Consider the following 57,344-nt stretch of genomic DNA (forward strand, 5'->3'; position numbering starts at 1 on the left):
GGCGGGTTGGCGCTCTTCTCGCCCCGCGCCCTGCCCGGCGGCGAACTCGTCAGCGTCAACGTATCCCTGGCGGGGGGCGATGCCGCGCCCAGGCCTCTGAAACTCTTCGGCGTCACCCGATGGGCCCAGACCCTGCCCGATGGAAACCTGCTGGGCATAGAACTCGTCGCCGACGACCGGGCCGGCGATTACCGCGCCTTTGCCAGATATCTGCAGACTGTCGAGAGCCCTCCTTTGCGGCGGGCGGCTTTCACCATGGTCGAGCTGTGCATTGCCATGGTGATCATCTGCATCATGACGACCCTGGCGGTGCCGATCTTCCGCCGCTCCATCGAGCAGGCGCGCGTGGACGCCGCGGCCGCCAACCTCAAGACGATCTGGTCGGCCCAGCGGATGTACTGGCTGGAGAGCCGCGCCTTCGCGCCGCAGTTGACGGACCTTCAGGCGCAGGACCTGCTGTCGCCCTCGGTCGCCCGAAGCGCCGCTGACATCGACGCGGTGTACGTCTACGAGACTCTCGCCGCCGATGCCACGTCCTTCAGCGTCCGCGCCCGGCGCAACGGCAGCAGCGTCTGGTCGGGGCAGCTCGTCATCGACCAGACCGGAACCCTTAGCGGCGTCATCAGCGGCGGCGGAACGACGCTGACGCCCACGCAATAGGTTGCCATATGACCATTGCCTTCAAATATCGCCGCCCCCGAGGCGGGTTCACCCTGCTGGAACTGCAGGTCGCCATCGCGGTCCTGGGCATCGGGCTGTTGAGCCTGGTGGCCCTGACGGTGCGGCAAAGCCGCAGCGTCGGCGAACTGGAGTCCTGGTGCGTGGATGAACCCACCTTCTACGTCGTCAGCCAGACCGACGGATGGCTTCAGCGACTGGGCGTCGCCGCCGACTTGTACGACCGGGCCGGTGAAGCCCCCTGGTCGCCGCCGGTGGCGGCCTCCAGATTCAACGTCGTCACCCTCGATGATGTCCAAGGGGCGCTGTCGACACAGACGATGACCGTCCGGGCCAGTGTGGCCGCCATCGCCGGCAATAACACCCCGCCCGCCGGCAACAAAGGCCAAAGCCAAGGCCGCAAGCTCGGCCACTACAAGAACAAGCCATGACCGCGACATCGACATCGCCCCGCCAATCGCTTCGCAGAGCCTCCGGCGGCTTCACGCTGCTGGAGTTGATGGTCGTCGCGACGCTGATGACGATGGTGACGGCCATCTCGGCACAGTTCTGGCGATACTTCTCGGTGCAGTTGACCGACGCGGCGGACCGCACGACGGCCGCCCAGGAGCTGCAGTTCGCCATCGAGAGCCTGCGCCAGGACCTGGGGATGGTCCGCCATGTCACGACGCCCGGTCAGACCCGGATGCGGATCTATACCGGACCCGCCGGCGACGAAGACGAGATCGAATACTCCCTGGAGGCGGGGAGACTCATCCGCACGGACGTGGCCGCCGCCGCCTCGGTGCCGATGGCGGGGGGCGTTTCGCAGTTTCTGGTGCAGCACCTGACCGAGAGCAGCGTCCGCATCACGCTGGTGGTGACTCGCGGCGGCGTCACGCGCCGCGCGACGATGATCTGGAGCGCGCCATGAGGACGCCGGCGCGACATCGCGGCCACGCGCTGCTGGGGACGATGGCCTTTCTGGTCCTGGCGATGTTGCTGTGGATGGCGACTTTCTCGCAGACTTCCGGGCATTTGCGCACGGCGACGGTGTTCACGCTGCAGGACGATTTGAATACCGGTCCGGCCCGCGTGACGGCCTGGGCTTTGACGCTGCTGGAGACCGGCACGCCCGGGGAAGATCCGTACTCCTGCATTGCCACCCAGGACGACGAACGATACGTCATGACGTTCAAGGAAGTCGCCCCGGGCAAGTACTCCATCACCGTGCGACCGGCCACGGACATGGACACGTATCAACCTAAGGTCCCGATGACATTCGCCTCCAACCAGAACAACGGAAACGCCGACGAGCAAGACTCCGATAGCGGAGACAGCAACGGCAACAACGGCAACGGCAATGGCAACGGGAATGGCAATGGGAATGGCAACGGCAACAGCAGCGACACCAGCTCTTCCGACGACGCGGGCAATGGCAATGGCAACGGCAAGAGAACGGGCACTACCCGGGCGAAGAAGAAGTAGTGTACCGTCAATGTTGAGACTATGGGCAGCCGCTTTGGTGGCACAGCCTTTCCAGGCTGTGCCTGCACAGGCCAGAAAGCCTGTGCCACCTGAACAAACAAGGTTGACAGTACAGTAGCAGAAACTTCTGCCGTCAGATCAGCTTCTGAATCGGCCCGTCCACGCAAATGGGGCCAGTCCCGCCCGGACTGACTTGAACGTCTTACATACGACCGATGAGTGCTCGCCGGGGCGGGCGTAGACGGCGTCGCCGTGGGCGGCGCCGCTGACCTTCCAGAACATCGCCGGTCCGGCGGCCGAGTTGTAGAGCGCGCGGGCCTGGTGCAGCGGCACGGCGGCGTCCTGCTCGCTGTGGATCATCAGCAGGGCTCGCCCGCCGACGGCGGGCAGATCTGCGGCCGCCGATTCCGCCAGGAGATTGTCTCCGGCCTGGAGCGAGGCCATCGCCAGCGTGGCGTTGCAGACGTATTTGCGTGCGGGCGCGGGCAGCCAGGCGAGGATCGTATCCAATTCAGCCCGGGGGGAGGGGTAGAGGCTGTCGACGGCCAGGGCCTCGATGCGCGTGTCGGCCTTAGCCGCGGCCAGCACCGCCGCGGCGCCTTGCGAGATTCCCACCGCCAGCACGTGGGTGCTGTGTCTGGGGTGGGCCTGCTTGAGGTATCGCAGGCCCGCCAGCACGTCGCGCGACTCGACGACGCCGAACCCGCGGGTGTAGCCTTCGCTCTCGCCTTCGCCGCGCAGGTCCATCAGCAGGACGTTGAATCCCTGCTCGCCCAGCAGGCGGGCGTAGGGAATCAGTGTGGCCTTGCCCATGCCGCGCCCGGGCACGACGATGATCGCCGCGTTGCTTGCCGCGTCGTCGGCGGGCATGTACCATCCGCGCACGATGACGCCGTCGTCGGTGTAAAAGGCCGCCTGCTCGAACTCGATCCCGCACAGGGCCTGCGGATCGGTCGAGTCGCCGAAGCGGATCCAATGCGTTGTCAGGGCTGCCGTGGCCAGCGGGGCGGCGACCAGCAGCACCACCGCCAGGCGCGCCGTCAGGACGCACGCGCGGCGCCATGGCGGGGCGGCCGCCGGATCGGTCACGCCCATCGCCCGCCGCATCAGCGCGCGGCAGGCGCGGTCGAGCGACCAGATGATGATGTGGATCGCGGCCACGAAATACGCCGCCGCCGCCAGGTCCTGCCAGCGGACCTTCGCCGAGGGCGTCACGTAGACGAATGCCGCCTGGTACGCCCCGATCAGCCCCATCAGCAGCACGACGTAGATCGCCAAGTAGATCGCATGCCTGCGCGAGAGGCCCCGCACCGTCTGGCGGCGCAGCAATAAGGCGTGGGTCACGAAAACCGGAACCGCGGCCACATACGCCGCCTCAATGAGCGACCCGCACAGCAGCACGCTCAGCGCGTAGATCAAGCCCGAAGCGAAAACGAAAGCCCCCACGGGGGCAGAACGCGTATAGGTAGATAACCGCACCGGCGCTCCTTTGGCGTTATCCGACGTGGCCTCCCTGCCGCAGATGCATCTGCACGGCCGTCCCGACCGTGCCTGGCATGGCCGATGGCCATCCCACGCAATCATCCTATCACGGATGGCGATATCTGCCTATGGGGTAAAATGGCGAAAGCTGCGGCAAAGAGTCTTCCCCCGACGATGGGTGGCACGGCGACACGCGGAGCGGGTCGCCATGATGCTCGCGCCCACCCCCGCTGAACAACGCGTGTCGCCATGCCATCCGCCTGCTGGTATAATCCCCCCATGGCTCGCGAGATCGAACTCAAGTTCAAGGTCGCGTCATTCGATTCCGTGCGGGCGGCGCTGGATGCCGCCGGGGCGGCGCACCTGCAGACCGTCATCCAGACCGACCGCTACTACGACACCGCCGATCATTCCCTGCGCGGCGGCGATATCGGCTTGCGACTGCGTGTCATGCGGCACGTTGAAGGTCCCCAGGACGCCGACGAGCGGCCGCAACTGACCTACAAAGGTCCCGCCGAGGATCACGTTCGCGCGAAGATCCGCCGCGAGTTGCAGACGTTCGTCGACGACGCGGCGGCCATCGAGGCGCTGCTGGCGGCGCTGGGGCTGATCGTGACGATGACCCTCCAGAAGCGCCGCAGCACGTGGCGGCTGGACGGGTGCCTGGTCGAGCTGGACTCGCTGCCGCTGCTGGGGGACTTTGTCGAGATCGAGGCCCCGGACGAGACTGCCCTCGAGACCGTCGAGCGAAAGCTCGCCCTGGCCGGACCGCCGATCCAGCGTCACTACATCGATCTGGCCGAGAGCGCCTGCCAGAAACTCAACATTGACTGCCGCACGATCACGTTCAAAGATTGCGACAAGTGCAGGGGGTAGGTCATAGGGGGTAGGTCGTAGGTCATAGGTCATAGGGTGCCCGCTGCGCGGGCGGGAAGCTCGGCCCGGTGCCGTGGCGGGAGGGCTTCAGCCCGACAGCCACGACTCGCGCACCAGCGCTCAGGGATCGTGGCTCTCCGGGCCTTCGGCCCTGCGCGCCACGGCACCCATCAATCCGCGGCTCATCCTGCCCCGAACCCTAAGACCTCCGACCTATGACCTACGCCCTGAATTTCTCCCTTGCATCCCCCACCTGCTCTGGTATAACGGCACAAACAACTTATTGTTCCGAAGCCGGTAAGCACCACAAGGGAAGGTGTTCCATGAAAGTAATTGCTCAGACCGCCGCACTGCAGGAAGCATTGGCATTGGCTGGAACCATCGTCTCGGCCCGAACTCCCAAGCCCGTTCTCCAGTGCGTAAAGCTGGTCGCATCAGAGGGAATGCTGACCATCCTGGCGACCGACCTCGAAGCCGCCCTGCGCTATCAGGTCTCGGCGGTCCAGATCGAGCAGGAAGGCGAGGCCCTCGTGCCCGCCGACCGACTGGCCGGCATCGTGCGAGAGTCGGCTGACGAAGAGAGCCTGACCATCGAGGCCGACGCCGATGCCTGCCACGTCACCGGCGCCGCGGCACACTTCAAGATCCTCGGTTACGATCCGGGCGAGTATCCCACCGTCGCCGAGTTTGCCGGCGACGCCGATTTCCAGGTTCCCGCCGCCACGCTGGCCAAGATGATCGGCAAGACCCTCTTTGCCACCGCCAAGGCCCACAGCCACTACGCCATCTCCGGCGTGCTCTGGGAAGCCGGAGCAAAGAAAATCCAGCTCGTGGCCACCGATGGTCACCGCCTGGCGCTGGCCAAGGGGGCCTTGGCCAAGACGGCCGCCCGCGACGTCTCGGCCATCGTCCCGGCCAAGCTGATGAACCTGATGCAGCGTGTGGCCGTCGGCGGTGAGGAGATGCTCGATGTCCGCATCGAAGAGAACCAGATCCTCCTGCGCACGGCGCGGGCGGTTCTGATCAGCTCGCTGGTTCAGGGCAACTTCCCCAAATACGGCGACGTGATTCCCAAGGACTTCACCCGCAAAGTCACCGTCAAGCGGGCCAATTTCGAGCACCGCATCCGCCAGGCGGCGCTGCTGACCAACGAAGAGTCGCGCGGCGTGCGCCTGAAGTTCCAGGACAAGCAGGTCACCCTCTCCAGCCGCGCCCCCGAAGCCGGCGAAGCCCAGGTCAACTGCGAGATCACCCTCGAAGGCGAACCGATGGACATCGCCTTCAACCCCAGCTTCCTTATCGAAGCCATGCGAGTGGTCGAACTCGAAGACGTGACGCTGGAAATGATGGCCTCGAACAAACCCGCCGTCGTCAAAGCCGGCAACGACTTCCTCTACGTCATCATGCCGGTGGACTTGGGATAACGGCCTTCGGAACCCTGCCGCTTCCGCCAGATGGATAATATGACCTCGCGCCGGCGAATTGAAGCTGCGCTGCACCATCGCGCGCCGGACCGCACGCCAATGTTCGAGTACGTGCTCCTGCCGCCGCTGGCGGACCGCCTCCTGGGGCGCCCCTTGGCCACGCACAATTGGGCGCTCTGGAATTCGATCGTGCAGGACCGCGGTTGGCAGGCGGCGGTGCGGCAGTCGGCGGTGGACCAGCTCGAACTGGCCCTGCGGATGGGCCACGACATGATGTACGTGCTGCCCAACCCCGCGCCTCCGGCGCCGCCGGCAAAGCGCGAGCCCGCCCCTTCGGCGGCCTTGCGCGACAGCGACGACCCGATCGAGCGCCTCGCCATGCGCAACGATCGCGCCGCCGCGGTCGAGCCTCCCGGCGATGAGACCCTGCTGATCTACGCGATGCTGAAGGAGGAGATGTGCCGCCGCGACGTGGATCTGCCGATTCTGGCCCCGGCGTATGCACACGGCGTCTGGACCGACACCGACTTGATGATGGCGATGGTGCTGGCGCCCGAGGTTGCCCATCGCCATTTCGAGCTGGCCACCGACCGAACCCTGGCGCTGGTCGAGAAGTACCTTGCCCTGGGGCTCGACCAGATCGGCGTCGGCGGCGACTTCTCCGGTACGCGACCGCTGATCGCCCCGGAGGCCTACCGCAAGTTCATCGTCCCCCAGGTGCGACGGCTGTCCCGCTGCATCCACGCCGCGGGCCGATGGTCCGTCAACGCCAGCGACGGCAACCTGTGGCCGGTGCTGGTGGACTTCACCGCCGGCTGCGAGGTCGACGGCTACCTCGAGATCGACATGCATGCCGGCATGGACCTGGCGGCTCTCAAGGCCGCCGTCGGTGCGCGTGTCACGCTGTACGGCAACCTCGATTGCGGCAACACCCTGTCATTCGCCAGTCCCGAGCAGGTTCGCGCCCACACGCTGGCCTGCCTGGAAGCCGGCCAGGGCGACGGCGGCCACATCCTCTGTGCCTCCAACGCCATCATCGAAAGCGTTCCGATGGCGAATTACCTCGCCGTGATCAACGCCTACCGGGACATGTTCTCCCTGCCGCGATTCCAGGCGGAGTGATTCCCGAACGCTTCCGTCCGCCACGCCATTCTCCCTCGTCGCTGAGGGGATGAATCACCGACGATTATATTATTGAAGCGGTTCGCCGGCGCGGTATGATCCTGGGCGCATTTCGGTTGTAGCGGTACCCGGCAGTTCACTAATGGCATCGGCCCGAAGGAGTGGCGATGTTCAAGATCACCTGCCGCAAGTGCCTTGCTGTTCTGAGGCTCAGCAACGACCGCCTCGGCGAGACGGTCCAATGTCCGGTGTGCTCCTGCACGATGTTGATTGCGCGCCCGTCACGGGCGGCGGATGCCCCTGCGCCTCCGCCGGCGATGATCCGCCACGCGTGCGTGCGGTGCGGCAACGTGCTGGAGGTGGCCGCCGACCATGTGGGCAAGATGGAAGAGTGCCCCACGTGCGGGACGCGCCTGATCATTCCGGCGGCCTCGCCGTCAACGGACGGCGACGGGGCGTCGTCGTCGCGGCCGTCGCCGCGGGCGGATCGCGAGCGCGCGAACGTGCGACAGCTTGTGGCGCGCGACTGCGGGCAGATGGCGATCGTGGCCGCCACGCCGTTTGCCGACGAGGAAATGGTCCGCCTGTGCCGCCAGGGGCGCGACCTGGTGCTGCGAGTTCAGCAATGCAACAAGCGGGCCCGCAAGCTTCGCGAGGTTCTGGCCGAGACCGACCCCAGGACCGAACACGCCCGCTTCGTCGAGGTGCGGGAGCACCTGGCGATCATTGAGCGCAAGGCCGCCAAGGTCCAGCGCGCCCTGAACAGCCTGGCGACGACGCTGGGGCAGATGATCATCGAGCAGTCGCCGCCGATGCCGGAGTTTGGCCGGATCCTCCATCGCCTCGACGAGCCGGCGGCGCCGGCGGCGAGGCGTCCGCCGCAGGAACCGGCTCGCGACCTGAACGTCTCGGGCACGCTGTGGTACTGCCGCATCAACGACCGGGCGTTCGGGCCTGTCGACGCAAGCGGCCTCATGACCTGGCTGCGGCAGGGATACATGAAACTCGACGACGCGGTGCGTTCGGAGGAAATGCCCCAGTGGCAGGCACTCAAGGATGTACGCGCCCTTGCCGCGGACGACCAGCGGCGGCAGAAGTGGCCCCGAGAGTTCGTCGAGGAACTGGCGATGCTGCAACTGCCACCCGCGCAGGCCGACGCCCCGCGCTCGCTGTGGCGCGACGGGACCGCCGCCCTGCGAAAGGCCGCCTCCCGCGTCGGGCTGTTTCGCAAGGAAGGCGACCTCGGCGCCCACGCCCCGCACGCATCGAGCGGGCCCAATTGAAGCATCCTACATCTTGAACCGCTTGGTGGTTTCGACCAGTTCGACGATGTTCTCGATGGGCGTCTCGGCGGGCAGGTCGCAGCCGGTGGACAGGATGAAGTTTTCGTAGGGGCGCATGGCCTCGAGCAGGGCGGTGGTGTCGCGGCGCACTTTGTCGCGATTGCCCTGGAGCATGGTTCCGACGGGATCGACATTGCCGATGAGCACCACGTCGCCGGGAAGGCGGGGCATGATCTGCTCGAAGGGGACCATCGAGTCCAGGCTCAGCCCCTGCGTGCCGGTGCGGCACATGTTTTCCAGCAGGTGCGACGTCTGCCCGCACACGTGCAGGATCGTGCGCGTGTCGAGGTGGCGGACCATGTTCTCGACGCTGCGCCCGGCGAACTCCCAGTACGCGCTGGGCGAGAGGATCACGCTGGTCGGGTCGAGGATGCAGATGGCGTCGGCGCCGGCTTGCTGAAGCGACTTGGCGAAGTCGATCGCCACGCGCTCGCAGAAGTTGACGGTGGCCTGGACGACTTCGGGCGTCTCAATGGTGGCCATGGCGATATCGTTGGCGCCCATCATAAGCCCCGCCAGCGTGAACGGACCGATGACATAGGCGCCGATGGGGATGTCGAGCTTGGTCTTGAGCAGGCGGGTGGTTTCGAGGAAGACCCACACGCGGCCGTCGTAGACCGGGTCGATGACCTTGTACTGATCGAGGTCGGCGACGGACTTGACGGGGTGCCACTCGACCGTGGCTGACTCGTCGATGGGGAATCGCACGGGCAGCCCGAGGGCGCCGGCTTCGATGGACAGGTCCATCATGGTAAAGAGCATATCCGGGGCGGTGCGTTCGGCCAGCTTGTACAGCGAGCGGGCCTGCAACTCGGCGTTGAACTCGTTCTGCTTGACGGTCGAGCAGGTCAGGTTGACGGCGGGATACCCCGCCAGCGGCGCCACCAGCCGTCGGTCGGCCTGGCGAACCATGTCGATGAGTCTCATTGTGTTCTCCTTCCGGGGGAGGGGGATTATAGGGGAAAATCCGAAATTCGAATCTCGAAATCCGAAACAAACGACAAAACGGCAAACAACAATCAGAAGAATCATGTTGTTGAATTTGCTTCTTGTTTAATTGCCTTTTGTTTCGAATTTCGAGATTCGAATTTCGGATTTGTTTCAATACACGGGGATGCGTTTGGATCCGGGGTAGTAGAAGTTCAGGATGCGTTCGGCGGACCAGCCTTGAAGGGCCTTGGCCTGGGCGCCCCATTGGCACAGGCCCACGCCGTGTCCGAAGCCCTGTCCGTCGCAGAAGACGATGAAATCACCGCGGGAGCGGATGGTGCAGTTGCTGCTGCGGATGTTGGCCACTTGCGGGGCGTAGGCCTTACGCGCCATCAGGGCGTAGCGGAGGTTCTCGGTCCGCAGGCGAAGCGTCTGCCCGCCGGCGCCGACGGCTTCCACCCAGATCGGTCGCCCCCACGGCGTCTGCTGGGTGACGCGGATGTCGGAAACGTTCTTGAGGACCTTGGCCTTGTCGCCCAGAGCGTCTACCAGGGCCAGATAGACCTGGCGTTTGGGGACGGTGACTTCCGGCCAGCGGTAGTAGTTCGACGCGCGGCAGTCGGAGCAGAACTGCCCGCCGCGCAGCGGTTCGATGGTTTCCCCGTCGCGCAGCACGTCGACGGGGTTCACCCGTCCGCCGCAGCAGGCGGAGTACTGCGCCAGGAAGATGCGCTCGTTGCCCTCCGGCCCGAACCCCAGCACCAGTCCGCGGGTATCGAGGGCGGCTTGGCGGCTCTTGTCGGTCTCGCCCGCGACGCCGGTGTACATCTGGGCGGACTGGTCGGCCCCGATATGGAACGCCTGCGCCGAGTTGCCCGTGACCACGTGGTAGAGGGCGAAGGTGCGTGCGGCCACGGCCAGGGCTTTATACGCCTCGATGTGCCAGTCGGTGTATAGCTCGCTGGCCAGCACGCCGGCGAGGTAGTTGTCCACGTCGATGTGGTTGATCACCATCAGGGCGTTGGAGCCCGCCGGCGCCAGACGCAGCGCGCCGCGGTAGGCCTTGCTCGCATAGCCGACGTGGGCGCGGTTGAACGTCTCCAGCGTCAGGTCCGGCCCCAGGAACAGCCGCTGCCCGACGCGCCAGGAATTGCCCTCGCGCTTCACCGTCGTCACTGGCATCGCCAAGGACGATTCGCCGATGACCGTGTCGCCGCAGAGCAGGCGGTAGGGCCCGGTGGTGAAGACGGCCGCCGATTCCGCCGAACGTCCGCTGATGCGCACGCGCAGGAGCGGGGCCTTGCCCGGGGGGATGGCGTCGCGGTCGGGGCGGATCTTGCGGCTGCAACTGCCCGCCCCGACGAGCAGCCCGAGGCATCCGGCGGTCAGGAGACACACGGCCACCGCTCGGCCGATGCGCTGCATGGGGGAAAGACCGCGGTAGCGGTCGAGGGCCCGGCGCACCCAGTCGCCCCGAGATGCGAGAAACGCTTTGAAGTCGAAGGCCGCCATGCCGGTCGTTGCTCCGCAACGAAAAACCAAATTCGAAATCCGAATATCGAAATCCGAAACAAACAGCAAGAAACAAACAACAAGAAACAAACAACAAGCAGAAACAAGGAGATCAAGGCCCAGAATATCAATCGGCAAAACGCAAAGCGAATAAACACTCAGCGCGGTTCAGTTCTCGTTTGTTTCTTTCGCCTTTTGTTGTTTGTTTCGGATTTCGATATTCGAATTTCGAATTTTCGGCTCAATCCGGTTCGCGCAGGGCCAGGCCGTATTCGCCGAGGCGCTGGCGGATTTCGTTGAGGCTGGTCTGACCGAAGTTTTCGCAGGCCAGCAGTTCCGCTTCGGTCTTGGCGGTCAGTTCGCCCAGGGTGGTGATGCCCAGGTTGTCCAGGGCTTTGCGGGCGCGCTTGGAGAAGGCGATCTGGGCCATCGGGGTGGCCAGCACGCCTTCGTTCTTGACGTTGGTCTTGGTGGCGGGGGCGGAGATGAGGCCGGACAGTTCGGCTTCTTCCAGCGCCTGCCCGAGGCGCAGGCCCTTGGCCCCGAGCATGCTCTTGATTTCGCGCAGCGACGTCTCGCCGAAGTTCTTGTAGCTCATCAGTTCGGCTTCGCTGGTGCGGATCAGGTCGCCCAGGGTTCGAATGTTCATTTTCTTGAGGCAGTTTCGGGCCCGCACCGACAGCTCGAAATCGGTCACCGGGATGTCGAGGATGGCATTGCGGTGGGCGATGCGCCGGGCCTGGTCCTCGTCGTAGTACATGTTCTTGGAGCTCTCGGCGTCCTTGAGGAACATGCGCGCCCGCGGGTGGTTGGGGTTGGTCATCAGGATGCGGCGCAGGCAACTGATCGAGTTGTCGTAGAGGCCCTGGTCTTCGTACAGCGTCGCCAGGTTCAACAGGGCGTTGGCGAACACCGGCGGGCGCTCGACGCACTGCTTGTACAGCGTCATGGCCTGCTCTTCCTCGCCGTGGAGGTCCCAGAAGAACGCCAGGCGGAACATCGCCGCGGTGTCGTTGGGGTTGATCTCCAGGGCGCGCTGGTAGTCGGCCAGTGCCTGCTCGTCGTTGCCGGCCAGTTCCTGCGTCAGGCCGCGCGTCACGAGGAAGCGGGGGTCCGAACCGGCGGTCTTGGCCAGCTTGCCCAGCAGCCCCTGTGCGGTTTCGAGATTGCCCGACAGGGCGTGCGTCTCGGCGATCTGGATGTCGACGCTGACCTGGTCGGCGCCCTTGTCGCGGGCGCGGGCGAACTCTTCCAAGGCCTTGTCGTAGCGGCGCAGGTGCTTGTAGCACAACGCCTGGAAGAAGCGGCGATCCTTGTTGTCAGCCGCGGCCGCCAGGGCCTCCAGCGCCGACTCGAATCGCCAGAGCATGTAGCGGGCGATGCCGATCTTCTGGGCGGCGGGGCCTTTGGGGTCGGGGTTCTCCGCTTCCAGCGTCGCCAGAATCTTCCGCACGCGGGCGGGGGCGTTGGACTCTTCCGTCAGCTTGACCAGGATCGCGTCATGATCTTCAAGCGTCCAATTCTCTTTCTGCACAACTGTATCCAGGCTCTCGCTGACCGTCTCGGGCATCGCAGGTCTCCTCAACGCCAAGTTTTAGTGGTAAGATGTCACCGGCTAAATGACGAATGGAGTATTATACCTTCGGCCCAAGGGCTTGCAATAGCAACTGTAGTGGCACAGGCTTTCCAGCCTGTGGGCCAAAGGTGGCACAGGCTTTCCAGCCTGTGGGTCACAGCCTGGAAAGGCTGTGCCACGAATAGGACGATGCAACACAAACCGGTACATCTGGTGATCAACCCGCACAGCGGCTACGGCGGCAGGAAGCTGCTGGTCAATAACCTGCGCCTGGCGATGCGGGCGGCGGGGATCCCGCTGGTCGAGCACCGCACGACCGGCCCGCACGACGCCACCGATTACGTGCGCAAGGTCGTCGACGACGCCGACTCGATCCTCGTCTGGGGCGGCGACGGCACGGTCAACGAAGTGGCCACCGCGCTGGCCGGCACCGACGTGCCCATGCTCGTCTGCCCGGCCGGCACGGAGAATCTGCTGGCCAATGAACTGGGGATGTCTGCCGACGCCGAGGCGATCCTGAACATCTACCGCGCCCGCATGATCGTCTCGTGCGACGTGGGCGTGGTCAACGACCGCAACTTCCTGCTGATCATCGGCGTGGGGTTCGACGGCGAGGTCGTGCGGCGCGTCTCTCAGGCCCGCACCGGGCACATCTCGCACCTGAGCTACTTCTGGCCGATCTGGCGGACGTTCTGGGAGCACGACTTCCCGCGCCTGCGCATCACGGCCGACGGCGAGCAGATCTTCGACGACTACGGTCTGGCGTTCATCGGCAATATCTCTCGTTACGCGGTGGGGCTGCGGATCTGCCGCAACGCCCACTTCGACGACGGGCTGCTGGACCTGGTGGTCTTCTCCTGCCACGAGCAGACGGCGCTGTTGCTGCACGCGGCCTGGACGATGCTGCGCCGCCACCCGCTCAAGGGCAACGCCCTGTACCGCCAGTTCCGCAAGCTGCACATCGAAACTGACCGTCGCGTGCTCTCGCAGGTCGACGGCGACGTCGGACCCGACAGCCCGCTGGACATCTCCGTCGGCACCGACCAGGTCAAGCTGATTGTCCCAGCGCCGGGAAGGCGCACGATCTGGCCTTGGAAGGGCGGCCACGTGGTATGACAAGCGCCCTTCACCGCAGAGGCCGCAGCCTTCGAGCCGTGAGCCTCAGGCCGAACGGAGACCGCGGAGGGCAGCGGAAGTGCGCTGACCTCTCCCGTCGCCGCAAGGCGACCCTGGAGTGCGGCGGCCGCGACGCCGCCCTGGATGTTTTTCCCTTTTTTGTGGCGGATTGAAAATGTCGAAAGTGTGCAATATCGGGCCGGTGGCGGTGGGGCAGGGCGAGCTCGTGCTGATCGCCGGGCCTTGCATGGCCGAGAGCCTGGAACTGTGCCTGAACGTCGCCGCGGCGATGCGCGACGCCTGCGCGGCCCTGGGCGTGGGGTACGTCTTCAAGGCCAGCTACGACAAGGCCAATCGCTCCAGCGCGGCGGGCTATCGCGGACCGGGCCTGGAGACCGGGCTGGCGTGGCTGGCCCGGGTCAAGAAGGACATCGGCGTGCCCGTGCTGACCGACGTGCATGAGATCGCCCAGGTGGCCCCGGCGGCCGCCATCGTCGACTGCCTGCAGATCCCCGCGTTCCTGTGCCGCCAGACCGACCTGCTGGTCGCGGCCGCCCAGGCGGGCAAGCCCGTCAACATCAAGAAGGGGCAGTTCATGGCCCCGTGGGATATGGCCGGGGCGGTCGAGAAGGTCCGCACGGCTGGCAACGACCAGGTGCTCATCACCGAGCGCGGCACGAGCTTCGGCTACAACCGCCTCATTACCGACTTCCGCGGCGTGTACGAGATGCGCCAGTGGGCCCCGGTGGTCTTCGACGCCACGCATTCGGTGCAGGAGCCCGGCGGGCTGGGCAACGCCTCGGGCGGCCGACGCGAGTTCGCCCCCGTCCTGGCCAAAGCCGCCATGGCCGCCGGCGCCGACGCGCTGTTCATCGAAACGCACCCCGACCCGTCCAAAGCCAAATCCGACGCCGCCAGCCAGATCGCCCTGGCCGACATGCCCGCCATCCTGGCAAGCTGCCTGAAGATCTTCCAAGCCGCCCGGGCCTGATCCCGACGTGCGGCGGCACCGCAGGTGCAGCCGCGCCACGAACGCTGCGTGCTCGGCAGTCAATCCCGTTCGGCGATGATGTCGGCCAAGATCGTGTCGGATGCGAAAAGGTATTCACGAGCGATGCGGATGCGGTCGTCGGTCACCACCAGGGCGCCTTGCGACGCGTAACGGGTAACGGCCTGGGGAAACGCCTCGACGGGATCGGTGCCGAACCGCTTTACCATGGCGGGGCGATTGACGCCATCGATCAGGCGCAGGCCCAGCATCAGCGTTTCGGCGTAGGCCGCTTTGCCGCTGAGGTGCTCGGCGGAAGCTGGGGGCTGTCGCCCGGCAGTCAGGGAGGCGATATAGGCATCCAGATCAGGGTTGTTGGTGCGGCGCGTGCCGGCGACGTAGCTGGCGGCGGCTGGACCGATCCCCACGTATGGGCGGTTGTGCCAGTACGTCAGGTTGTGGCGGCAGCGGCGACCGGGGCGGGCGAAGTTGGAGATCTCGTAGTGTTCGAGGCCGCCGTCGCGCAGGGCGGCGATGGCGGCGCAGTAGCAGTCCTTCTGCGTCTGCTCGTCGGCGGGCTGCAGGCGTCCGGCGGCGACGTCGGCGGCCAGAGGCGTGCCGTCCTCGACGCTCAGGGCGTAGCAACTCATGTGCGAGGGTCGCAGTGCCATCGCGGCCGTCAATGATTGCTGCCACGAGGCGAGGGTCTGGCCGGGGATGCCGTATATCAGGTCGAGGCTGATGTTGTCGATACCGGCGCGGCGGACGGTCTCGACGGCGCGGGCGACATCGGCGGCTTTGTGCGGCCGCCCCAGCGTGGCCAGTTCCCCGTCATGCAGCGATTGTGCGCCGATCGAGACGCGGTTGACGCCGGCGGCTTCGATGACGCTCGCGACGGCAGAGTCGAGGCTGCAGGGATTGGCTTCGAGGGAGAACTCGCAATCGCGCGCGGCCAGAGCGGTCAGCGGAGCCAGCAGCTTTTCCAGCGCGGCCGGGCCCAGGGCGGTGGGCGTTCCGCCGCCGACGAAGATGCTGTCGGCGGGTGCGGACAGCTCGGCGCGTCGCATTTCCAGCTCTATCCCGGCGGCTCGGACAAATGTGGCGAATCGGGACGCGTCGGCCGTGACGGAGTAGAAGTCGCAGTATCGGCACTTGCGCAGGCAGAAGGGCACGTGGAGGTATAGGGCCTTAACCGTATCCGGCGAAATCGCGTCACCTTTTTTCTTGCAGGCCATGCGTAAGATCATAAAATAAATGGGCAGTTATTCCTAGGCAGCCGGCAAACGTGGCTACCCCAACCATCGAGGCGGTTATGGACGTAACACTGGTAATGTTCAAAGGCGATGGGCAGCGTAAGGACTTTCCTCTGACGGGGCAGTCGGTCACGATTGGCCGCTCTGAAGACTGCGACTTGCGGATTCCGCTGCTGAGCGTGTCGCGCCATCACTGCCAACTGGTTCTCAACGGCGACACGATCGCCGCCAAGGACCTGGGCTCTTCCAACGGCACGTACGTCAACAACCGCCGCATCAGCGGCGAGGTGTCTCTGCAGGCTGGCGACCGAGTCGTCGTCGGGCCCATCGTCTTCACCGTCCAGCTCGACGGCGAGCCCCAGGAAATCCAGCCCGTCAAGACCAAGGGCCAGAAGATGGCCGAGCAAGGCCAAGCCGCCCAGGAAGTCGTCGACGTTGACGCCGATGTCACCGCCCGAGGCGGGGCCTCCGATGCGGACATGCTGGGCGGTCTCGCCGGCGGCGAAGATAACGAGGTCGTCATCGAAGAAGAAGACGCCGTCGAACTCGACCCCATCGCCGCCCTGGAAGCCCTCGCCAGCGAACGCGACAAAGACAAAAAGAAGTAATCACGGGCTGGTTGCTCATGTATTAAGCCGCTGAGGTCGCAGAGGTCGCTGAGGCTGAAAGAAGATAAAAAACTTCTTTCCTCAGCGACCTCAGCGACCTCAGCGGCTATTTAATTATGTGCTCTTTCAGAAAGGAACGTTCATGCTCAAAGGTATCTCTCCGCTGCTGAGTCCGGAACTGCTAGCCGTGCTGGCCAGCATGGGTCACGGCGACGAGATCGTATTGGCCGACGCGCACTTTCCCGGACACACGATGTGCAATAACGTCGTCCGGGCGGATGGGCTCAAGATCGCGGATCTGCTTGACGCGATTTTGCCGCTGTTCGAACTCGACGCGTACGTTGACGCGCCGCTGGTCATGATGGCGGCCGTTAAGGGCGACACGCTCGACGCCTCCGTCGAGAAGGCCTATCGCGCCGCCGTCGACCGCCACGCGCCGCAGACGCCGCCGATCAAGCGGATCGACCGCTTCGCTTTCTACGACCAGGCCCGCGAAGCCTTCGCCGTCGTCATGACCGGCGAGATGGCAAAGTACGGCAACATCATTCTCAAGAAAGGCGTCACCCCCTGCTGACGCGTTTGGGATTTGAAATCTGTGATTTGAGATTTCAAGCCCCGGAGGGGCGAAGATGTATTGGCTCGGCGTTGATCATGGCGACGTGCGCATAGGCTTGGCTGGCGGTGACGCCGGCAGGGGGATCGCCTCGCCGCTGAAGGTCATCCCCGCCCAGCCGCCCGAGGCCGTGGCGCCGGCGATCATCAAGCTTGCTCAAGAATACAACGCCGGCGGGATCGTCGTCGGACTGCCGCTGAACATGGACGATAGCGAAGGCCCCCAGGCCAAGCTCGCGCGGGACTTCGCCCTGATGCTCCAGCAGGCCACCGGCCTGGACGTGCGACTCTGGGACGAACGCCTGAGCAGCTTCGCAGCCGACAAGACTCTCGCCGGGCATATGACCCGCGGCAAGCGCCGGGCGATCCAGGACGCCATCGCCGCCGCGGAGATTCTCCAGGACTTCTTCGCCTGCGACGGACCGGACGCAGCGCCGCGCCCGTGAAGAAGCCGCTTGCGCGTTTAAAAACTGCTAAGCCGCAAGCGGCAAAAGCGGGGACGGGTGGCATGTCGACGTGCGTTGTTGTTTGACTCGCTAGCGGTTGCGATTCACCAAGTAATCAGTTAACCAGTTAACCTATTGACCAGTCACCAATCAACCGACCTGACAGTGCCCATTTTCTCAGGTGTACTTCTTGCCGTACTTTTCTTCCAGCAGAGCGACGAGTTCCTTGAGGCGCTGCGAGTCGGACTTGTTGCACACCAGCGTCGCGTCGCCTGAGTGGACGATGATGCAGTCGTCCATCCCGACCACGGCCAGCAGGTGGCCGTTCTCGCTGACGATGATGTTGCGGCCGCTGTCGATCACTGCGGCATTTTTCGCGACGATCACGTTGCCGCTCTCGTCATTCTCGACCACGTCGGACAGGGCGGGCCAACTGCCGATGTCGAGCCACTCGGCGGTGAGCTCGACCATCAGCACGCGCGGGGCCTTTTCCATCACCGCGTAGTCGATGCTGATCTTCTGCAGCGAGGGATAGATCTTCGCCAGCAGCGGCGCCACGTCCTGGCCGTCGGCGGCGGCCTGGCGGATCGGGTCCAGCGCGGCAATGGTTTCGGGCAGGAACTGCTTGAGCGACTGCAGGATGGTCTGGATCTTCCAGACGAACATGCCGCTGTTCCAGTAGTACTTGCCCGACTCGACGTACTTGCGGGCGTCCTGGTGGCTGGGCTTTTCCTTGAAGCCTGAAACCTCCTGCAGTCCGGCGCCGTATTCTTCCTGGCAGTGGATGTACCCCAGGCCGGTGTGCGGCCACGTCGGGCGGATGCCCAGCGTCACCAGAGCGTCGGCGTGTTCGGTGGCGGCCTCGATGGCGCGTTCGACGCAGCGTGCAAACTCCCGTTGGGGTCGGATGACGTGGTCGGCGGTGAAGACGGCCATGACGGCCTCGGCGTCGCGGGCGGCCAGGAGTTGGGCGCCCAGGGCGATGGCGGCGGCGGTGTCACGGCCTTCCGGTTCGCCGACGATGTTTTGCGGCGGCAGTTCGGGCAGGGCGTCGGCGACCTGTCGTGCGTACTCGGCGTTGGTGATGACGAGGATGTTCTCGGGGGGGAAGAGTCCCTTGAGGCGTTCGACGGCGATGGTCAGCAGCGTCTTGCCCTCAATCAGGGGCAGGAGCTGCTTGGGGCGGTTCAACCGGCTCAAAGGCCAGAGGCGTTTGCCGGCGCCGCCGGCCAGGATCACGGCATACCTCATCGATGCTTCCTCAATTCATTGGTCCAGCGTATGAACAATAATAGCGCTAACCTTCTATCGGACGCACAGACCGATTTGGTGAAGTCTTCAACCTATCCCAAAGGGCGCCAGCAGTTTCGCCAGCTCCGGGCGCAGCTTTTCCGACAGCGGCGTCATCGGCAGGCGCAATTCGTTCCGGATCATGCCAGCCATTGCCATCGCCGCCTTGATCGGGATGGGATTGGTCTCCATGAAGATCCCGCGAAACAGCGGAAAGAGCTTGAGGTGCTGCGCGGCGGCGCCGGCCATGTCGCCGGCAAGCATCAGGTCGCAGAGCTTGCGCACTTCGGCGGGCAGCAGGTTGGCCAGCACGCTGATGACGCCCCGCCCGCCGACCGAGCCGATGGGCAGCGTCAGGGAGTCGTCGCCGCTGAGGATGGTGATGTCGCACTCGGCGGCGATGGCGCTGGCCATGTCGAGCTTGCCGGTGGCTTCCTTGACGGCCACCACCTGCGGAATCTCGCGGTACATGCGCACGACGGTCTCGGCGGACAGCTCGATGCCGGCGCGCCCCGGGATGTTATACAGCACGATGGGCAGGTCGATCTCAGCCAATCGCTTGACGTGCTCGATCATGCCGCCCTGGGTGGGCTTGTTGTAGTAGGGGTTGACGATCAGGCAGGCGTCGGCCCCGGCCTTCTTGGCGTGAGCGGTCAGTTCGAGGGCCTCGGCGGTGGAGTTGCTGCCCGTGCCGGCGATGACCGGCACGCGCCCTGCAGTGCGTTCGACGGTGAACTCGATCACCCGGTCGTGCTCGGCGTAGTTGAGCGTGGGCGATTCGCCCGTGGTGCCGCAGGGCACGAGCCCCTGCGTGCCGCCGGCAATCTGCGCATCAATGATCCTGCCCAGCGCCGCGTAGTCGACCTCGCCGCCGGCAAAGGGCGTCACTAACGCCGTCATCGATCCTTCAAGTTTCATCCGCGCCATGATCCAATCCTCTACCCCACTGCCAATTCCGGACGCATACTACCACAGCCCTCGCCGTGCGGGCAATTGCCCCGCAAATTTCGTTCCGTGAATTCCTGTGACGATTTGCTCAGAAATCATATCAGCCGCCGAGGTCGCTGAGGGGGAATCTGTTTCATCTTCCGACATTCTCAGCGTCCTGGCCGACCTGCGGCGGCTCATCGATCGACGGCGGTTGCGAGCAAGCTGTTGGAAATGGAGGAAAGGTTCTGTTACCATCCTGCCTCGTTTTACGGAAAGGAACGGCCGATGGCTGCACACAAAGTTGCGTTGATCATGGGGGATGGCGTGGGGCCCGAACTGGCCGAGGCGGCGCGGAAGTGCGTCGACGCGGCGCTGGTCTGCACCAGCGGCGCCGGCTCGATCGCCTGGACCGTCTGTCAGGCGGGAGTCGATATCATGGCCACCGCCGGCACGCCCATGCCGGCCGAAACCATCGAAGCGGTCCGCGCCAGCGATGCGACGCTCAAGGCCCCGATCACCACGCCCATCGGCACGGGCTTCCGCTCCGTCAACGTGCTGCTGCGCCAGACGCTGGATCTCTACGCCTGCGTTCGCCCGTGCAAGAGCTACAAGGGCGTCCGCAGCCGCTATGAAAATATCGATCTGGTGATCGTGCGCGAGAACTGCGAAGACCTGTACGCCGGCGTCGAGTTCGAGCGCGGGCTGCCCGCTACCGCCGAGCTGATCGACCAGATCAACCGCTTGGCGACCGACCGAAAGATCAAAACCGGCAAGGATAGCACCGGCATCTCGATCAAGCCCATCAGCGTCGAGAACACGCGGCGGATCGTGAAATATGCCTTTGATTACGCCCGCGCCAACGGCCGCAAGAAGGTCACCGCCATCCACAAGGCCAACATCATGAAGTACACCGACGGGCTGTTCAAAGCCGTCGCCGAAGAAGTGGCCGCCGGATACAGCGACGTGCAGTTCGATCAGTGCCTCGTCGACAACATGTGCATGCAGCTCGTGCAGAAGCCCGAGCTCTACGACGTGCTCGTGCTGCCGAACCTCTACGGCGACATCCTCTCGGACCTGTGCGCGGGCCTGGTGGGCGGCCTGGGCGTGGCGCCCGGGGCCAACATTGGCACGACCAGCGCGGTTTTCGAGGCCACCCACGGCTCGGCCCCCAAGTACAAGGGGCTCAACAAGGTCAACCCTACGGCCCTGATCCTCTCGGGCATGCTGATGCTGCGGCACCTGGGCGAAAAGGCCGCCGCCGAGCGGCTGGAGAAAGCCACCGCCGCCGTCATCGCCGAGGGCAAGAGCGTCACCTACGACATGAAGCCCCAGCGCACTGACCCGACCGCCGTGGGCACCAGCGAAATGGCAGACGCCATCGTCGCGGCGATGAAGTAAGCTCATAGTGACGCCGTGAAGCGTTTCCGGAGTGTTTTGCCGCTTGCGGCTTCGTGGTTTCTTTGCTTTCAGAACAACCGCGAAGCCGCAAGCGGCAAGAGTGTGCATCCAATCCCGTCCTGGTGTATAATGCATCCCGACGAGGATCGATCGTGGCAAAGAACAACAGCAAGTTGAACGATTTCGCCTCGCAGGCAGACGCGCCCGCCCCCGGTTTCTTCGCCGAGTTCCTGGACTTCCTCCTGCACAACAAGAAATGGTGGTTGGCGCCGATCATCATCGTCCTGCTGCTGGTGGCGCTGCTGATCGTCATCAGCGGCTCATCCGCCGTTGCGCCGTTCATCTATACGCTGTTCTAAAAGAAGCTGTCAGCTCTCAGCTATCAGTGGATAATGTGGCGTGAGCAGTCGCATGCAAACTAACCGCATCAGCATGGGAAAAGCCAACTGCTTTCGTGGCTGTGGAGACAGAAAACCTCTGCGGGCCTGAAGGCAGGATTGACTGTATTGATACTGGCGATCTCAATCCCGGCCCTGCTCTTCAGCGGGTTCTTTTGGCTGCTCTCCCACATGCCGCCTTAAGTAGCGACCCACGGTCCAAATTGGATGACAGCCGTATATGTGGCTGAAAGCGGATAGCTAAATCTATTCTTTGAACGCCAGCGCGCCTGTAGGGCAGGCTTCTATGCAGGCTTGGGCGGCATTGGTGAAGGCGTCGCTGAGGGGCTTGTCGAAGGGGACGGCGATTTCCACGTTGAACCCGCGGCCGGTGATGCTCAGGCCCAGCGGTTCGCCGTCTTGCTGGCAGATCGCTACGCACAGGCCGCACTTGATGCACTTGCCGGCTTCGTAGATCACATCGGCGTGGCGCAGGTCCTGCGCGAACGGCGGGCGGGGCAGGTGGTAGCGGTTGACTGCGGCGTCGAGGGCGTCGGACCAGTCGCGCAGGCGGCAGTTGTCGGCCTTGCGGCAGTCGCAGTGCATGCAGCGGGCGGCTTCGGCGGCGGCCTGCTCGTCGGTCAGAACGCTGCGGTCGCCGGTGTCGGTCCATCGTCTGGCGGGGCTGACCGCATGCATGAACACCTTTACGTCGTCTTCGGTCGGGCGGCCCATCCGGGTCGAGAACGGTTTGTCCAGGCCGGTAACGTCGCGTCCGTTGAGGAACTGATCCACGCGCGAGGCGGCGTCTTTTCCGTCGGCAGCGGCCCTCAGAGCGGACATGCCGGGTCGGTGGGCGGCCCCGGCTCGGAAGATGTTGGGCGCCGCGGCATTGTCGCTGAAGGACTCGCCCGCGGCCACAACAACGGCGTCATACTCACGGGCCAGTTCCGCCAGAGGCCGCTGGGAACCGATCGCCGTCTTCATCTCGAAGACCACGCCCATCTTTGCGATGACGCCGATCTCCTTGGCCGCCACGTGCGGATGCAGCAGATCCTCCGGCACGCCGCGCAGCTTGCCGCCGGGCCAATCGCCGCGATCGAAGAGCGTGCATGCGTGTCCGGACCGCTGCAGAAAGTATGCCGCCGACAGGCCGGCCACGCCGGCGCCGATGACGGCCACTCGTTTGCCCGTCGCGGCCGCGCATTGCGGGACGCGCGGACCGGCGGCGAGGTTCGCGTCGGCCACGTGGCGTTCGATGGCGCCGATGGCGACGGCGGCATCTTGGTACATGCGGCGGCATGCTTTTTCGGCCGGTTCGTCCTCGATGCGGGTCAGGATGGCCGGCAGGGCTACTTCGGCGGTGAGCGTCTTGATGGCGGCGTTCATGTCGCCGGCCATCACCTGTCGCAGCAGTTGCGGGATGTGTACGCGGTGGGCGCTGGCGAGCTGGCACGGGGCCAGGCAGTCGCCCAGGTGCTCGGCCAGCAGCAGTTCCAGGGCTGTGCGGCGCGCCTCGATCACCTCGCTCGTCTGACTCTGCACGCGCATGCCTTCAGCGGCCGGCGTCGCACACGAGGGCAGCATCCGCGACATCCCCTCGACCTTCACCAGACAGACCATGCACGACGTCTGCGGCGTGCAGCCGCCCCAGTGGCACAGCGTGGGAATCTCGATCCCGAGCGCCCGGGCCGCATCAAGCACCGTCGCGCCCTCGTCGACTGAGACTTCCTGGTTGTCGATAGTCAGCGTAATCATGCTATTCATGCACCCATCCACTCATCCATCCATCCATCCATCCATCCAATATCATGTTGCAGGCCCATGGCGACTCGCTTCCCGTGTCGCCATGCCACCCCTCTCTCTTTCATTTCTCTGCGTCCTCTGCGTCCTCTGCGGTTAACGGATTTCAACAGCGCCGACGGGGCAGACGCCCTTGCACGTGCCGCAGCGGATGCACTTCTGCTTGTCGATCTCGTGGCGGCGGTACGGGTGCGCCTCGATGGCGCCCACCGGACAGTGCTGGGCGCAGCGCGTGCAGCCGATGCACTTGTCGTTGATCGCGTAGGCGATCAGCGCCTTGCACACGCCGGCGGGGCAGCGGCCGGCCACGTGGGCTTCGTACTCATGGCGGAAGTACCGCAGCGTCGTCAGCACCGGGTTGGGGGCGGTGCCGCCCAGGGCGCAGAGGCTGCCGGCTTTGACCTGGTGTGCCAGTTCTTCCAGGCGTGCCAGGTCGGCGGCGACGGCGCGGCCTTGACAGAGGCCTTCGAGAATATCCAGCATCGCCCGCGTGCCGACGCGGCAGAACGTACACTTGCCGCATGATTCGTGCTGCGTGAAGTCCAGGAAGAACCGCGCGATGTCGACCATGCAGTCTTCGTCGTCGAGCACGACCAGGCCGCCCGAGCCCATGATGGCCCCGGCGTGCGTCAGGGCCTCGAAGTCGATGGGCGTGTCGAGGTGTTCGGCGGGCAGGCAGCCGCCGCTGGGCCCGCCGATCTGCACGGCCTTGAGCGTGCGCCCCGGCAGCACGCCGCCGCCGATCTCGTTGACGATCTGGCCGATGGTCGCGCCCATGGGCACTTCGATGAGTCCGCCGCGGGCAACCTTGCCCGCCAGGGCGAAGACCTTGGTGCCCTTGCTGGCGTCGGTGCCGATGGCGGCGAACGCCTCGGCGCCGTTGCGGATGATCCAGGGCACCAGGGCCATGGTCTCAACGTTGTTGACCAGCGTCGGGCGCCCGTGCAGGCCCTGGCGGCTGGGATAGGGCGGGCGGAGGCGCGGCATGCCGCGGCGGCCTTCCAGCGAGGCGATCAGGGCGGTCTCCTCGCCGCAGACGAACGCTCCGCCGCCTTCGACGATGCGCAGGTCCAGCGAGAAGTCGCCGGCGAAAATGTTCTTGCCCAGCAGGCCGCGCCGGCGACATGTATCAATCGCGTGCGAAAGACGCATCACCGCAAGCGGGTATTCGTGACGGATGTAAAAAATGCCTTCCGCAGCGCCCACGGCGCGGGCGGCGATCATTGCGCCCTCAATGATCCGATAGGGGCTGCTCTCCAGCAGCATGCGGTCCATGAAGGCGCCCGGGTCGCCCTCGTCGCAATTGCAGACGAGGTATCGCGGGCCGTCGCCTGACGCAACGGCCGCCCACTTGCGACCGGTCGGGAAGCCCGCCCCGCCGCGACCGCGCAGACCGCTGCGAGCGATCGTATCGACGATCTGCGCCGGCGATAGTTGGCCCAGGCATCGCTTCAGCGCGTCGAACCCGCCGGTGCTGAGGTATTCATCGAGATCCAGCGGGTCGACCTGCCCGCCGTGCTCGGTGGCCAGATGCATCTGAGGGCCCAGGAAGTCCGACACTTGGGCGTCGCGGGCGTTGAGCGAGTAGCGCGTCAGCGGACGGGCCGCCTCGTCGGTAAGGAGGCGATCGAGCATCGCCGTCGCGGCGGTGCGCAGGCGATTGGCCGCCCCGTGCGGAGCGAAGTGCCTCAGCACGATCGCCGCGGCGTCCTCGGGTTGCACGCAGGCGTAGAGGGCGGCGGGCTTTCCCTGGCGGACAATCTCCAACAGCGGGGTCTGGTGGCACATGCCCACGCACCCGACGCGTTTAACTGCCGCCGCGGCGCCCGAGCCGGCGACGGCGTCTTCGACAGCCGCCAGCACCTTGGCGCTGCCGCGGGCCTGGCAGCACGAACCCATGCCGATGCGCACCTCGCCTCGCGGCGCTGCGCCCTTGCCCCGCCGGGGCGATGGCGCCGGCTGATCGGCCTGGCTGAGAAAATCGCCCAGCATCGCCGCCACCGTCTCGGGACTCTGATGGCCGTAGATCACGTCGTCGATCTTCACCACCGGCGCCAGCGTGCAGCAGCCCAGGCACGAGACCTTGTCCAGCGTGAAGAGGCCTTGCGGATCGGTGTCGCTGCCGTCGGCGATGCCCAGAATCTTGCGCAGCGCCTCGGTTACCAGGCCCGCTCCCTTGATGTGGCAGGCGGTCCCGTGGCAGACGGCAATGGTGTGCCGCCCGGCCTCCTGATGACGGAACCGCTTGTAGAAGGTGGACACGCCCGCGACATCCGCGGCCGTGATCTCCGTCTGCTCGACGAGATATTCCATCGCCGCCGAAGGCAGATAGCGATAGCGATCCTGCAACTCCTGCAGAATAGGGATAAGCGCCTCGCGCTGCCGCCCGTGGCGTACGATCAAGTCATTAACGTATTTCACATCCGACTCGGTCATCAATTCTCGTTCTTGTCTGGGTCAATTCTTTCCCACCGCCAGCAAATGCTTCTGGGTGCGGATAAACATTCGCCCACCGACGAAGGCCGGGCAGGTCTGGCAGGGCTCGCCGAGATCGGCTTTTTCAACCGGTCGGTATTCGTCCGCCTGCGCCAGCATGTGTACCACGCCTTTTTCGGTGATCACGTACAGCAGTCCGCCGGCAAGCGTCGGCGAGGCGATGCACTTTTCGCCCAGGTTGTGTTCCCACAGCTTCCGGCCGTCGGCCATGCTCAGGCACGTCAGCATGCCTTCGGTCGTCAACAGGTAGGCCCGCTTGGCGTCGGCGACGGGGCTGCAGATGTTCGGCAGGTGGTGGGCTTCGTCGTACTTCCAGGTGATCCTGGAAGCCGTCACGTCGCCCTGCCCGTCAGGGCGTATCGCCGCGAGCATGCTGCTTTCGTTGGCAGCCAGCACGAGCCCGCCGGCGAAGGCGGCCGAGGGTCCGCCGTCGCCCTCGAGACATTTGACTCGCCACAGCTCTGTGCCGGTGGCGGGCTGGTACGCGATCACCCACGGGTTCGAGCACGTGATAAGCTGATCACCCGCATTCGTCGCGATCACAATCGGCGACGTCCACGACTGCCCGACGCCGCGCGGGCGACGGTACGCCTGCCGACCGGTGGCGATATCGAAGGCCAACAGCGAACTGCGACCGTCGCTCTCGCCGCCTTGGTCGTATTGAACCAGCACGAGGTTTCGGTACATCGCCAGCGAACTGGCGTGGCCGTACCCGTTCCGCGGCGTGCCGAGATTAACTGCCCAGGCGGGCTTGCCCTCGACGCTGTAGCAGACGAGGTCGCCGTTGGGGAAGACCGCGACAACAAACTTTCCGTCTGTCACCGGGGTGGGGGCGGCCCAGCCGGTGTCTTCGAGAATTTCCGTCGGCGGGGGCTCGCGTCCAGGGATCTCGCCGACGGTCCCGACCCACAGCATCCGCCCATCGTCGGCGGCGATGCAATACACCTCGCGTTTGTCGGCCGTGCCGCCGGTCAGGAAGACGCGGTCGCCCCAGGCCACGGGCGAGCTGTGCCCGGGCAGAGGCAGGGGCGTTTTCCACAGCACGCCTTTGCCGCTGCGGGCGTCGAAGCTCGTTGATGAACCGGCGGCGGGACCGATGCCCGATCCGTCGAACCCGCGAAAGGCGGGCCAATTAGCTGCAAGCTCGGCTGGGGCAGGCCACGTCGGGGCTGGCGGCGCCGGCGGGGCGGTGGTCCATCCCGCCAGCACGGCTGCCCCGGCCAGCATCAGCGTGCAACCGGCCAGGGCCCAGCGTCCCAATGACGAGCGAGGCGCCGGTGGCGGGGCGTGTGCGGCCGGGTGGGGCAGGCGCCGCCGGCAGAGCACCACCAATCGCGTAGAGGCCACAAAGAGGGCGACGGTCGCTGCAAGGACCCACAGCCCACGCGTCTGCATGTCTCGCCGGGTGAAGTAATCCTGGCGGAGTCGGCTGTCCAGATCGCTAAGCTGGCGGCGGAGCGAGACGTCCTTTGGCGCGACGGCCAACTGCGTTTTGATCTGCGTCATCTGGGGGCTGTCGAGCGGGTCGGCCAGTCGCAGATACGCGTGATTGACCGCCAGCAGCACCGCAACGAGCGCGGCCATAGCCGCCGCGATCATCGCCGAGAGGGTCGCGGCGCGCAGCCAGAGCCTGGCCGCTCCGGGGTGCCAGAGTGTGCGGGGGTCGGTCATGTCGCGGCGCCTCCCAGCGCCGTCTCGGCAGCGCCGCGCCCGACAGGGCAGTACTTCAGGCAGCGTCCGCACGCGAGGCACAGTGCCTTGTCGGCTTCATAGGTGGTGCGGGTTGTGCGGCGACAGAGGCTCACGAGCTTGCCGCCGACAGTCAACCCCATGAACGCGCCCAGGAGCGTCGAGCCCAGCAGGAACTTTTCCCGCAGAGCGGCGGCGTCTTTTTGCAGGTCCTTGACCGGGCGTGCAGTCGCCCGGAAGGCGTCGCTGGCTTCGGTCGTGCCGGCCGCGGCGCCGGAGGCCTCGGCGTCAAGCTGTTCGGCCAGGCGCACGGTGGCATCGAGACGCGCCAGCGTTGGGGCCAATAGCTTACCGCCCCAGGCGCCGGCGGCGACGAGCACGGGCAGCAGCACGAGCGTGGCTGCCAGCGCGCCGCGGCCCTGATGTCGCGGGACGGGGCGACCGCTGTTGGGCGTTTGGATTGCCCCGACGGGGCAAGCGTCTTCGCACAGGCGGCAGTTGACGCATTGCGTAGGAGCGATCTTCACGCGGCGCTGGCTGAATCGCGACGCCCAACTCAGCATCAACCCATAGGGGCAAAGCCAGCGGCAGTACGGGCGGGCGATGATCGTGCCGATGGCCAGAAGCGACAGGCCCGCGATGACGATCGTCAGGGGCCCGGCCAGGCGGAACAGACCCAGGAACGGGTCGTATTCGCAGATCAGGTACGCGCTGCCGGTGGCGGCCGCCAGCACCGCAAGGCCCAGGTACGCGTAGGGCAGCAGGCGCAGCGAGCCATCGAGCCACGAGGGGACGCGAAGCGGATGGATTACCACCAGGTCCTGGATGGCGCCCAGGGGGCACACGCCGGCGCAGAAGGCGCGTCCGACGAAGATCGCCACGATCAGCGGCAGCAGGAAGACGACCACGACCAGCACGGGCAGGACCGCCCCCCCGCCCAGCGCTTGTGCGACGTTCTGCACCGCTCCGACGGGGCAGAGGCACCCGCCGTAAAACCAGCCGAAATACCCCAGCGACACGATCGCCAGCACGACGATCGCGACGCGGCTGCGCAGGACGTGAACGAACAGCGCCGCCAATGCCAGTGCGACCGCCAAGGCGCCGATGTAGACCATGTCTGCCACCACGCTGCGCGGCGCGGGGGTAGTGGTTGTGGGCAGAACGTGGTTGGTGAACTCCGGCGGCGGGAACCGCTCGGCGCCCAGCGCCGCAGCCGTAAGGACCAGCACCAACGCAATCGTCGGCAGCGAACGCTTCACTGGGGCGACTCCTTTGCGTTCTCGGAGCGATCCTTGAGCAGGTACGGGTGTGCGGCGCTGACGCGGCGGTAGGCGCCGGCCGGGCAGGCGGCGGCGATGGCGCACTGGTTGCAGTTGAGGCACAGGTCGTGGCGCACCTGCATGAACAGCGACCCGTTGCCGAAGGCCGCGCAACCCTTGACGCACTTGCCGCAGCCGATGCAGAGCTTCTCGTCGATGATGTACTCGTAATAAGGATCTTCGATGTAGCTGCGCTGGATGGCCCCGGTGGGGCAGAGCTGGTTTTCGGCGGCCGTGGTGAGATCGTACGGATCGGGCGGGAAGTACCCGGTGCATAGTTCGCAGTAGCCGCACATCGCGTAGGCGTGTACGCACTTGACGGCAGAGGGCGTCAGCACGCAGGCAGTGGCGCACCGCCCGCACTGGATGCACTTGTGTGGGTCGAGCTGCCAGACCTCGCGCTGGGCCGTGGTCGATGCGGCGGCCGGGCCGCCGGCCCAACGCCCGATCGACGCCACGGCCGCCCCCAGCCCGACGGCGCCGGCGATGCGCACGATCATGCCCAGCGCGCCGCGGCGGGTGGGCTGCCTTCCGGAAGGGGCACTCACGGTTTCACCCCCGCCTGCTTGGCCGACATCGCTGCCGGCAGAGCGCAGGTCTGAAATGCGCCGCAGCCGCGGCAGAGACCGCGGCTGGTGCATGACTGATTTTTCAACGGACCTTCGCCGCCTTTGCGAAGGAGGCTCAGTGCCGCGCCACCGGCGGCCAAGCCCGCCGCCGCGGCGACTCGGGCGAGTATCCCGAAGAACCCGCGGCGCGTGACGTTCGGGGACACGCTCAACGGAGTTGTGCGTGGCACCCCGTCGCGTAGCAAGGGCGTCTCGCCCGTGAGTGGCATGGGCGTCTCGCCCATGCTCTTGCTTTGTGGCATGGGCGTCTCGCCCATGCTCCCCGAACCTTTGTGGTTGTTATCAGCCATGCTTTGCCTCCGCAGGCTTTGGCACAAAGACGCGCACTTGTCGTGTGCATGGATCAAGCACGTAGAGCGTATCGTCGGGCGCTGCCGCGACGGACAGGCCGCCGTACGTGCATCCGCCCGTGCCGGCCGCACAGATCGTGTCGTGCTCGGCAAATTGATCAGGCCCGGCCACGACGCCCTGGAACTTGCCCTCGGCGTCGTAGACCTTGATGCGCGTGATGCCCTTCTCGACGGTCACGAAGCGCCCGCCGCTGATCATCGCCAAGGCGATCGGATTGCAGCAGCCGCAGAACTTGTCGATGGCGGTGCCATGCATTCCCCAAGACAGTTCGAAGCGTCCGTCGAAGGTGTACGCCTCGACACGGTGCTTGCCCGGGTTGGACACGCGCAGCAGCCCGTCCGACGTCACGGCCAGCGGCATGTACGGGCTGGGCACGACAAGCCCCTCGCAGCCTTTGGCCGCATCCTTGCGGCCGATCTCGTTGATCAGCTTGCCCGCGCGGTCATATCGCAGCACGACGCGGTTGCCCGCGTCGGCGACAAAGACGTTGTCGCCACTGACGGCGATGGCGGCGAAGCGGGCCTTGTCGCCGCGGCTGGGCCAGGGTTTCTGCCATTTCGACAAATCCGTGAGGACGGCGATGCGATCCTTGAACCCCAAGAAAAGCGTCTTTTCGCTCTCAGCCGCGCACATCGGCGCACCCGGCGGGCAATTGATCTCGTAAGGCTGGTCGCCGTAAAGGGAGTACGGAAGGCGGATGATCTGGTCGCCGACGACATAGACGCCCCCGGATCCTCCTATCGCGATACCGCGCGGCTCCTTCAGCTTCGTGGCAATCCCTCTTGTGACCTCCTCTCTATACAGAATGGGCGCGCCTTGAGTTCCCTGGTAGGGCGAGAGGTCGTAGCGGTGCTCGGCGGGGGGCTGGTCCTTATTGGCGACGTAGCGGTAGACGGAGTATCCCGCCGCGCCGGCGGCCACGGCGCCCGCGGCCCCGAGCAGCAACTCGCGGCGCGTCTTTTTGCCGTCTTTGTTTTCGTCAGCCATCAAGAACCTCGCATTCCGGGGTGCCATGGCGGCCGTTTCTCTGCCACCATGTCCCTCATCGTCATCCGCAAGCATGGCGGCTGGACAACGGCCGCCATGGCACCCGAGCCACACTACTCAGCCACGCTCAGGCACACGATGCGGGTCAGGTCGCGGGCGATCAATCGCCCGCCCGCCAGCGCCAGCGGACCCCAGCAGTCGTGGCCGCTGAGCACCTTTGCGCGGGCAAGCTGCTCGTAGCCCGAGGGCGTAGCCCGGGCCATCGTGAGGGTTCCATCATCATCCAAGGCATAGATCAGCCCCTGTGAAATCAGCAGCGGGCCCAGGCCGAAGCGATTGGCCGGGCCGGAGTTCCAGAGGAGGTTTCCACTCTTGTCGATGCACGCCAGTTCCCCGTCGGGGCGGATGGCGTAGATGTAGCCCTCGTAGAAGACCGGCGTCTGCTGCGTGGCGCCGAAGACCTCGGCTGGCTTGGCCCAGAGCTTCCTCGCGATGACGCGGCCGTCCTTCTCTTCGATCTGCATCATCATGCATCCGGCGTTGTACCCGCCGGCCAGGAAGATCTTGCCCTCGCCGACGTCCACCGGGGTGGGGATGTTGGCGATCTTAATGCGCCACTCGGTGCTGGTAAAGGCGATGGTCCCGTCGTCAGCCCAGAGGCCGGCGATGCCCTTGTCGGCACAGTAGAGGTACATCCGCCGTCCGCCCACTTCCAGCGGGGTGACTGAGGAGTGCGTCATCTTCCAGCCCTGCGGATTGGGGGCCTTCCACTTGACGGCCCCGGTCGCGCAGTCGACGGCCATCATTAAGACATCCGGTCCGCCGGGTGCAAGGATGGTCAGGCCGTTATCGATCAGCGGGCACTGCCCGGCGTACCAGGGCGGAACGACGCTGCCGTACTCGGCGACGAGGTCGATCTTCCAGAGCAGCTCGCCGCTCTTGGCGTCCAGGCAGGTCACGTGGCACTTGGGGCCGATCGAGACGACGAACTTGTCGGTGACGGCCGGGGTCGTGCGGCTCATGCCATGGAAGCGTTTGACCGGCACGGGGTAGGTGTAGCGCCAGAGCTCCTTGCCATCGCCCAGCGAGAGGCATCGCACCGCGTCGGCTCGGCGGACCTGGTCGTAGTCGGTGAGGTACACGCGGCCGTTGAGGACGGCCGGTCCGGCGTAGCCTTCGCCGGCCTCGATATTCCACAGCGGCGCGGGCCCGGCGGGCGGCCACTTCTTGGCCAGGAAGATGTTATCCTCGCGATTGACGTTGTCGCGGTCAGCTCCGCGAAAGCACGGCCAGGCGCCAGTGAGTGATTCATCCGCCGTGGCGCCCTGAACGGCGATGAGCTTTCCCTGGAAGCTCTGGCTTGTCGCCGCGGCGGCCTGTGGCGGTCGGTCGGTTCCGGCGACGCGCGGCGAAACCATGATCGACGGCTGCCACTGCAGCCACGCCGTGACGCCCGCGATGCCGCCGGCGGCCACCAGCGCCGGAACCAGCCAGGTTGTTATCGTGCCCGTGCTGCGCATATCACGCCAGTATACCCGGAATCATTCCTCTCTCAGCGCGTCAATGAGCCGCCCGCGCAGCGCCAGTCTCGCCGCCAGCAGGGTCGAGGCTGCGCCGACGAGAACGACCCCGCCCAATACCGCTGACAGCAGGGCGACGGGCACATGCGGATCCATGAAGCGGGACTGGGGGATCACGACCATCGCAGCCGCCGCCAGGCCGATCACCAGTCCCATCGCCAGCAGTGCCAGGTGCTCGGTCAGCACCATCGCGACGATGCGCCCGCGGGTGAAGCCGACCGCGCGGAGGATCGCCAACTCGCTGCGGCGCTCGAGCACGTTTCGCATCAGAACCAGCCCCAGGCCGACACCGCCCAGCACCAGCCCCAGCCCGCCCAGCGCCTGGAAGATCGCCAGGTACGTGTTCTGCACCGAGTTGAGCCGGGCGAGCAACTCATCCGTCGGTCGCAATTCCAGACCGTAGTCTTGATAGGCCTCAGACAGCTTGGATTCTACCGCGGCGCGATCGGCGGCTGGCGTATCGATCAGGAAGGATCGATATCCGCTTTCGGAGGAAAAGTGCCGCACGAAGTGCTTCTCAGAAATGATCAGCGAGCCCTGCAGGATGGAATTCCGCAGTGAACCGACGAGACGGATCTTCAGAGGTTTGCCCCGGTCGTCGGTGATCGCGATCGTCTGCCCGACGGCTGAGTGCAGCGCGTACGTGATCGTGTTCTGATCCGCAACAGCGGGAACGGTGTCGGCGGCGATATCGGCATCGAGCATCATCCACCGTCCATCCGTCGAGGCGAAGCGGAACCGGTGGGTGCTTTCCAATGCGGCTGTGTCCACGCCCAGAATGCGGGGACGCTGCGGGGCGTTGAGGTTCAAGCATGTTGCATCGTCGCCATCGTGAAGCCTCAACGGGACGATAGAAGTGTGCTGCTCAACCTCGTCGGCGGGCAACGCCGCTTTGGCGGATGGGATCGGAACTGCCGATTCGCCGATCAGGGCGTAGCCGCCGGTGCCGGAACTGCGGCTGTCGGAGGGCTGGCCGTCCTGGCGAAACACGCTGACCACGGCGATAAGAAAGACCGCGCAGGCCAGCAGGGCGACGGTAGCGATGTTGCGACCGCAGCGGCCCAGAAGATATCGCACGGTCAACCGCTGCACCGAAAACGCGCTGCCCGCGCGATGGGGGAGCGACCATCGCCGCCTGCGAGGCGCGGCGCGATGGCCGCTGAGCAACTGCTGGACCGGGCGCCCGCTCAGGCGACGGAGGGTGGCGTACATCGCGATGATCGCCGCGACGGCGGCCAACGCCGCGCCTGCCGCTAGCGACACGGGCATCACATGCAGGTCAACCTGTGCTCCGGCCACGGCGGCTGACCAGATCGTCGACAACCCGCGCAGGATCAGCCATGCATAGCCGATCCCGAGAATAACGCCCAGCGAGCCGCCGGTCATCGCCAGCAGCAGGCCTTCGGCCATCAGCAGCCGCCGGATGGCTCCGGCCGTGAATCCCGTGGCCTTCAGGATTCCGATCTGCTCGCTGCGCTGAGTGACGCCCAGCGAGAAGACCAGTGCCGTCAGCAGCAGCGCTGAGGCGATGACGAAAAAGCTCAAGCCGATGAACAGGCCGGAGAAATCGTTCGCGCCTTTGGCCGCAGCTAATGCCTGCTCCCGCACGTCCTGGGCAACGATGCCCAGATACTTCGGCAGCGGCGCGGCCGTAGCACGGGCGTCTCGCCCGTGGTCCCTGTCTTGCTTTTTATGCATGGGCGGGACGCCCATGCGACTCACGGGCGAGACGCCCGTGCTACTGGGGACGCCCGTGCCAGTGAAACGTACGGCAGTCAAGTTGCCGTAGCGGTTGGCCCACATGCTTTGGGCGGCGGCGAGGGTGACGAAGGCCTTAGGGGTGCCACGGTACTGCTTCCAGTACTGCTCGTCCTTGGGGCGGATCTTGTTCAGATTGATGTAGGACCCGGCTTTCCAGTCGCGGCAGTTTTCCGCATCGGCCAGGCCGGGGAAGTCCGGCATGAGCGTCGCATCGGCGGCCAGGCCTTCGATCGGCACGACGGCCGCGATCGTGAACGTGCGGCTGGTTTCGCTCAGCCGCCCGGTCTCGCCCATCACGTAGTACTTGAGCGTCAGCGTGTCGCCAGCCTTGGCCGCCAGATCCTCCGCCAGCCAGCCGTTGATGACGATCTGGTCATCGTTTGCGGGCGAGACGCCCGTGCTACTGGGGGCGCCGATGCCGCTGACCATGGAATATGGCGTCGCCTTGTCGCCCACGCGCAATTCGTTGACGAAATATGTCAGCACCCCCGTAGCCGCGGGCGAGTTGCCAATCGCCGCTTGCACCTCCGGCTGCGAGAGAAAGACCGCCTCACTGCGCAGCTCCACCTCCTTGCCGCCGGGGACAGCGACGATCTTCAGGCCCGCATCCTCCAGGCTGTAGGCCTTGTCCAACGCGCGTTGGACCGCATCTCGCGGTGCGTCGGACACAATCAGATTCGCCCGGTCCGGCCGCTCGAGTTGGCGGGCCAGCATCTCGCGCGAGACGAAGATGTTTTGCGGCGGAGTCGGGTTTGCCCGCAGGCTGAAATTGCCCCAGGGGGTGTCTGGCGCCACGGCGGCCACCTCTACAGCCAGCGCCGCGACGTTAGACCCTGTGTCGGCCAATGGTGCATCGGCGCCCAGAACCGACGGTCGGGCGATCCGCAGCACGACGCGGTCGCCGGCGGCGATGCCCAACTGCTGCGCCAGAGTGACATTGACGATGGCGCCGTCGGCAAAGCGATCGGCCGGGGCGTTGCACTGGCGCCAGGTCCGGATGTCCACGCCCAGCACCTGGACGTTGTTGGCTCGGGCCTTGGCTTCGCGGGCGGTTGCAGAGCCACGTGCCTGTACCCACGCCGCCGCATGCATGTCGCCGGCGGCATTCATGCGATCGTCCAGTGTCGTAGTGAACATCCTCTGCGGACTGTCCACCGCCGCCTGCACGCCGCCCAGGCGCTCCAGGGCACGAGTGCGCAGCGTGCCGCGCACGCTGTCGCCGACGAGCAATGCGCCAACAAGCACCGCCGACGCCACGGCCGTGGCGAGTGCCACTGCGCCGCTGGTCCAGCGGTAATGTCGCAGGCTGCAGATTATGAATCTGGTCTTGGTCACACTGTTTCTGTCCAGGGTGGCATGGCGACACGCGCTTTTGTGTTTGCGGGTCGCCAGGTTAGCGCACACGCCCATGGCGACCCGCTGCGCGTGTCGCCATGCCACCCGATTCATGACGACCATCGTCCTCGTCCTCGTCCTCGTCGTCGGTTTCCCGGTCCAACAACCGAGGACGACGAGGACGAGGACGATTGCGATCAGGAGAGTCTTCCGCCCTTGAGGGTCATTACGCTCTGCATGCGGGCGGCCAGTTCCGTCCAGTGCGTTGCCAGCACGAGCGTGAGCCCGCCGTCACGAGCCAGTTCGGTCAGCAGATCGGCTACCGACTCAGCGCCGGCGCGGTCGAGCGAGCCGGTGGGTTCGTCGGCCAGCAGGATCGCCGGGTCGTTGATCAGCGCCCGCGCGACGGCCACACGCTGGCGCTGCCCGCCGGAAAGCTGCCCCGGGCGATGGTCGGCATGGTCGCCCAGGCCAACGCGTTCGAGCAGCGCCCCCGCGCGGTCGGCAGCGGCCTTGTCGACCTTTCCGCCAGCCAGCACAGGCACGAGCACGTTCTCCATCGCCGTACACTGAGGCAGTAGGTGATGGAGCTGGAAGATCATCCCGATGCGACGATTCCGCAGGGATGAAAGCTGGCGGTCGTTCAGGCCGGCGAGGTCCCGCCCTTCCAGCAGCACGGTTCCGGCCGTGGGGCGGTCGAGGGCGCCGATGAGATTCAGCAGCGTGCTCTTTCCGCTGCCGCTGGGCCCGACGATTCCCAGTGACTGCCCGGCGGCTACTTGCAGGTCTACGCCGGCGAGCACGTCCGTGATTCCCTCGCCGGCGGGGGCCGGGTAGCTCTTGTGTACGCCGCGCAGTTCCACGGCAATGGTCTGGCTCATGTGGCTGCCTCCATGGCTGCGGCCTGGAAGATGTTGGACATCGCCGCGGCCGCCAGGGGCAGTTCATCCCCTTGGGCGCCCAGATCGACCACATGCACGGCATCAGGGGGAAGGTTTAGTCGGCCGGCCATCGTTTCGGCGTACGCGTGGGAGGGGGCGATGAAGGCGCGAACATCCCTGCAGCAGCGGGCCAGTTCACTCCAGGCCTCTGCCGAGTAGGACTCGCCCAAGCCCTCGACAAAGCCATCCTCATCCTGCAGCAGGCACACCACCGGCAGGCGCAGCTCGCGGGCGATGGGGCAGGCCAGTCCCGACAGCAGGGCGTTGGACAGCACGACCACGTCGTGCCGCTGGAGGCTCAGGAAGTCCATGAGTCGCTGAAGCTCTTTGGCTTGTCGCCCGTCGCGGCCGGCGAGCATCGACAGCAGCGTGTTGGCCAAATCGGCGGGGCGGGTCATCGAACTGCGCCGCGAGAGCCACCGCAGCAGGGTGGGGGAGTCGAAGAGGCGATCGATCCAGCGCGGCGTGCGGCGAAACAGGGCGAGCTTCTGCTGCAGATAGACATTGATGCCGCCGAAGAACATCGGCGCGACGACGGCTTGGCCGGGTTGCTCGACATACGCCGGCAGGTACAGTGGCACGGCCAGCACCTGATGCCCCGCCTGCGACAGGGCCCGCAGCAGCGCGGCGTCGCGAAGGCAGTTGTCGCAGCGGTAGTTCTCGCCCGCACCGGCGGTGATGTACGCGATTTTCATCTGGCAGTCCCGAAGGCATAGATAACGCCGTCATTGCAGCCAACGACGACCATTCCGCCCGCCACCGCGGGCGAAGACAGCAGCGGTTGACCGGCGTCGAACGACCACACGCGTTTGCCGTCGGCCAGGCGCAGCAGGTACAGCCGCCCGTCGGCCGAGGCGACGAGGACCTTGTCGCCGCAGATGACCGGGGAGGCATCGACGGAGTTCTTGGCCACGAATCCCCAGACGCGCCGCCCCGTTGCGCGTTCGAGGCAGTACACGCGGTTGGCCTTGCTGCCCAGGATCACGTGCCGATCGCCCACGGCCGGGGCGCCCATGAACGAGGCGTCGTCGTGACGATACAACCAAACCTTGCCGCCGTCGGTCAGGTCCATGCACAAGACCGCGTTGTCGAAGAGACCGAGATAGACCCTGTTGTCGGCGACGGCGAGCGAGCCGGGGATGGCCGTCGTGGCGCCCTCTGGCAGATGGGGCTTGATGTCGTAGCTCTTGAGCACCTTTCCCGACTGGCCGTCGATCACGCGCACCACGCCGTCACAACTGCCGATGACGACCCTGCCGCGGTCGATTACGGCCGAACCGTTGACGTAGTTCTCAGTGTCGACGCTCCAGAGCTTCTTGCCGCTGCCGGCGTCGAGGCAGTAGATCTTGTAGTCATAGCTACCGACGACCACGCAGGTCTTGCCGGTCTTGTCGGTGAAAACCGTGGCCGCCCCCCAGATCTGCCCCTGCGTTTCAAAGCTCCAGAGCTTCTTGCCGTCCGCGACCGCCAGGCAGTAGAGGTTTCCATCGTTGGAGCCGACAATCACGGTCTGGCCCAGCAGCGTCGGCGGGGCCTTGATCTCTTTGCCGGTCTTGAACGTCCAGAGTTTCTCGCCCGAGGCCAGGTTGAGCGCGTAGAGGCTGCCATCGTCGCTGCCAACGAACACCCGCCCGCCGCCGATGACAGGTGAGGATTGCACCTTGTCGCCCGTCTTGAACTTCCACCGCAGCGCGAGCTTGTCCGCCAGCGTCCCCGCCGCCACGCCCTGCTGGGCGCTATTGCCCCGCCAGGATGGCCACGATGGCTGCGACGCGGTACCCGTCGCCGGCGCCGAGGCAGGTTGCCGTGCCGCTGCCAGCGACATAAACGCCAGCGCTGTCAGCGTAAGTGCAGAGATTCCCAAGGGCCGATTCATGTTCTTCATCATACGTCACGAAAGTGCCGATTGGGAACCTGTTTGCGATCAACGGCCCAGGATCTTGGTTGAGGCCAGCGCGGCGGCGGTGAAGATCGGGGCGTAGAGGTCTTCGTAGTACCACAGGCTGGCGAAGTAGAGGCCGATGGGGGCGTGCTCGAATCGGGTGCCGGCGTCGGTGGCGGCCAGGAGGAATCGCACGCCGGCGGCGACCGCCTGGCGGGCGGCCTGGGACTGCGCCGGCGGCAGGACCGCCCCTGCCGTAGCGAGCGCCTCGACCGCCAGGGCGGTCTCTTCGATTGACGCAGCCATCCCCGGCGCGCCGCCCCATCCGCCATTGTCGCCCTGCGCGCTGATGAGCCAGTTCGCCGCGCGGGGGAGCAGGTCATCCCGGGGAGTTGGGCAGGTCGCCAGCGCCAGCAGCACGCGGCTGGTGCCGTAAGTGGGATTGGCCTGGGCGGGCGCGTTCTCGTTGCCGAACCACAGTGGCAGGAATGAGCCGTGGTGCTGTTGCGCGCGTGCGAGAAACCTCCAGGCCTTTTTCGTTGCCGCGTCAATCTGCTCTTGCAGTTCGAGATCCATGTGGGGTTTCCACGCGTTCCAGGCACGCAGGGCGTGCGCGGTCAGGTCGGCGCAGCTTCGGTCGAAGGGCAGGCGCCCCCAGCCGCGGCAGAAGGTCGGTATCCCGCCGTCGCGATTCTGCAGGCCCATCAGCCACAGCGCCCCGGCCACGGCAGAGCGGCCGGCCGCGGCGTCGTCGGATCCCAGCGCATGCAGGGCGAGCATGGCTCCGGCTGTGTCGTCGGCGTCCGGCACGCCGCCGGAGAGGTTGGTCCATGCCCACCCGCCGGCCTCGGCGCCGGTATATGGATGCACCTGCTTGTGCTGGCACGACAGGATCCACGCGCGAAGCGAGGCTCGCTGTGAGTCGTCAAGGCCTGACGGCATGGCGTTTACCGCCAGCGTGGTGACCCACGTGGCGAGGTTGGTGTCGATCGGCCAGGACCCGTCGCTGCGCATCGTGCTCTTGAGAAAGCCCACACCGGCGGCCACGGTGGCGTGATCGCCAAAGCCGGAACTGATAAGAGCGGCCGTGACGAAACTTGTCAGTGGGGCGGCCTCAAGAAAACCGCCTGACTCAGGCTGGATGCGGGCGAGCTTTCGCAGCGCGGCGCCCAGCACGGCGTCGCGAAGAGGACGCAGCAGCGAGCGAGGGCGGCGGTGATGGTGGACGGCGGCGCCAATGGCGATCAGCGCCGGCAGGGCGTAGCTGACCATTGGCAGGCGGAGCCATCGCAGCAGGCGGTGGGGGAGGATGGCCAGTTCGAAGGGTAGCGGCGGGATGCAACTCCACAAAGAGTCCTGGGTCACTGAAGTGACCAGGCCGTGATCAAGCAGTCCGCTCATGGCGCAGGCGGCGAGGATGGGCGTGGCGAAGGTTCGATCATCGCCGTAGGCGGCGGTAACGGCGGCGGCGATGGACCTGGCGTCCAACGAGCCGGTTTGGGAAGAGACGTACTCTCTGGCGCGATCGAGGCCATCGCTGTCGCTGTCGTGTTTCGCGGCGGCGAAGGCCGATAACACCAGCAGCGTCGTCGCGAGGTTCGAGGCGCTGCGGTCGGTGTCGCCCCAGCCGCCGTCGGCGTTCTGGTTGGCGATCAGCCACGCCAGCGACGGCTGTACGTCGTCGCCGTGCATCGCCAGCGCCATCGCGGCCGTGGCGGTGGAGAGGGCGCTGCTGGAAAGCCGGCCACTCCAGTGATCGCCTTTGTCCAGTTCATCCATCAGGCGACGACGCACGTTGGCGAGGGCGGCATCGATCTGGGCGGCGCATTGGCTCATGGCTGAAATTTACCTTGCCAGACAGCCGCAGGCCAGCAGCCCGTAATAGAGGTACTCGACGTCGACCATCGCGTCGTCGCCCCATGTTGAGCGAAAGGCCCCGCTCTCGTGCCGGCAGGCAATGTAAACGAATTCGCGGCAGACTTGGCGCACGTCTGCCAACGAAGCGTTGGCCGACTTCAACGCATGCAAGGCGACCGCCGTCGAGAGCAGATCGGGCTGCGGCGCCCCTTCCCATGCGACGAAGCCTCTGTGACCGAAGTCTCCCTCGATGCGGCACTGACGGATCAGCCACTCCACATGCCGTCTCTCGGCGGGGCGGCCCAGGTGTCGCAGCACGATCATCGCCGCGGCCGTGGCGGGAACGTTGGCGATGGGAATCAAAGAGGAGTTGGTGAACCCGCCTTCGGCCGTCGCCAGTTGTTCCAGGGCTTGTGCGAGTTGATCGCTCTGAGGCAACGGCCGGCGCAGGTCCTGGTAAGCTCCCATCGCGAGAAACGCGTCATAGGCGCTGCCCTCGCGGCTGGCGGGGGTTTGGGCGTATCCACCGTCGGCGCTGCGGTATGACTCGATGCGTTTGAGGATATCGTCGGCCAGTCCCGGCGGCATCTGTGAGTGTTCCATCGCCGCCAGCGAAATCCAGCAGCGAGCCAGGCACGCCAGGTGGGTCAGGTCCAGGTTGGTCTTGCAGTATTCCTCCAGGCATAGCCGGTGGCCGCCGGGGCTGTGCAACCCGAAGTACAGGTGCAGGTCCAGCGCTTCGAGGCACTGGTATCCGAACATCGTGTAGTAGAGATCGGAACTGGTTTGCCCGGCGCTGTTGGAGCCGCCGAAGCCGCCGTCGACGGTGCTGAACAGCGGGAGGAACCTCTTGACGGCCTCCATGCCGCTGCTGTCCAGGGCGGTGCAGCCGCGGCGCAGGGCGGCTTGGAGTTCATCGCGAATGGTCATCGCAGCAGCCCATGCGGCCGAGGTCGTTGAAGATGGCCGCCAGCACGCGGCGGCACAGGCCCTTGAGGGCGACGTTGGTGAGGCCGCCCAGGGCATCGATGGCTCGGCGCTTGAAGCCGCTCAGCAGTGCCTCGGCGGCGGCTCGCGGATCCTGGTCCGGTCGTTCGGCGGCCAGCGAGGGCAGGATGGACAGTCCGCCGTCGCTCTCATCGGCCAGGTCGTCGTGAATTTGATATGCCGCGCCCAGCGCCTGGCTGTACGAGGCCAGCGCTTTGAGCACGTCCTCGCCCGCGCCGCCATAGATGGCGCCCAGTTCCAAAGCGACCTGGAACGCCGGGGCGGTCTTCATGCGGTGGATTTCGAGGATGTCAGAGACCGGGAGCACGGGCGGGACGCCCGTGCTACGGGGGTGCCATGGCGGCTGTTTTTCAGCCGCCATGTTTGTCCAGGCCAGTTCGCGGCCTTGACCGAGGCACAGGTCGCGATGGCCGTTGCTTGCGGCCAACAGCATTGCGGCCATTCGCTCCGGCGCGGCGCCGCACTGGGCGATGAGACGGTATCCCTGCCCCAGCAGCAGGTCGCCGACGTTGAGGGCGATCGGCACGCCGTGGCTCTGATGGAGCGTCTGTTCGCCGTAGCGGCTGGCGTCGGCGTCTTCGATGTCGTCGTGGATCAGCGAGGCCTTGTGGAAACACTCGACGGCCATCGCCAGCGTGTGAAGCTCTCCAGTCGCTTCGCCGCTTTGGCCGCTCAACGCCGCAGCGGCACAAACTGTCAGCAGCGGGCGCCATCGTTTGCCTGCCCGCGCCAGCCACGCCCGGGCGAGTTCGTCGGCCGGCCCGGCGACGTCGCCGAAGATGTCGTCGATCGCCTCGGGCGTGAACCAGCTCTCCACTTGTGTTCGCAGGGCCTGCAGATCGATGCATCCCCCGGCGTCGCTGCTGGCGTAGAGGGCTTCCCACAGCCAGTCTTCATCGAGAGAGGTATCGACGCACCCATCCTGCAGCAGCGGCAGGGCGATGCCCGGCACGGCGGCGGCTTCCATGTACGGATAGACGCTGCGAAGGGTCGCCAGGCAACTGACGCCGATGACGGCCTGCACCTGCCCCGACTGGATCAGCGACATCACTACCGGCGAGCCCTCGGCAACGAGCGTGACGTATCCGAGGCGCTGGGCTTCGGTTTCAAAATCGCCGATGGCGCATCCGCCGCAGCGGCGGCACGTCAAGCCGAGCGGATCGACGTCGGCCTTGCAGGAGGGCGCAAGTCTAAGGCACTGGGGCAGCAGCAGCATCCGGCGGTTCATGGGGACCGCCGCTACGGTGGGGCGCCACAATTCATTGCTGAGGATGACGGCGGCGAATTCTTCGAACTGGTGGGCAAGCCCCGCCTCGGTCAGGGCCGCACGGCCATGCCGCACGAGGGCGTCCAGCGGCAGCGGGGGCGTGAGGGCGCATCGGGCGGCGTAGTCGCGGCAGGCGGCGCGCACGTCCTGGCGCTGCCGGGCGGTTGGGGGAATGCCCGGGCCGGCGTCTCGCGCGGGTCGAAGGGTCCGGGGGTTATTCTGCAGCCGATCAGTCATGAGGGCCTCTCATCGGCGGCGATGCGTTTGCCCAGGCGGGCGAACCGCCGCCGCCAGAGCATGACCTCGCCGCGTCCCAGCGTCTGGTAGACGCTGCGTCGCAGCCATGATACCCCGCCCGCTCGCTGATTGTCCCAGAACAATAATGGGACGCGCTTGAAATTGAGCTCGTAGCATTCGCTGAACAGCGCCAGGTGGTCGGCCCGCATGTCGGCGGTGGTAAAGGCGGGCGCCGGGTCGCCATTCATTGCCGGCACGTAGAAGACCGGGAAGATCACGCACGGCCCGGCAGAAAGCTCTCGTACCAGACGGTGCGTGGCGGCGATATCCTGTGATGTCTCGCCGGGCAGGCCCAGCACGATGCTGAAGACCGGGAAGAATCCGCTCTCCCGCAATCGCGCGGCGGTCTGGCGCACCAGGTCGGCCCAGTCGTCGGCGGCGAAAGGCCCCAGCTTGCCCGCACCATTGGCGGCGACAAGTCGGCCGCTGGCGCTCTCGACGCCGACGTTCACCCAGAGGTACTCGCAAGGCCGGTCCCAGGTCAGCAGGCGGCGGATCTCGGTCAGCTCCCGCGTCTCAAGCTGAACGATCGACGCGACGTTGGCATGGTCGATCTGCATGAACGACAGGTCGGCGGTCTTGCGCATCGCCTCGAGCAGTCCGCACAGGGCAGGCACGTTCAGCTTCCAGCCGGCGGCGCCGTAGCGGAAGAAATCTTCGCTGCCGCTGACGACCGCCCGCAGGCCGGCCGCCGCGTTCGCCTCGAGATCCGCCAAAATCAGATCCTGCCCCAGATGCACCATCGCCTTGGCCGAGCTGGTGCAGAAGGTGCAGCCGTTGCCGCAGCCTCGCGAGAGCTCGAGAGCGCCCATGAGACTGGCGCCGCGGATCGGGGCTATCGCGTCCAGGCACGTGCCTTGCTCTACCACGTGGGCCGGCGGCGTGCGGCCGGCGAGGATCGATTCGATCAGAGCCGGTCCGGCCGATTCGAAGTAGCCTTCGAAGACCGTGTCGATGCCTTGCCGCTGCGCCGCGGCCGGGTCGGCGGCCCACTGCCAGGCCCCCGCGCCGCCGGCGACGACCGTGAAACCATGCCGCTCCTTGGCGGCCTTGATGTGCTGCATCATCTCGCCGGTCAACTTGGCGGTGTAAAGCTCGCCGCCGCAGAACCAGTGGGTGGTGGTGTTGCTCATGGCTTGGCCCAGCGGGTCGCTCGAGCTGACAGCCACGATCTTCGTCCAAGGCCCCAGCAGGCGGTGCAGGGTTTCGGGCGTGGCGACGGCGACATCCGCCTCGGTCAGGCCGCTTGCCCGCAACGCCGACTCGACGCGACGCAGGCCCAGCGGCGCGGCTTTGGCTCGCCCGGCCGTGTCGGTGGGCATGGGCGGCGAGAGCAGGTGTCGCATCATGAATCGCGGCGTGCTGGTGGTCTGCATGGTGCCGAAGATGCCCTCGAACAACACGCTGTAGTTGCCGCTGAGGGTGCGGTCGGCCACCAGCACGACCGAGGGCTGCAGGGTTGGGCTACTTTGAGTCATGGCAATCGCAGTCGCAGCCGCAATCGGAATTTGAGGCGTCAGAATCACTGCAGGCGCACTTGCCGTCGCCGCTGCAATCGCAATCGCATGCTTTTCGTTCGCTCATGGCCTGCTGCAGTTGCTCGGCCGTCACGCTGCGGCGGCGCAGGGCTTCGTAGGCATCGCTCTTGAGCAGGTCGTTGAGATTCGCTCCGGCGGCGCGTTCCCCGCGGCCGTTGATCTCGGGCGAGGCGTGCTTGGCGAAGAGGATCGCCCCCTGGGGGCAGACGCGGGCGCAGGCGGGGCAGCTCAGCTTGCAGTTGCGGGGCTTGGAGACGACGACGCGGCCGTCGTCGCCCAGGCTGTACACGCCGAAGAGGCAGAAGTTCATGCACTGCTTGCAGCCGCTGCAGCGGTCGTAGTCGAGGACGGGATACCAGCCGGTCCAGCCTTGGACCATGGCAGGGGGGGCGGCGACGGGTGCGGGACCGCCAGGGGCCGCGTTGCAGGCCTGAAGCGCCTCGGGAAGGTTTGCAGGAATGCTCAAGTCGATCAGTCTTGTGCCCTCAGCCAGCGCCTCGCCCGCGAAATCGGCAAGCCATCGCACAGCGCGGGCGCTGCAGGCCAGCACGATATCCGCCGCGGGCAGAGGCCGGCGGTTGGCCGCCAGCACGCATAGATCGTCGACGACGGTGACGCCGTCGCGTCCGGCCAGCGCCTGATGCATCGCCGCGACCGAGCCTGGATCGAGGGTGCGGGCGTTGGAGCACAGGCACAAGAGTATCTTCTTCGTCGGCATGTCGATGCTAATCCTCCGCTGTGACCTCTCCTGCACAATCTTGACTCGGGGGCGCGGCGGTGGGGAAAAGACCGCCATGGCGCCCGAGTGCTCGACCGCTGATCATTTTGATCCCACGCAGACCAGGTCGCCGTCGGCGTTGCGGGCATAGATGCGCCCGCCGGACAGGACCGGGGCCGTCCAGCACTTGCCCGCCAGGATCTTGACAGCCAGCAGTTCTTTGTACGCCGCGGGAGCGGCCTCGGCGATCACCAGTTTGCCGTCCTCGCTCAGGACGATCAGTTTCCCGTCGGCGGCCATCAGAGAACCTTTGCCCAGGCCTTCCTTCTTCCAGAGGCTCTTGCCGTCGGCGAGATTCAGGCAGACCAGGCTGCTCTCGTCGAATCCGTACACGTGGCCGTCGATCAGGACGGCGGTGTTGAAGTGCGCCCGCATGTTGGCGTTCTGCCAGAGCACTTTGGGTTTGCCGCCGGCGATGGAAACCAGGGCGCAGCCCTTATTGTACCCGCTGGAGATGAAGATGTTGTCGCCCGATACGATCGGGTCGGCGATGTTCGCGTCGTACTCTGTCCGCCAGGGATGCTGCCAGAGCTTCTTGCCGCTGGCGGCGTCGATGCCGTAAAGATGGTCCTTGCCGAAGATCGCCAGGCATTCTTTGCCGCCGTCGACATAGGGCACAGGCGTGGCGTAGCCCGAGCACTCGGGCCCGCTCTGCCAGAGCAACTTGCCGGAAGCCTTGTCCAACGCCACGCCCGCCGTGCCCAGGTTGATCAGCAGCATCTTGCCCTGCACGATGGCGCTGGACCCGAACGCCCACGTGGGCGTTTGGGCGTTAATAGCCTTGGCGACATCGTTCTGCCAGGCGAGCTTGCCGTCGGCCGCGGCCAGGCAGAACACCTGCCCCCACTTGCTGACGGCGTAGACCTTGTCCCCGTCGACCGCCACGGTGGCATGCGGGCCGCCTTCGTAGTACTTGGCGCCCTTGTCGCCGGCGAAGGAGTAGACCCACTGCTGCTTGCCGGTGGCGGCGTCGAAGCAATAGACGCCGTTGCGGTTGGACGCGTAGCCCATGGTATAGACCCTCGAGTCGGCCACGGCGATTGACGAGAACCCTGTGCCGACCTTGGCCTTCCACAGCACTACCGGTCGCGAGGCCTGCCACTTGGCCAACCAGCCCGTTTCGGCGGAAATACCGTTGTGGCCTGGCCCGCGCCAGTTGGGCCAGTCCGCCGCCACCGCGCAGGCGCCCAGGACGATCATCGACAGCACAGCCGGTATCATCGCTCGAGTCTTCATCGCCGATCTCCGCTTTTGGGTCAGGGGTCGTTCCGCTGCCGCGAGAGAGCGAGTGTAACGTTCTGGCAACCAAAATTCCAGCCGACTCGCTCCGGGGCCCCGCTGCGGCAGATCGCGGCGACGACTGGATTTTTCGCGCGCACGTGTCATAATGTCTGGCCTTGCTGGCGGGCCAGACCCGCGGGAGTTTGCTGATGGCCAGAATACACCCAACCGCCATTGTCGACGCCAAGGCCCAGGTGGACGAAGACGTCGAGATTGGCCCGTACTGTATCGTTGAAGACGCGGTGACCCTCGGTGCCGGCACGGTCCTGCGCTCGGGCGCGGTGATCCGCCGCTACACCACGCTGGGACGGGGCAACTTCGTCGACAGCCACACCGTCATCGGCGGAGATCCGCAGGACTTCAAGTTCGACCCCAGGCAGGTTAGCTACGTCCGCATCGGCGACAACAACATCATCCGCGAGTACGTGACGATCTCGCGCGCCACCGGCGAGGGCAACGCCACAATCATAGGCAACAACACAATGTGGATGACCGGCGCCCACGCCGGGCACAACGCCGTCATCGAAGACAACGTCATTCTCGTCAACGGCTCGGCCGTCGGCGGGCACGCCACCATCGGCACCGGGGCGATCCTGTCAGCCCACGCGCTGGTACACCAGTTCTGCTGGATCGGGCGCAACGTCATGACGCAGGGGCAGAGCGGTTTCAGCACGCACGTGCCCCCGTTCACCCTCTGCGCCAACATCAACTGCTGCATCGGGCTCAATGGGATCGGGCTGCGGCGAAACCCCAAGGTCACCGAGACCGATCGCGCCGAGGTCAAGGAAGCTTTCAAGCTGCTGTACCGGCGCAGGCTCTCGGCCAGGGAATCGCTGGCTGCGATGGACGCCCACACGGAGTGGGGCTGGGCGGCGTCGGAGTTCCGCCAGTTCATCCACAACGTCCGAGAGGCCCGCAAACCCCACAACCGCGGACTGTGCCCGCTGCGCCGCCGCATCATGAGCGGCGAGGAGTAATCCCATGCCCGACCTGACCGATGCCGCTTCGCTGCAGCAGGCCGTCCGCCGTTGCATCGCCCAGACCAACATCACCGACATCCACACCCACCTCTTCCCGCCCTCGCACGGGGGGCTGATGCTCTGGGGCATTGACGACCTGCTGACGTACCACTACCTGGTCGCCGAGCTGTTCATGGTCGCTCCCCGTTCGCTGACGCCGGAAAAGTTCTGGGCCATGCCCAAGACCACCCAGGCCGACCTGGTCTGGAAGCACGTGTTCATCGAAGGCGGGGCTCTGAGCGAAGTGGCCGGCGGCGTCGTCACGACGCTGAACCTGCTGGGCCTTGATGCCGGTCCACGCGACCTGGCCGCCATCCGCAAATGGTACGCCGCGCAAAGCGCCAATGCCTACCTCACGCGTGTCTTCGAGCAGACGCGCATTGATTACGCCGTCATGACCAACGACCCCTTCAAGGCCGAAGAGGTCAAGCACTGGAAGACATCCAGCTCTCTACGACCAGTGCCGGAGTTTCTGAAGACCGCCCTGCGCATCGACACGATGATCGTCGATTGGCCCGGCGCCTGCCGACTGTTGCAGGCTCAGGGCTACGACGCCCAGCCCGCCGGCGGCAGCGTCAGCTTCGCAGAGGCCCGCAGGTTCCTTCTCGACTGGGCGAAGATCCTCAAGCCGACGTACCTGGCCGCCTCACTGCCGCCGACGTTCATCTACCCTGAAGGCACGACGGCCCCGCAGGTGGTGCAGAACGTCGTCGTGCCGGTGGCGATGGAACTGGGCGTGCCACTGGCGATGATGATTGGCGTGCGTCGCGGCGTCAACCCGCCCCTGCGCGACGGCGGCGACGGGTTAGGCGTGGCGGACGTTCGGGCGGTGGAGAACCTCTGCCGCGACTTCCCCGGTGCCAAGTTCATCGTGACGATGCTCGCCCGGGCCAATCAGCACGAGCTGACGGTGCTCGGCCGCAAGTTCCGCAACCTGCACGTCGAGGGCTGCTGGTGGTTCTGCAACAACGCCAGCATTATTGAAGAGATGACCCGCATGCGCGTGGAACTACTGGGGACGGCTTTCACGCTCCAGCACAGCGACGCCCGGGTGCTCGACCAGGTGATCTACAAATGGGCCCACGCCAAGCGCATCGCCGAGAAAGTGCTCGTCGAGCGATACACGAAGCTCTTCAACGACGGCTGGCGGCCGACCGAATCTGAAATCGCCAGAGACATCCGTAACCTCTTCGGCGGTTCGTTCAAGACGTTCCTGGCAAAATAATCCTGCTGCCGAAGAATTACGTCCACGAATGACACGAATGAAGAATAGGAAACTTCATGTAAGGATACGCCTATTCTCCATGCATCTTTGATTGTTCCCCATTAGTGCCATTCGTGTCATTCGTGGACTTACTTCTTTTTCCCCAACTCCCGGCTGCGATCGGCGGCGGCGGCGATGGCTTTGATGAGCTTGCTCTTGGTGCCGGCGCTGTCGAGGACTTTGATGGCCGCTTCGGTCGTGCCGTGGGGGCTGGTGACTTTGGCGCGCAGGGCTTCGGGGGTCAGCTTTCCGGCGGCTAGCAGTTTTGCTGCCCCGGCGCAGGTCTGCGTGGCCAGCAGCGTGGCGGTGTTTTCGGGCAGGCCCTGGGCGACGCCGGCCTCGATCATCGCTTCGATCAGGTAGAAGAAGTATGCCGGTCCGCTACCGGAGACAGCCGTCACGGCGTCCATCATGTTTTCTTCGACGCGCACCGTCTTGCCTCGGAAGGCGAAGAATTCTTCGGCCTGGCGCATGTCGCTTTCGCTGGCCCGTGGGCCCGCACACAGGGCGCTCATGCCCTCGCCCGCCAGCAGCGGGGTGTTGGGCATCACGCGGATGATGCGCCCTTTGCCGCCCAGGCCGCTGTCGATGGCCGCGGTGGTGATCCCGGCGGCGATGGAGATGACCAGGCTGGCGTCGGTGATATCTTCTTGGATGCCCGCCAGCACGTCGGCCATCGTCTGAGGCTTGACCGCCAGCACGACGCACGGACAGGCAGCCGGGATGGAGTTGTCGGTGACGGCCTCGGCGCCGATGGCGGTCATCAACTCACGCCGGTCGGATACCGGATCGGACACGACGACATTGGAGGCCTGCACGCGCGGGCTGTTGTTGACGATGCCCCGGACCAGGGCCTCGGCCATGTTGCCTCCGCCAATAATTCCCAGCGTATAGTTCTGCATGACTCACTCCGTCGGATAGAGGAATGGATGAATGGATGAATGGATGGAAGGATGAATGGATGGAGCGACAATCGTCCAACCATCCAACCATCCAGTCATCCACCCATCCACCCATCCACTCATCTGTTCCTACAGTTCACTCTTAAGCCTCTTAAGCGTATTCAGCGCCTCCAGCGGCGTCAGGTTGTCCAGGTCCAGGCTGGCAAGTTCCCGTGCGATTCTGACGGGGGCGTCGGCAAAGAGGTTGAGCTGGGCCGCAGCCAATCGGGCCCGCTCTGCCAGTTCGGGCATGTCGAGGCCTTCGGCCAGGTGCGCCTGGAGTTGGGGCAGGATTTCCCGCGCCCGCTCGATGACCTCTCGGGGCACGCCGGCCAGCCGCGCCACATGCACGCCGTAGCTGCGGTCGGTGCCGCCGGTGGTGATCTTGTGGAGGAAGATCACCTCGTCGGCCCACTCGCGCACAGCCACGTTGAGGTTCTTCGTGCCGTCGAGGAGGCTCTCGAGTTCCGTCAGTTCATGATAGTGCGTGGCGAACAGGGCGCGGCACTTGACTCGCAGGGCCAGGTGCTCGCTGATCGCCCACGCCAGCGCCAGCCCGTCGTACGTGCTGGTGCCGCGACCGACCTCGTCCAGGATCACCAGCGAGCGGCTGGTGGCGTTGTTGAGGATGTTGGCCGTTTCGACCATCTCGAGCATGAAGGTGCTCAGCCCGCGTGTCAGTTCGTCGGCCGCCCCGACGCGCGTGAAGATGCGGTCGGCCAGGCCGATCACCGCCTCGTCGGCGGGGATGAAACTGCCCGTCTGCGCCAGCAGCACCAGCAGCGCCACCTGGCGGATGTACGTGCTTTTGCCGGCCATGTTCGGGCCGGTGATGATCAGCAGGCGGTCGTCCTTGGCGTCCATGATGACGTCGTTGGGGACGAACTGCTCGCGGAGCTGCTCGGCCAGCACCGGGTGGCGCCCGCCGATGATGCGCAGGACGTTGTCCTGTGTGATCTTCGGTCGCTTGTAGCCGCGGTGGCGGGCGAGCTGGGCCAGCGCGGCCAGCACGTCCAGCGTCGCCAGCGCCTCGGCGGCGGCCTGCAACGCCGCCAGGTGCGTCGCCAGGGCCAGTCGCAGCTTCTCGAAGATATCGGCCTCGAGCGAACGGGCCCGCTCCTGGGCCGTGAGCACCTCGCTCTCGTACTGCTTGAGGGGCCCGGTAACGTACCGTTCGGCGTTCTTGAGCGTCTGCTTGCGGATGTAGTCGGGGGGGGCCTTGTCCAGGTTCAGGTGCGACAGTTCGATGTAGAACCCGAAGACGCGGTTGAAGCCGACCTTCAGGTTCGGCACGCCGATGCGCTGGGCCTCGGCGGCCTGATATTCGGCCAGCCAGCGCTGCCCGTCCTGGCCGATCGACCGCAGGCGGTCGAGCTCGAGGTCGTACCCCGCGGCGATGACGCCGCCCTCGCGCAGGATGTTGGGGCAGTCCGGATCGATCGCCCCGGCGATAAGCTGCGCCGGGGCGTCCAGCCCCGTCAGGCGCGGCGACAGTTCGCTGACGAGCTCGCTGGCGATGCCTTCGAGCATGGCCGCCAGCTTGGGCAGCATTATCAGCGTTTGCCCCAGGGCGACGACTTCGCGCGGGCGCACGCGCGCCAGGGCGATATTGGCGGCGATGCGGTCGATCTGCGAGGCGCTCTTGAGCAGCTCGCGCAGGGCGTGCAGGCGGCGCGGGTCTTCGGCGAGCTCTTCGATGGCGTCCTGGCGGGCGACGATCTGGCTGTAGTGGGTCAGCGGGAAGGTTACCCACCGCTCCAGCAGCCGCGCGCCCATGCCCGTGCATGTCTGGTCGATGCACGCCAGCAGACTGCCGGCCCGCTGGTTGCTGCGCAGCGTGCGGTGAACCTCCAGGCAGCGCAGCGTGTTGCCGTCGATGGCCATGTGGCTGGTGCGCTGGAACTTTCGCAACTGCGCGATGTGCGCCAAGGCGGTCTTCTGGGTCTCCCGCAGGTATTCGATCAGCGCCCCTGCGGCCGACAGCGACGGCTCGTACGCTTCGAACCCGAACCCCTCCAGCGTGTGGACGCGGAAGTGCTCGCGAAGCTGCTGCAAGGCCGTGTGCATGTCAAAGGCCCACGCCCCGCGCGACGTGACAGCGGCGTTGGTGCACTGTCGAATCGAATCGCGAAACGCTGGGGCGTCGTGCGCCGAGCCCTCGGCGATCAGCACCTCCGCCGGGGCGATGCGGACAAGTTCATCCAGCAGATGTTCGCCGGGGGCGAGCATCGTCCAGAACGCCCCGCTGGAAAGCTCGACCCAGGCCAGTCCCGCTTGCCTCTTGGCGTCGTTTTCTTCCGCTTTCGACGCGGCGGGCGGGGTAAAAATCGCCGCCAGATAATTCCCTTCGTTGCGGTCCAGCAGCGTCTCGTCGGTGAGCGTGCCGGGCGTGATCAGGCGCGTCACGTCGCGTTTCACCACGCCGACCGCTTCCTTGGGATCCTCCACCTGTTCGCAGATGGCGACGCGATGCCCCGCCTTGACCAGGCGGGCCAGGTAGCTGTCCAGGGCGTGGTAGGGGATCCCCGCCAGCGGCACGGCCGAGGCGCCCTTGCTGCGGCTGGTCAGGGCCAAACCCAGTTCCCGCGAGGCGGTCTTGGCGTCTTCATAGAACATCTCATAGAAGTCGCCCATCCGGAACAGGAGGATGTACTGCGGGTACTGGTCCTTGAAGACCTTGTACTGCCGCATCGCGGGGGTATCGAACTGGCTGTCGGCTTCGCTCACGTGACGGATGATATACCAGCGGGCGGCTGAGAAAAACGAGAAAGGGGGATTTTGCCTGCCTCCCAAGAAGTCGCGGGTGGCGGGTGGCACGGCGACACGCGCAGCGGGTCGCCATGGGCGTTCGGGAACGGGGAGTGCGGGATTGACGGGATTGAGAGGATTAAGAGGATTGGGACAAGAGTCAAAGGTGGCGGCATCTGGTTTCTTTTATACAGATCTTCTCGTTTTTCTCTGTGCCCCTGCCTGCCGGCAGGCAGGTCTGTGGCCCAACTTTGTCCGAAGTTGCCGACTAAGTCGCGACGTCTTCTTTGCGATGCTGTTTCCGCCAGGCGCGGGGGCTCAGGCGCGTGGCGCGGCGAAGGGTCGCCCGCAGGTGCTCCTCGTCGCGATAGCCGCTCGTGGCGGCGATGTCCTTGACGGTCAAGGTCGTGGCCGCCAGCAGGTTCATCGCGCGGTCGAGCCTTACGCGGCGGATCTCCTCGACGACCGAGCGTCCCAGGTGCCGGTGAAAAGCCAGGTACAGCCCCGGGCGCGACAGCGTGGTGGCGGCAACGACGTCGTCGACGCCCAAGCGCGGGTTGGCGTAATTGCCCCAGATGAACCGGATGGCCTTGGCGACCTCGACGTGCGGTACGGCGACGATATCGCTGCTCTGGCGTACGATCAACTCACCCGGTGGAATGCGGATCGGTTTGCGCGGGGCGAGCTTTCGCCAGCGCCGGCCCGCGCGGATCAGGCGATCCAGCAGTTCCGCGGCGGCGTATCCCTGGGCGCGGCGGTTAGTGTCGATGGTGCTGATGGGCAGCGGGGCGTTCTCGCACAGAATCGGGTCTTCGTCTACGGCGATGACGGCTATCTGCTCGGGCACCAGCAGTCCGCAGGCGCGGCAGGCCTCGATGGCTTCCAGGGCGGTCCAGGGGCTGTCTACCAGCAGCGCCAGCGGCGTGGGCAAGGCCGCCAACTCCTCTGCCAGCCACAGGCGAAATCGTGCGGGGTAGGCGTATCGCCCCTGGCCGGTGGCCACCCAGTCTAGGCAATGGAAGGTCTGCCCGGCGCGCTCGACGCTACGGCGGAACCCATGGGCGTGCTCCAGCAGGAAGGGGTCCGGCGCCATGAGACAATACGCCAGATGCTCAAATCCGCGCTGCAGGAAGTGCTCCGCTGCCGTCGCGGCCACGGCTGCATGGTCTGACTCGACGGCCGGTATATCCGTAACGGCTGTATGCTCCGCTGAGAGCATTACCGTCGGCACGGTTGTCTGCCGCCAGAGGGGCAGATACGCTGAGTCGGGTCCGGCGGGAAGGTAGCCGCACAAGATAGCCTGGACGTCCCAATTGTCTGCCAGGGCCTCGGGCGGATCGTTGGCCATCCCGCAGAGAATGGGCAGCCATCCGCCTTTTCGGGCGTATTCCAGCGCGCCGGCCCGGCTGGCTTCGTGCAGGCTCAGCAGCAATACGCCCGGCGGGTTGGGATGTTTGGATTGCGCCATGGGACTATCTGGAAAACACGGTATATCTATTAAAAACGCGGGTACCGTTTTCGTCAAGGATTCATTAGGATCATCGAGCAAATTAACTCAGCGGCGTTGGCCCCCGCCTGATGGGCGGGGGAACAATTTAAAGGAGATTGATGATGATCGCGAAGACAGTTGTAGCCCTCGGACTGGTGTTGTGCCTGGCGTCAGCAGCGCAGGCGACCGTGACCTCGAATTACGCGTACTACCGGCTGGGCGAAGACCAAGGCGCTGTTGTCGGCGGCGACGCCTCTGCTCCGCAACTCGCCAACACGGATGGAACGACATTCCAGGACACGCTATATACGTACCTTGGCGGCAGTGGCGGCACGGCCGTCTATTCCGATGACGTCAAGGCCGGTTCCGGCAGCACGACGTCGGTCCTGCTGAACGGATGGGGCGGTTGGGCCAACAACATCGGCGGGGTCTGGGACACCGGCACGAATCCCAGCATCCAGGCGATGAGCGGCGGGAACTGGGGCATGGAAGTTTACGTCAAGTCGGTCGGCGCCTCTTTTGCCAACGACGGCCGTATCTACCAGAACGGCCGCGGCCCCATTGGCGGTCAGTGGTCGGCCCTGCAGGTCAGCGGCAACGGTTCCACATTGTTCCGCGAAGGCGACAATGGGACGCCGCAATGGTCCGCCAGCGCGATCGCCGACGAGCAGTGGCACAGCGTGGTGCTCGTGCAGCGCGACAGCAGCTTCGCCGGCGATAAGTTCTACGTCTACTATGACGGCGTGCTGGCTTACTCCGACAACAGCCTTGGCCAGACCAGCACCCCGCAGAGCATGTTCATGCTGGGCGGCAGCGACGGCGCCACGTGGACCGGATACCTCGACGAGTTCCGGATCTTCACCTTCGACGCGTCGGCTGCCAATGACCAGATCCTCGCCGAAACGAACATGACCATCCCTGAGCCGGCAACGATGAGCCTGCTGGTCATCGGCGCTGTGGCGGGCTTGATCCGCCGCAAGAAGACGTAAGAAGATTTCCAGAAACACCGCGCTTGAAGGGCGCCTTGCCGTGGTTGCCCTCCAAGTGTCATGGCGGCCGGTCCCAAGGGGCCGGCCGCCTTATTGCGCTTCGGCACAGGCGGCAAGGACGGGCCCCAACCTTCTGCGCTCTCTTGTGAGTATCGTTGATTGTTGAAGTTCGAGGAGCATGGGCGGGACGCCCATACTCCTCACGTGCGAGACGCCCGTGCTACTCCAGAACCGGCACCGGTCCGGCCAGGGTGGCGAAGTCGGTGATGGCGCTGCGGTCGCCGCTGCAGACGAGTTCCTTGTTCATGCGCATCTCGGGCAGCTTGACGGCCATCCAGCGGGCCGCGACCGCCTTCTTCGATTCCTTGCCGGTGGCCTGGTCGCAGAACAGGGCGCCCACGATCGTGGCGATGGCCATGTCGACGATCTTGCGGCCGTACAGGTCGGTGTATTCCATGCCCTTTTCCTTGGCGAAGGCCATGGCCTCGGTAAGCAGGGCGTAGCCTTCCTTGACCTTGTCGACGGTGGGCTGGAGATCGGCGGGCCAATCGCGGTTGAGGAGCACCTCGTTCATCACGCCATCGACGCCGCCGCTGCTGACGCCGCGGACGGCCGCGACGACCTGGAGCTGGCTGGTGCCTTCGTAGATCGTCGTGATGCGGCTGTCGCGCAGGTACCGCTCGACGGGGTAGTCCTTCATGTAGCCGCTGCCGCCGAGCACGGCCATCGAGCCGTTGCTGACGCGCATCGACATCTCGGAGGCGTAGTACTTGGCCATCGGCGTGAGCATGCCGTTGAGCCGCTTGTACGTGCGGGAGGTCTGCTTGAGGGCCTTGGCCTGGTCCTTGTCGGTCACGTTGCCGAACTCGAGCTGCTTGAGGGCGCCGGTCTCGAGGTCGACGCAGAACGTCGCGTAGTACGTCAACGCGCGGGCGGCCTGCACGTCGACGTTCATGTCGATCAGCAGTTCGCGGACGGCCGGGAAGTTCTCGATCTCGGTGTCGAACTGCCGGCGGCTGTGGGCGTAATCGCGGGCGACGCGGTAGGCGGCCTCGCCGATGCCCAGGGCCTGGGCGGCGATGCCGATTCGGGCGCCGTTCATCAGGCTCATGACGTAGGTGATCAGCCCGCGCTGGCGCTCGCCGACGAGCAGGCCGGGGGCGTTGTCGAAGAAGATTTCGCACGTCGGGCTGCCGTGGATGCCCAGTTTGTTCTCCAGGCGGCGAATCTTGACCTTGGGACCGCGCTCGACCAGGATCACGCTCAGGCCGCGCCCGTCGGTGATCTCCGGCTCGGACCGCGCCAGCACCAGCAGCACCTCGCCGCAGCCGTTGGTGATGAAGCGTTTCACGCCGCGGACGAACCAGTTGCCCTTGTCGTCCTGGTACGCCTGCACCTTGACCGACTGCAGGTCAGAGCCGGCGTCAGGCTCGGTGAGCACCATCGCGCCGGTCCACTTGCCGCTGGCCATGGGGGGCAGGTACTGCTGCTTGATCTCTTCGCTGGCAAAAGCGTTGATCGTCTCGGCGATGCCCTGCAGGCCGTAGATGTTCATCAGCGACGCATCGGCGCGGCTGATCATCTCGTTGCTCATCGTGTAGACGAGCTGCGGGCAGTTGATTCCGCCGAAGCGGTAGGGCAGGGTGAAGCCCATCAGGTCGGCCTGGCCCAGCAGCTTGATCGCCAGGGCGATCCCGGGGGCATAGGTCACCGAACCGTCGGCGTTGAGGACGTTGCCGACCTTGTCGGTCTCCTCGGCCGTCGGGGCGATGCGGTCGCCGGCGATCTCGCCGAGGCTGGCGAGGATCTGGCGGTAGTTGTCGACAGCCTCTTTGGCGTCGGCGGGGGCAAAGTCGCACTCCTTGGCAAAGCGGAAGTCTTCTTCCACGATGCCCGCCAGGCGCGCCACGTTCATGTGGTCAAAGAGAAAGCTGATGTCTTCGTTATCGGTGTAGAAATTCGCCATTAGAGCTTCTTCCTTTTAGCCTCAGAAACTTTGCCACAAAGGTCACAAGGAACACAAAGGAGTTGTTTCTGTCTTATCACTTCGTGTTCTCTGTGATCTCTGTGGCCGATCTTCGCTTTCTGTTTTTCTTTTACTTCGTGTTCTTTGTGATCTTTGTGGCCAAGTTTTTGTTGTTACGCCTTGGCCGCCTGCTCGATCGAGGCGCCGCCGCGGATGGCCTTGATCATCTTGGGGATCACGATGTTCATGTCGCCGACGATGCCGTAGTGGGCGATGGAAAAAATCGGCGCCTCGCGGTCGGTGTTGATCGCCAGGATCTTGGCCGCTTCCTGCATGCCCGCGCGGTGCTGCACGGCGCCGCTGATGCCGCACGCCACGTACAGCGCCGGGCGAACGGTCGTGCCGGTCTGCCCGACCTGGTGGTCGTGGTCGACATAGCCCAGGTCCACGGCCGCCCGGCTGCCGCCGACGGCGGCGCCCAGGCAGTGGGCCAGATCCCAGATCAGCTTGAAGTTGTCGCGGCTGCCGACGCCGGCGCCGCCGGCGACGATGATGCGGGAGGCCTTGAGGTTGACCTTCTTCTCGCGACGCTCGCTCTCGAGAACTTCCAGCGGCAGCACCAGGGCGTCCAGGCCGCCCTTGCAGGCGACAACCTGCCCCTTGCGGGAGGGTTTGGCCTCGCTCATGGGCATGACGCCTTC

Annotated in this window: 48 protein-coding genes (2 of these 48 cut by a window edge); 18 read left to right on the forward strand and 30 right to left on the reverse strand. The window is 65.7% G+C overall.

Features of this window, described 5'->3' with window-relative positions:
* The 4 genes in view from ABFD92_15880 to ABFD92_15895 are tightly spaced (at most 8 nt apart) and all read left to right on the forward strand, a layout consistent with a single transcriptional unit that may run on beyond the window.
* Nucleotides 1-660, forward strand: the 3' portion of a protein-coding gene (locus ABFD92_15880; protein ID MEN6506018.1) for a PilZ domain-containing protein. The gene continues 108 nt to the left of window position 1, outside the view; only the last 660 of its 768 coding nucleotides appear in the window; its start codon lies off the left edge, out of view; its stop codon occupies nucleotides 658-660.
* Between the two features lie 8 nt (nucleotides 661-668).
* On the forward strand, nucleotides 669-1,109 hold the full coding sequence (locus tag ABFD92_15885) for a prepilin-type N-terminal cleavage/methylation domain-containing protein (protein ID MEN6506019.1): 441 nt from the start codon (nucleotides 669-671) through the stop codon (nucleotides 1,107-1,109).
* Nucleotides 1,106-1,591, forward strand: coding sequence for a type II secretion system protein (locus ABFD92_15890; GenBank protein MEN6506020.1), 486 nt, complete (start codon nucleotides 1,106-1,108; stop codon nucleotides 1,589-1,591). Before ABFD92_15885 ends, ABFD92_15890 begins: the two co-directional genes overlap by 4 nt.
* Entirely contained in the window at nucleotides 1,588-2,145 is a 558-nt protein-coding gene (locus tag ABFD92_15895; protein ID MEN6506021.1) for a hypothetical protein, read from the forward strand. Before ABFD92_15890 ends, ABFD92_15895 begins: the two co-directional genes overlap by 4 nt.
* 138 nt (nucleotides 2,146-2,283) lie before the next feature.
* Here the strand turns inward: ABFD92_15895 and ABFD92_15900 are convergent, their stop codons facing one another.
* The gene (locus ABFD92_15900; GenBank protein MEN6506022.1) at nucleotides 2,284-3,624 is read right to left on the reverse strand and encodes an alpha/beta fold hydrolase; all 1,341 of its coding nucleotides are present in this window, start codon (nucleotides 3,622-3,624) and stop codon (nucleotides 2,284-2,286) included.
* A gap of 282 nt (nucleotides 3,625-3,906) precedes the next feature.
* Here ABFD92_15900 and ABFD92_15905 point away from each other — a divergent pair, with 282 nt between their 5' ends.
* The 4 genes from ABFD92_15905 (at nucleotide 3,907) to ABFD92_15920 (ending at nucleotide 8,332) form a co-directional block, all read left to right on the forward strand.
* The gene (locus ABFD92_15905) at nucleotides 3,907-4,503 is read left to right on the forward strand and encodes a class IV adenylate cyclase (GenBank protein ID MEN6506023.1); all 597 of its coding nucleotides are present in this window, start codon (nucleotides 3,907-3,909) and stop codon (nucleotides 4,501-4,503) included.
* A 323-nt stretch (nucleotides 4,504-4,826) separates the two neighbouring features.
* Complete coding sequence (dnaN, locus tag ABFD92_15910; GenBank protein ID MEN6506024.1) at nucleotides 4,827-5,927, forward strand: DNA polymerase III subunit beta; 1,101 nt, start codon at nucleotides 4,827-4,829, stop codon at nucleotides 5,925-5,927.
* A 39-nt stretch (nucleotides 5,928-5,966) separates the two neighbouring features.
* On the forward strand, nucleotides 5,967-7,049 hold the full coding sequence (locus ABFD92_15915; GenBank protein MEN6506025.1) for a uroporphyrinogen decarboxylase family protein: 1,083 nt from the start codon (nucleotides 5,967-5,969) through the stop codon (nucleotides 7,047-7,049).
* A gap of 167 nt (nucleotides 7,050-7,216) precedes the next feature.
* Nucleotides 7,217-8,332: a DUF4339 domain-containing protein gene (locus ABFD92_15920; protein MEN6506026.1), complete on the forward strand. Its 1,116-nt coding sequence runs from the start codon at nucleotides 7,217-7,219 to the stop codon at nucleotides 8,330-8,332.
* Nucleotides 8,333-8,338: 6 nt separating this feature from the next.
* On the opposite strand, the gene ABFD92_15925 is transcribed toward ABFD92_15920, so the two are convergent.
* The 3 genes from ABFD92_15925 to ABFD92_15935 all read right to left on the reverse strand — a co-directional run bounded on the left by ABFD92_15925 (nucleotide 8,339) and on the right by ABFD92_15935 (nucleotide 12,404).
* Nucleotides 8,339-9,319 carry a uroporphyrinogen decarboxylase family protein gene (locus ABFD92_15925; GenBank protein ID MEN6506027.1) on the reverse strand — a complete coding sequence of 327 codons (981 nt, stop codon included), beginning with the start codon at nucleotides 9,317-9,319 and terminating at the stop codon, nucleotides 8,339-8,341.
* Between the two features lie 174 nt (nucleotides 9,320-9,493).
* The gene (locus ABFD92_15930) at nucleotides 9,494-10,834 is read right to left on the reverse strand and encodes a SpoIID/LytB domain-containing protein (GenBank protein MEN6506028.1); all 1,341 of its coding nucleotides are present in this window, start codon (nucleotides 10,832-10,834) and stop codon (nucleotides 9,494-9,496) included.
* A 241-nt stretch (nucleotides 10,835-11,075) separates the two neighbouring features.
* A complete protein-coding gene (locus ABFD92_15935) occupies nucleotides 11,076-12,404 on the reverse strand; it encodes a DNA-directed RNA polymerase subunit alpha C-terminal domain-containing protein (protein ID MEN6506029.1) in 1,329 nt (442 codons plus the stop codon).
* Nucleotides 12,405-12,599: 195 nt separating this feature from the next.
* Here ABFD92_15935 and ABFD92_15940 point away from each other — a divergent pair, with 195 nt between their 5' ends.
* Both ABFD92_15940 and kdsA read left to right on the forward strand, forming a co-directional pair.
* Nucleotides 12,600-13,526, forward strand: a complete 927-nt coding sequence (locus tag ABFD92_15940) for a diacylglycerol kinase family protein (protein ID MEN6506030.1) — start codon at nucleotides 12,600-12,602, stop codon at nucleotides 13,524-13,526.
* A 175-nt stretch (nucleotides 13,527-13,701) separates the two neighbouring features.
* Entirely contained in the window at nucleotides 13,702-14,517 is an 816-nt protein-coding gene (gene kdsA, locus ABFD92_15945) for a 3-deoxy-8-phosphooctulonate synthase (GenBank protein MEN6506031.1), read from the forward strand.
* Between the two features lie 59 nt (nucleotides 14,518-14,576).
* On the opposite strand, the gene hemW is transcribed toward kdsA, so the two are convergent.
* Nucleotides 14,577-15,749, reverse strand: a complete 1,173-nt coding sequence (hemW, locus tag ABFD92_15950) for a radical SAM family heme chaperone HemW (protein MEN6506032.1) — start codon at nucleotides 15,747-15,749, stop codon at nucleotides 14,577-14,579.
* A gap of 77 nt (nucleotides 15,750-15,826) precedes the next feature.
* Between hemW and ABFD92_15955 the strand changes: the two genes are divergently transcribed.
* From ABFD92_15955 to ruvX, 3 genes are all read left to right on the forward strand, one after another.
* On the forward strand, nucleotides 15,827-16,375 hold the full coding sequence (locus ABFD92_15955) for an FHA domain-containing protein (protein ID MEN6506033.1): 549 nt from the start codon (nucleotides 15,827-15,829) through the stop codon (nucleotides 16,373-16,375).
* A 142-nt stretch (nucleotides 16,376-16,517) separates the two neighbouring features.
* Entirely contained in the window at nucleotides 16,518-16,949 is a 432-nt protein-coding gene (fucU, locus tag ABFD92_15960) for an L-fucose mutarotase (GenBank protein MEN6506034.1), read from the forward strand.
* A gap of 55 nt (nucleotides 16,950-17,004) precedes the next feature.
* Entirely contained in the window at nucleotides 17,005-17,433 is a 429-nt protein-coding gene (gene ruvX, locus ABFD92_15965) for a Holliday junction resolvase RuvX (GenBank protein MEN6506035.1), read from the forward strand.
* 177 nt (nucleotides 17,434-17,610) lie between these two features.
* Here ruvX and ABFD92_15970 read toward each other — a convergent pair whose 3' ends face one another.
* Together ABFD92_15970 and dapA are read right to left on the reverse strand one after the other, a co-directional pair.
* Nucleotides 17,611-18,684, reverse strand: coding sequence for a mannose-1-phosphate guanylyltransferase (locus ABFD92_15970; GenBank protein ID MEN6506036.1), 1,074 nt, complete (start codon nucleotides 18,682-18,684; stop codon nucleotides 17,611-17,613).
* Between the two features lie 87 nt (nucleotides 18,685-18,771).
* Nucleotides 18,772-19,650: a 4-hydroxy-tetrahydrodipicolinate synthase gene (dapA, locus tag ABFD92_15975; protein MEN6506037.1), complete on the reverse strand. Its 879-nt coding sequence runs from the start codon at nucleotides 19,648-19,650 to the stop codon at nucleotides 18,772-18,774.
* 288 nt (nucleotides 19,651-19,938) lie between these two features.
* Between dapA and ABFD92_15980 the strand changes: the two genes are divergently transcribed.
* Nucleotides 19,939-21,051: an isocitrate/isopropylmalate dehydrogenase family protein gene (locus ABFD92_15980; GenBank protein ID MEN6506038.1), complete on the forward strand. Its 1,113-nt coding sequence runs from the start codon at nucleotides 19,939-19,941 to the stop codon at nucleotides 21,049-21,051.
* Nucleotides 21,052-21,224: 173 nt separating this feature from the next.
* Nucleotides 21,225-21,410 (forward strand): DUF5989 family protein, encoded by a 186-nt coding sequence (locus ABFD92_15985; GenBank protein ID MEN6506039.1) that lies wholly within the window; start codon nucleotides 21,225-21,227, stop codon nucleotides 21,408-21,410.
* Nucleotides 21,411-21,695: 285 nt separating this feature from the next.
* On the opposite strand, the gene ABFD92_15990 is transcribed toward ABFD92_15985, so the two are convergent.
* From ABFD92_15990 to ABFD92_16075, 18 genes are all read right to left on the reverse strand, one after another.
* Nucleotides 21,696-23,195 carry an FAD-dependent oxidoreductase gene (locus ABFD92_15990; GenBank protein ID MEN6506040.1) on the reverse strand — a complete coding sequence of 500 codons (1,500 nt, stop codon included), beginning with the start codon at nucleotides 23,193-23,195 and terminating at the stop codon, nucleotides 21,696-21,698.
* Between the two features lie 132 nt (nucleotides 23,196-23,327).
* Nucleotides 23,328-25,667: an NAD(P)H-dependent oxidoreductase subunit E gene (locus ABFD92_15995; GenBank protein ID MEN6506041.1), complete on the reverse strand. Its 2,340-nt coding sequence runs from the start codon at nucleotides 25,665-25,667 to the stop codon at nucleotides 23,328-23,330.
* A 21-nt stretch (nucleotides 25,668-25,688) separates the two neighbouring features.
* Nucleotides 25,689-27,398, reverse strand: a complete 1,710-nt coding sequence (locus ABFD92_16000) for a PQQ-binding-like beta-propeller repeat protein (protein MEN6506042.1) — start codon at nucleotides 27,396-27,398, stop codon at nucleotides 25,689-25,691.
* Nucleotides 27,395-28,675, reverse strand: coding sequence for a 4Fe-4S binding protein (locus ABFD92_16005; protein ID MEN6506043.1), 1,281 nt, complete (start codon nucleotides 28,673-28,675; stop codon nucleotides 27,395-27,397). The genes ABFD92_16000 and ABFD92_16005 overlap by 4 nt, the downstream gene beginning before the upstream one ends.
* Nucleotides 28,672-29,283, reverse strand: coding sequence for a 4Fe-4S binding protein (locus tag ABFD92_16010; protein ID MEN6506044.1), 612 nt, complete (start codon nucleotides 29,281-29,283; stop codon nucleotides 28,672-28,674). The genes ABFD92_16005 and ABFD92_16010 overlap by 4 nt, the downstream gene beginning before the upstream one ends.
* Nucleotides 29,280-29,654: a hypothetical protein gene (locus tag ABFD92_16015; GenBank protein ID MEN6506045.1), complete on the reverse strand. Its 375-nt coding sequence runs from the start codon at nucleotides 29,652-29,654 to the stop codon at nucleotides 29,280-29,282. The genes ABFD92_16010 and ABFD92_16015 overlap by 4 nt, the downstream gene beginning before the upstream one ends.
* A complete protein-coding gene (locus ABFD92_16020; protein MEN6506046.1) occupies nucleotides 29,647-30,702 on the reverse strand; it encodes a hypothetical protein in 1,056 nt (351 codons plus the stop codon). The genes ABFD92_16015 and ABFD92_16020 overlap by 8 nt, the downstream gene beginning before the upstream one ends.
* A 113-nt stretch (nucleotides 30,703-30,815) precedes the next feature.
* On the reverse strand, nucleotides 30,816-32,222 hold the full coding sequence (locus ABFD92_16025; GenBank protein ID MEN6506047.1) for a PQQ-binding-like beta-propeller repeat protein: 1,407 nt from the start codon (nucleotides 32,220-32,222) through the stop codon (nucleotides 30,816-30,818).
* A 21-nt stretch (nucleotides 32,223-32,243) separates the two neighbouring features.
* Nucleotides 32,244-35,378 (reverse strand): FtsX-like permease family protein, encoded by a 3,135-nt coding sequence (locus ABFD92_16030; protein MEN6506048.1) that lies wholly within the window; start codon nucleotides 35,376-35,378, stop codon nucleotides 32,244-32,246.
* A 197-nt stretch (nucleotides 35,379-35,575) separates the two neighbouring features.
* Complete coding sequence (locus ABFD92_16035; GenBank protein MEN6506049.1) at nucleotides 35,576-36,259, reverse strand: ABC transporter ATP-binding protein; 684 nt, start codon at nucleotides 36,257-36,259, stop codon at nucleotides 35,576-35,578.
* On the reverse strand, nucleotides 36,256-37,014 hold the full coding sequence (locus tag ABFD92_16040; GenBank protein MEN6506050.1) for a glycosyltransferase family 4 protein: 759 nt from the start codon (nucleotides 37,012-37,014) through the stop codon (nucleotides 36,256-36,258). Before ABFD92_16040 ends, ABFD92_16035 begins: the two co-directional genes overlap by 4 nt.
* The gene (locus tag ABFD92_16045; protein MEN6506051.1) at nucleotides 37,011-38,195 is read right to left on the reverse strand and encodes a PQQ-binding-like beta-propeller repeat protein; all 1,185 of its coding nucleotides are present in this window, start codon (nucleotides 38,193-38,195) and stop codon (nucleotides 37,011-37,013) included. Before ABFD92_16045 ends, ABFD92_16040 begins: the two co-directional genes overlap by 4 nt.
* A gap of 48 nt (nucleotides 38,196-38,243) precedes the next feature.
* Nucleotides 38,244-40,037, reverse strand: coding sequence for a prenyltransferase/squalene oxidase repeat-containing protein (locus ABFD92_16050; protein MEN6506052.1), 1,794 nt, complete (start codon nucleotides 40,035-40,037; stop codon nucleotides 38,244-38,246).
* A gap of 9 nt (nucleotides 40,038-40,046) precedes the next feature.
* On the reverse strand, nucleotides 40,047-40,988 hold the full coding sequence (locus ABFD92_16055; protein MEN6506053.1) for a prenyltransferase/squalene oxidase repeat-containing protein: 942 nt from the start codon (nucleotides 40,986-40,988) through the stop codon (nucleotides 40,047-40,049).
* Nucleotides 40,972-42,570 carry a polyprenyl synthetase family protein gene (locus ABFD92_16060; GenBank protein ID MEN6506054.1) on the reverse strand — a complete coding sequence of 533 codons (1,599 nt, stop codon included), beginning with the start codon at nucleotides 42,568-42,570 and terminating at the stop codon, nucleotides 40,972-40,974. Before ABFD92_16060 ends, ABFD92_16055 begins: the two co-directional genes overlap by 17 nt.
* Nucleotides 42,567-44,108 carry a radical SAM protein gene (locus tag ABFD92_16065; protein MEN6506055.1) on the reverse strand — a complete coding sequence of 514 codons (1,542 nt, stop codon included), beginning with the start codon at nucleotides 44,106-44,108 and terminating at the stop codon, nucleotides 42,567-42,569. The genes ABFD92_16060 and ABFD92_16065 overlap by 4 nt, the downstream gene beginning before the upstream one ends.
* A complete protein-coding gene (locus ABFD92_16070; protein MEN6506056.1) occupies nucleotides 44,095-44,886 on the reverse strand; it encodes a ferredoxin family protein in 792 nt (263 codons plus the stop codon). Before ABFD92_16070 ends, ABFD92_16065 begins: the two co-directional genes overlap by 14 nt.
* A 102-nt stretch (nucleotides 44,887-44,988) precedes the next feature.
* Nucleotides 44,989-46,182, reverse strand: a complete 1,194-nt coding sequence (locus ABFD92_16075; GenBank protein ID MEN6506057.1) for a PQQ-binding-like beta-propeller repeat protein — start codon at nucleotides 46,180-46,182, stop codon at nucleotides 44,989-44,991.
* Between the two features lie 194 nt (nucleotides 46,183-46,376).
* Between ABFD92_16075 and lpxA the strand changes: the two genes are divergently transcribed.
* Complete coding sequence (gene lpxA / locus ABFD92_16080) at nucleotides 46,377-47,204, forward strand: acyl-ACP--UDP-N-acetylglucosamine O-acyltransferase (protein MEN6506058.1); 828 nt, start codon at nucleotides 46,377-46,379, stop codon at nucleotides 47,202-47,204.
* A gap of 4 nt (nucleotides 47,205-47,208) precedes the next feature.
* Nucleotides 47,209-48,471, forward strand: coding sequence for a glucuronate isomerase (locus ABFD92_16085; GenBank protein ID MEN6506059.1), 1,263 nt, complete (start codon nucleotides 47,209-47,211; stop codon nucleotides 48,469-48,471).
* Nucleotides 48,472-48,599: 128 nt separating this feature from the next.
* Here ABFD92_16085 and proC read toward each other — a convergent pair whose 3' ends face one another.
* From proC to ABFD92_16100, 3 genes are all read right to left on the reverse strand, one after another.
* Nucleotides 48,600-49,412, reverse strand: a complete 813-nt coding sequence (gene proC, locus ABFD92_16090) for a pyrroline-5-carboxylate reductase (protein MEN6506060.1) — start codon at nucleotides 49,410-49,412, stop codon at nucleotides 48,600-48,602.
* 129 nt (nucleotides 49,413-49,541) lie between these two features.
* On the reverse strand, nucleotides 49,542-52,178 hold the full coding sequence (mutS, locus tag ABFD92_16095) for a DNA mismatch repair protein MutS (protein ID MEN6506061.1): 2,637 nt from the start codon (nucleotides 52,176-52,178) through the stop codon (nucleotides 49,542-49,544).
* A 289-nt stretch (nucleotides 52,179-52,467) separates the two neighbouring features.
* Nucleotides 52,468-53,667, reverse strand: coding sequence for a substrate-binding domain-containing protein (locus ABFD92_16100; GenBank protein ID MEN6506062.1), 1,200 nt, complete (start codon nucleotides 53,665-53,667; stop codon nucleotides 52,468-52,470).
* Between the two features lie 143 nt (nucleotides 53,668-53,810).
* On the opposite strand from ABFD92_16100, the gene ABFD92_16105 reads away from it, so the two are divergent.
* Nucleotides 53,811-54,677, forward strand: coding sequence for a PEP-CTERM sorting domain-containing protein (locus ABFD92_16105; protein MEN6506063.1), 867 nt, complete (start codon nucleotides 53,811-53,813; stop codon nucleotides 54,675-54,677).
* A 220-nt stretch (nucleotides 54,678-54,897) separates the two neighbouring features.
* Here the strand turns inward: ABFD92_16105 and ABFD92_16110 are convergent, their stop codons facing one another.
* Complete coding sequence (locus ABFD92_16110) at nucleotides 54,898-56,643, reverse strand: acyl-CoA dehydrogenase family protein (GenBank protein ID MEN6506064.1); 1,746 nt, start codon at nucleotides 56,641-56,643, stop codon at nucleotides 54,898-54,900.
* A 173-nt stretch (nucleotides 56,644-56,816) separates the two neighbouring features.
* A protein-coding gene (locus ABFD92_16115) for an electron transfer flavoprotein subunit alpha/FixB family protein (protein ID MEN6506065.1) crosses the window boundary here: on the reverse strand, nucleotides 56,817-57,344 show its 3' portion. The gene runs 525 nt beyond the window's last position; only the last 528 of its 1,053 coding nucleotides appear in the window; the start codon falls outside the window, past its right edge; it ends in the stop codon at nucleotides 56,817-56,819.

It is taken from the genome of Planctomycetaceae bacterium, from assembly GCA_039680605.1.
Classification (GTDB): Bacteria; Planctomycetota; Phycisphaerae; order SM23-33; family SM23-33; genus JAJFUU01.

Excerpts from the sequence above, each read along its gene's own strand:
- ABFD92_15885 (MEN6506019.1), top strand. The coding sequence starts at position 669 with ATGACCATTGCCTTCAAATATCGCCGCCCCCGAGGCGGGTTCACCCTG.
- ABFD92_15890 (MEN6506020.1), top strand. The coding sequence starts at position 1,106 with ATGACCGCGACATCGACATCGCCCCGCCAATCGCTTCGCAGAGCCTCC.
- ABFD92_15895 (MEN6506021.1), top strand. The coding sequence starts at position 1,588 with ATGAGGACGCCGGCGCGACATCGCGGCCACGCGCTGCTGGGGACGATG.
- ABFD92_15905 (MEN6506023.1), top strand. The coding sequence starts at position 3,907 with ATGGCTCGCGAGATCGAACTCAAGTTCAAGGTCGCGTCATTCGATTCC.
- dnaN (MEN6506024.1), top strand. The coding sequence starts at position 4,827 with ATGAAAGTAATTGCTCAGACCGCCGCACTGCAGGAAGCATTGGCATTG.
- ABFD92_15915 (MEN6506025.1), top strand. The coding sequence starts at position 5,967 with ATGACCTCGCGCCGGCGAATTGAAGCTGCGCTGCACCATCGCGCGCCG.
- ABFD92_15920 (MEN6506026.1), top strand. The coding sequence starts at position 7,217 with ATGTTCAAGATCACCTGCCGCAAGTGCCTTGCTGTTCTGAGGCTCAGC.
- ABFD92_15925 (MEN6506027.1), bottom strand. The coding sequence starts at position 9,319 with ATGAGACTCATCGACATGGTTCGCCAGGCCGACCGACGGCTGGTGGCG.
- ABFD92_15930 (MEN6506028.1), bottom strand. The coding sequence starts at position 10,834 with ATGGCGGCCTTCGACTTCAAAGCGTTTCTCGCATCTCGGGGCGACTGG.
- ABFD92_15935 (MEN6506029.1), bottom strand. The coding sequence starts at position 12,404 with ATGCCCGAGACGGTCAGCGAGAGCCTGGATACAGTTGTGCAGAAAGAG.
- ABFD92_15940 (MEN6506030.1), top strand. The coding sequence starts at position 12,600 with ATGCAACACAAACCGGTACATCTGGTGATCAACCCGCACAGCGGCTAC.
- kdsA (MEN6506031.1), top strand. The coding sequence starts at position 13,702 with ATGTCGAAAGTGTGCAATATCGGGCCGGTGGCGGTGGGGCAGGGCGAG.
- hemW (MEN6506032.1), bottom strand. The coding sequence starts at position 15,749 with ATGGCCTGCAAGAAAAAAGGTGACGCGATTTCGCCGGATACGGTTAAG.
- ABFD92_15955 (MEN6506033.1), top strand. The coding sequence starts at position 15,827 with ATGGACGTAACACTGGTAATGTTCAAAGGCGATGGGCAGCGTAAGGAC.
- fucU (MEN6506034.1), top strand. The coding sequence starts at position 16,518 with ATGCTCAAAGGTATCTCTCCGCTGCTGAGTCCGGAACTGCTAGCCGTG.
- ruvX (MEN6506035.1), top strand. The coding sequence starts at position 17,005 with ATGTATTGGCTCGGCGTTGATCATGGCGACGTGCGCATAGGCTTGGCT.
- ABFD92_15970 (MEN6506036.1), bottom strand. The coding sequence starts at position 18,684 with ATGAGGTATGCCGTGATCCTGGCCGGCGGCGCCGGCAAACGCCTCTGG.
- dapA (MEN6506037.1), bottom strand. The coding sequence starts at position 19,650 with ATGGCGCGGATGAAACTTGAAGGATCGATGACGGCGTTAGTGACGCCC.
- ABFD92_15980 (MEN6506038.1), top strand. The coding sequence starts at position 19,939 with ATGGCTGCACACAAAGTTGCGTTGATCATGGGGGATGGCGTGGGGCCC.
- ABFD92_15990 (MEN6506040.1), bottom strand. The coding sequence starts at position 23,195 with ATGAATAGCATGATTACGCTGACTATCGACAACCAGGAAGTCTCAGTC.
- ABFD92_15995 (MEN6506041.1), bottom strand. The coding sequence starts at position 25,667 with ATGACCGAGTCGGATGTGAAATACGTTAATGACTTGATCGTACGCCAC.
- ABFD92_16000 (MEN6506042.1), bottom strand. The coding sequence starts at position 27,398 with ATGACCGACCCCCGCACACTCTGGCACCCCGGAGCGGCCAGGCTCTGG.
- ABFD92_16015 (MEN6506045.1), bottom strand. The coding sequence starts at position 29,654 with ATGGCTGATAACAACCACAAAGGTTCGGGGAGCATGGGCGAGACGCCC.
- ABFD92_16020 (MEN6506046.1), bottom strand. The coding sequence starts at position 30,702 with ATGGCTGACGAAAACAAAGACGGCAAAAAGACGCGCCGCGAGTTGCTG.
- ABFD92_16025 (MEN6506047.1), bottom strand. The coding sequence starts at position 32,222 with ATGCGCAGCACGGGCACGATAACAACCTGGCTGGTTCCGGCGCTGGTG.
- ABFD92_16035 (MEN6506049.1), bottom strand. The coding sequence starts at position 36,259 with ATGAGCCAGACCATTGCCGTGGAACTGCGCGGCGTACACAAGAGCTAC.
- ABFD92_16040 (MEN6506050.1), bottom strand. The coding sequence starts at position 37,014 with ATGAAAATCGCGTACATCACCGCCGGTGCGGGCGAGAACTACCGCTGC.
- ABFD92_16045 (MEN6506051.1), bottom strand. The coding sequence starts at position 38,195 with ATGAATCGGCCCTTGGGAATCTCTGCACTTACGCTGACAGCGCTGGCG.
- ABFD92_16050 (MEN6506052.1), bottom strand. The coding sequence starts at position 40,037 with ATGAGCCAATGCGCCGCCCAGATCGATGCCGCCCTCGCCAACGTGCGT.
- ABFD92_16055 (MEN6506053.1), bottom strand. The coding sequence starts at position 40,988 with ATGACCATTCGCGATGAACTCCAAGCCGCCCTGCGCCGCGGCTGCACC.
- ABFD92_16060 (MEN6506054.1), bottom strand. The coding sequence starts at position 42,570 with ATGACTGATCGGCTGCAGAATAACCCCCGGACCCTTCGACCCGCGCGA.
- ABFD92_16065 (MEN6506055.1), bottom strand. The coding sequence starts at position 44,108 with ATGACTCAAAGTAGCCCAACCCTGCAGCCCTCGGTCGTGCTGGTGGCC.
- ABFD92_16070 (MEN6506056.1), bottom strand. The coding sequence starts at position 44,886 with ATGCCGACGAAGAAGATACTCTTGTGCCTGTGCTCCAACGCCCGCACC.
- ABFD92_16075 (MEN6506057.1), bottom strand. The coding sequence starts at position 46,182 with ATGAAGACTCGAGCGATGATACCGGCTGTGCTGTCGATGATCGTCCTG.
- lpxA (MEN6506058.1), top strand. The coding sequence starts at position 46,377 with ATGGCCAGAATACACCCAACCGCCATTGTCGACGCCAAGGCCCAGGTG.
- ABFD92_16085 (MEN6506059.1), top strand. The coding sequence starts at position 47,209 with ATGCCCGACCTGACCGATGCCGCTTCGCTGCAGCAGGCCGTCCGCCGT.
- proC (MEN6506060.1), bottom strand. The coding sequence starts at position 49,412 with ATGCAGAACTATACGCTGGGAATTATTGGCGGAGGCAACATGGCCGAG.
- ABFD92_16100 (MEN6506062.1), bottom strand. The coding sequence starts at position 53,667 with ATGGCGCAATCCAAACATCCCAACCCGCCGGGCGTATTGCTGCTGAGC.
- ABFD92_16105 (MEN6506063.1), top strand. The coding sequence starts at position 53,811 with ATGATCGCGAAGACAGTTGTAGCCCTCGGACTGGTGTTGTGCCTGGCG.
- ABFD92_16110 (MEN6506064.1), bottom strand. The coding sequence starts at position 56,643 with ATGGCGAATTTCTACACCGATAACGAAGACATCAGCTTTCTCTTTGAC.